58 protein-coding genes, 1 pseudogene and 1 other annotated feature (1 of these 60 cut by a window edge) are annotated in these 57,671 nt (G+C 39.9%); of the genes and pseudogenes, 16 read left to right on the top strand and 43 right to left on the bottom strand.

All coding sequences use genetic code 11. The features are described 5' to 3' along the window. Positions 1 to 320: 320 nt before the first annotated feature. A complete protein-coding gene (locus tag Xish_RS15530) occupies positions 321 to 1,418 on the bottom strand; it encodes an ISAs1 family transposase (RefSeq protein WP_099116261.1) in 1,098 nt (365 codons plus the stop codon). A gap of 92 nt (positions 1,419 to 1,510) precedes the next feature. Beyond that, complete coding sequence (locus tag Xish_RS15525) at positions 1,511 to 2,251, bottom strand: hypothetical protein (protein ID WP_099118588.1); 741 nt, start codon at positions 2,249 to 2,251, stop codon at positions 1,511 to 1,513. A 300-nt stretch (positions 2,252 to 2,551) separates the two neighbouring features. On the opposite strand from Xish_RS15525, the gene Xish_RS15520 reads away from it, so the two are divergent. Continuing rightward, positions 2,552 to 3,313 (top strand): IS5 family transposase, encoded by a 762-nt coding sequence (locus Xish_RS15520; RefSeq protein ID WP_099118587.1) that lies wholly within the window; start codon positions 2,552 to 2,554, stop codon positions 3,311 to 3,313. Between the two features lie 17 nt (positions 3,314 to 3,330). On the opposite strand, the gene tnpA (Xish_RS15515) is transcribed toward Xish_RS15520, so the two are convergent. Further along, on the bottom strand, positions 3,331 to 3,765 hold the full coding sequence (tnpA, locus tag Xish_RS15515) for an IS200/IS605 family transposase (protein ID WP_099118586.1): 435 nt from the start codon (positions 3,763 to 3,765) through the stop codon (positions 3,331 to 3,333). Positions 3,766 to 4,083: 318 nt separating this feature from the next. Here tnpA (Xish_RS15515) and Xish_RS15510 point away from each other — a divergent pair, with 318 nt between their 5' ends. Continuing rightward, positions 4,084 to 4,968 (top strand): IS982 family transposase, encoded by an 885-nt coding sequence (locus Xish_RS15510; RefSeq protein WP_099116568.1) that lies wholly within the window; start codon positions 4,084 to 4,086, stop codon positions 4,966 to 4,968. 70 nt (positions 4,969 to 5,038) lie between these two features. Beyond that, the gene (locus Xish_RS15505) at positions 5,039 to 5,404 is read left to right on the top strand and encodes a helix-turn-helix domain-containing protein (RefSeq protein WP_099118605.1); all 366 of its coding nucleotides are present in this window, start codon (positions 5,039 to 5,041) and stop codon (positions 5,402 to 5,404) included. A gap of 121 nt (positions 5,405 to 5,525) precedes the next feature. On the opposite strand, the gene Xish_RS15500 is transcribed toward Xish_RS15505, so the two are convergent. The 19 genes from Xish_RS15500 to Xish_RS15415 all read right to left on the bottom strand — a co-directional run bounded on the left by Xish_RS15500 (position 5,526) and on the right by Xish_RS15415 (position 23,642). Then, positions 5,526 to 6,005: a C40 family peptidase gene (locus Xish_RS15500; protein ID WP_099118604.1), complete on the bottom strand. Its 480-nt coding sequence runs from the start codon at positions 6,003 to 6,005 to the stop codon at positions 5,526 to 5,528. A gap of 375 nt (positions 6,006 to 6,380) precedes the next feature. Further along, on the bottom strand, positions 6,381 to 6,776 hold the full coding sequence (arnF, locus tag Xish_RS15495; protein ID WP_099118603.1) for a 4-amino-4-deoxy-L-arabinose-phosphoundecaprenol flippase subunit ArnF: 396 nt from the start codon (positions 6,774 to 6,776) through the stop codon (positions 6,381 to 6,383). Then, positions 6,773 to 7,123 (bottom strand): 4-amino-4-deoxy-L-arabinose-phosphoundecaprenol flippase subunit ArnE, encoded by a 351-nt coding sequence (gene arnE / locus Xish_RS15490; RefSeq protein ID WP_099118602.1) that lies wholly within the window; start codon positions 7,121 to 7,123, stop codon positions 6,773 to 6,775. Before arnE ends, arnF begins: the two co-directional genes overlap by 4 nt. Continuing rightward, positions 7,120 to 8,781, bottom strand: coding sequence for a lipid IV(A) 4-amino-4-deoxy-L-arabinosyltransferase (gene arnT, locus Xish_RS15485; protein ID WP_099118601.1), 1,662 nt, complete (start codon positions 8,779 to 8,781; stop codon positions 7,120 to 7,122). The genes arnE and arnT overlap by 4 nt, the downstream gene beginning before the upstream one ends. A 5-nt stretch (positions 8,782 to 8,786) precedes the next feature. Further along, positions 8,787 to 9,680 carry a 4-deoxy-4-formamido-L-arabinose-phosphoundecaprenol deformylase gene (gene arnD / locus Xish_RS15480; protein WP_099118600.1) on the bottom strand — a complete coding sequence of 298 codons (894 nt, stop codon included), beginning with the start codon at positions 9,678 to 9,680 and terminating at the stop codon, positions 8,787 to 8,789. Between the two features lie 29 nt (positions 9,681 to 9,709). Beyond that, positions 9,710 to 11,695, bottom strand: a complete 1,986-nt coding sequence (gene arnA / locus Xish_RS15475; protein ID WP_099118599.1) for a bifunctional UDP-4-amino-4-deoxy-L-arabinose formyltransferase/UDP-glucuronic acid oxidase ArnA — start codon at positions 11,693 to 11,695, stop codon at positions 9,710 to 9,712. Further along, positions 11,695 to 12,672 carry an undecaprenyl-phosphate 4-deoxy-4-formamido-L-arabinose transferase gene (gene arnC, locus Xish_RS15470; RefSeq protein ID WP_099118598.1) on the bottom strand — a complete coding sequence of 326 codons (978 nt, stop codon included), beginning with the start codon at positions 12,670 to 12,672 and terminating at the stop codon, positions 11,695 to 11,697. Before arnC ends, arnA begins: the two co-directional genes overlap by 1 nt. Continuing rightward, complete coding sequence (gene arnB / locus Xish_RS15465; RefSeq protein WP_099118597.1) at positions 12,669 to 13,817, bottom strand: UDP-4-amino-4-deoxy-L-arabinose aminotransferase; 1,149 nt, start codon at positions 13,815 to 13,817, stop codon at positions 12,669 to 12,671. The genes arnC and arnB overlap by 4 nt, the downstream gene beginning before the upstream one ends. Before the next feature lie 154 nt (positions 13,818 to 13,971). Then, positions 13,972 to 14,739, bottom strand: a complete 768-nt coding sequence (btuD, locus tag Xish_RS15460) for a vitamin B12 ABC transporter ATP-binding protein BtuD (protein WP_099118596.1) — start codon at positions 14,737 to 14,739, stop codon at positions 13,972 to 13,974. A gap of 51 nt (positions 14,740 to 14,790) precedes the next feature. Beyond that, positions 14,791 to 15,786, bottom strand: a complete 996-nt coding sequence (gene btuC, locus Xish_RS15455) for a vitamin B12 ABC transporter permease BtuC (protein WP_099118791.1) — start codon at positions 15,784 to 15,786, stop codon at positions 14,791 to 14,793. 96 nt (positions 15,787 to 15,882) lie between these two features. Then, positions 15,883 to 16,179 (bottom strand): integration host factor subunit alpha, encoded by a 297-nt coding sequence (ihfA, locus tag Xish_RS15450; protein WP_038233943.1) that lies wholly within the window; start codon positions 16,177 to 16,179, stop codon positions 15,883 to 15,885. A gap of 4 nt (positions 16,180 to 16,183) precedes the next feature. Beyond that, positions 16,184 to 18,571, bottom strand: coding sequence for a phenylalanine--tRNA ligase subunit beta (gene pheT / locus Xish_RS15445; protein WP_099118595.1), 2,388 nt, complete (start codon positions 18,569 to 18,571; stop codon positions 16,184 to 16,186). 14 nt (positions 18,572 to 18,585) lie between these two features. Further along, a complete protein-coding gene (gene pheS / locus Xish_RS15440) occupies positions 18,586 to 19,569 on the bottom strand; it encodes a phenylalanine--tRNA ligase subunit alpha (RefSeq protein ID WP_099118594.1) in 984 nt (327 codons plus the stop codon). An 81-nt stretch (positions 19,570 to 19,650) separates the two neighbouring features. Beyond that, positions 19,651 to 19,775 (bottom strand) — a sequence feature (Phe leader region). Continuing rightward, a complete protein-coding gene (pheM, locus tag Xish_RS19425) occupies positions 19,725 to 19,769 on the bottom strand; it encodes a pheST operon leader peptide PheM (protein WP_198688755.1) in 45 nt (14 codons plus the stop codon). It overlaps the preceding feature by 45 nt. Positions 19,776 to 19,879: 104 nt before the next feature. Beyond that, complete coding sequence (rplT, locus tag Xish_RS15435) at positions 19,880 to 20,236, bottom strand: 50S ribosomal protein L20 (protein ID WP_010847342.1); 357 nt, start codon at positions 20,234 to 20,236, stop codon at positions 19,880 to 19,882. Between the two features lie 42 nt (positions 20,237 to 20,278). After that, positions 20,279 to 20,476, bottom strand: a complete 198-nt coding sequence (gene rpmI / locus Xish_RS15430; protein WP_006118955.1) for a 50S ribosomal protein L35 — start codon at positions 20,474 to 20,476, stop codon at positions 20,279 to 20,281. Between the two features lie 94 nt (positions 20,477 to 20,570). Further along, positions 20,571 to 21,110, bottom strand: a complete 540-nt coding sequence (gene infC / locus Xish_RS15425) for a translation initiation factor IF-3 (RefSeq protein ID WP_099118593.1) — start codon at positions 21,108 to 21,110, stop codon at positions 20,571 to 20,573. Between the two features lie 3 nt (positions 21,111 to 21,113). Further along, on the bottom strand, positions 21,114 to 23,042 hold the full coding sequence (gene thrS / locus Xish_RS15420) for a threonine--tRNA ligase (RefSeq protein ID WP_099118592.1): 1,929 nt from the start codon (positions 23,040 to 23,042) through the stop codon (positions 21,114 to 21,116). 348 nt (positions 23,043 to 23,390) lie between these two features. Further along, a complete protein-coding gene (locus tag Xish_RS15415; protein ID WP_099118591.1) occupies positions 23,391 to 23,642 on the bottom strand; it encodes a hypothetical protein in 252 nt (83 codons plus the stop codon). 285 nt (positions 23,643 to 23,927) lie between these two features. Between Xish_RS15415 and Xish_RS15410 the strand changes: the two genes are divergently transcribed. Further along, positions 23,928 to 25,025 carry an ISAs1 family transposase gene (locus Xish_RS15410; protein WP_099116261.1) on the top strand — a complete coding sequence of 366 codons (1,098 nt, stop codon included), beginning with the start codon at positions 23,928 to 23,930 and terminating at the stop codon, positions 25,023 to 25,025. Here Xish_RS15410 and Xish_RS15405 read toward each other — a convergent pair. The 4 genes from Xish_RS15405 to Xish_RS15390 all read right to left on the bottom strand — a co-directional run bounded on the left by Xish_RS15405 (position 24,990) and on the right by Xish_RS15390 (position 29,868). Further along, positions 24,990 to 26,282, bottom strand: a complete 1,293-nt coding sequence (locus Xish_RS15405; protein ID WP_099118590.1) for a hypothetical protein — start codon at positions 26,280 to 26,282, stop codon at positions 24,990 to 24,992. The two genes, Xish_RS15410 and Xish_RS15405, sit on opposite strands and share 36 nt — an antisense overlap. A gap of 34 nt (positions 26,283 to 26,316) precedes the next feature. Beyond that, the gene (locus Xish_RS15400; protein WP_099118589.1) at positions 26,317 to 27,582 is read right to left on the bottom strand and encodes a hypothetical protein; all 1,266 of its coding nucleotides are present in this window, start codon (positions 27,580 to 27,582) and stop codon (positions 26,317 to 26,319) included. 355 nt (positions 27,583 to 27,937) lie between these two features. Then, positions 27,938 to 29,035: an ISAs1 family transposase gene (locus Xish_RS15395; RefSeq protein ID WP_099116261.1), complete on the bottom strand. Its 1,098-nt coding sequence runs from the start codon at positions 29,033 to 29,035 to the stop codon at positions 27,938 to 27,940. A 92-nt stretch (positions 29,036 to 29,127) separates the two neighbouring features. Continuing rightward, complete coding sequence (locus Xish_RS15390; RefSeq protein ID WP_099118588.1) at positions 29,128 to 29,868, bottom strand: hypothetical protein; 741 nt, start codon at positions 29,866 to 29,868, stop codon at positions 29,128 to 29,130. Between the two features lie 300 nt (positions 29,869 to 30,168). Here Xish_RS15390 and Xish_RS15385 point away from each other — a divergent pair, with 300 nt between their 5' ends. Beyond that, positions 30,169 to 30,930, top strand: a complete 762-nt coding sequence (locus tag Xish_RS15385) for an IS5 family transposase (protein ID WP_099118587.1) — start codon at positions 30,169 to 30,171, stop codon at positions 30,928 to 30,930. 17 nt (positions 30,931 to 30,947) lie between these two features. On the opposite strand, the gene tnpA (Xish_RS15380) is transcribed toward Xish_RS15385, so the two are convergent. Beyond that, entirely contained in the window at positions 30,948 to 31,382 is a 435-nt protein-coding gene (gene tnpA / locus Xish_RS15380; protein WP_099118586.1) for an IS200/IS605 family transposase, read from the bottom strand. 318 nt (positions 31,383 to 31,700) lie between these two features. Here tnpA (Xish_RS15380) and Xish_RS15375 point away from each other — a divergent pair, with 318 nt between their 5' ends. Continuing rightward, positions 31,701 to 32,585 carry an IS982 family transposase gene (locus Xish_RS15375; protein ID WP_099116568.1) on the top strand — a complete coding sequence of 295 codons (885 nt, stop codon included), beginning with the start codon at positions 31,701 to 31,703 and terminating at the stop codon, positions 32,583 to 32,585. Here Xish_RS15375 and Xish_RS15370 read toward each other — a convergent pair. The 4 genes and pseudogenes from Xish_RS15370 to Xish_RS15355 all read right to left on the bottom strand — a co-directional run bounded on the left by Xish_RS15370 (position 32,582) and on the right by Xish_RS15355 (position 35,243). After that, positions 32,582 to 32,830, bottom strand: a complete 249-nt coding sequence (locus tag Xish_RS15370) for a hypothetical protein (RefSeq protein WP_141553989.1) — start codon at positions 32,828 to 32,830, stop codon at positions 32,582 to 32,584. The genes Xish_RS15375 and Xish_RS15370 overlap by 4 nt on opposite strands. A 52-nt stretch (positions 32,831 to 32,882) precedes the next feature. Further along, positions 32,883 to 33,920 (bottom strand): annotated as a pseudogene (locus tag Xish_RS15365) (IS630 family transposase). Between the two features lie 80 nt (positions 33,921 to 34,000). Continuing rightward, a complete protein-coding gene (locus tag Xish_RS15360; RefSeq protein ID WP_099116351.1) occupies positions 34,001 to 34,900 on the bottom strand; it encodes an IS982 family transposase in 900 nt (299 codons plus the stop codon). A 94-nt stretch (positions 34,901 to 34,994) separates the two neighbouring features. Next, positions 34,995 to 35,243, bottom strand: coding sequence for a hypothetical protein (locus Xish_RS15355; RefSeq protein WP_099118584.1), 249 nt, complete (start codon positions 35,241 to 35,243; stop codon positions 34,995 to 34,997). Between the two features lie 34 nt (positions 35,244 to 35,277). Here Xish_RS15355 and Xish_RS15350 point away from each other — a divergent pair. Then, positions 35,278 to 36,079, top strand: a protein-coding gene (locus tag Xish_RS15350; RefSeq protein WP_099118583.1) for an IS5 family transposase whose coding sequence is annotated in 2 segments (ribosomal slippage) — positions 35,278 to 35,541 and positions 35,543 to 36,079 — 801 coding nt in all. Because the reading frame shifts where the segments join, the coding sequence is not laid out codon by codon here. A 420-nt stretch (positions 36,080 to 36,499) separates the two neighbouring features. On the opposite strand, the gene Xish_RS15345 is transcribed toward Xish_RS15350, so the two are convergent. Together Xish_RS15345 and Xish_RS15340 are read right to left on the bottom strand one after the other, a co-directional pair. Next, positions 36,500 to 38,929 (bottom strand): hypothetical protein, encoded by a 2,430-nt coding sequence (locus Xish_RS15345; RefSeq protein ID WP_099118582.1) that lies wholly within the window; start codon positions 38,927 to 38,929, stop codon positions 36,500 to 36,502. 536 nt (positions 38,930 to 39,465) lie between these two features. Beyond that, positions 39,466 to 40,146, bottom strand: a complete 681-nt coding sequence (locus Xish_RS15340; protein WP_099118581.1) for a transglycosylase SLT domain-containing protein — start codon at positions 40,144 to 40,146, stop codon at positions 39,466 to 39,468. A 302-nt stretch (positions 40,147 to 40,448) separates the two neighbouring features. Between Xish_RS15340 and Xish_RS15335 the strand changes: the two genes are divergently transcribed. The 5 genes from Xish_RS15335 (at position 40,449) to Xish_RS15315 (ending at position 45,032) form a co-directional block, all read left to right on the top strand. Further along, complete coding sequence (locus tag Xish_RS15335; RefSeq protein WP_099118580.1) at positions 40,449 to 41,363, top strand: metal ABC transporter substrate-binding protein; 915 nt, start codon at positions 40,449 to 40,451, stop codon at positions 41,361 to 41,363. Continuing rightward, positions 41,360 to 42,271: a manganese/iron ABC transporter ATP-binding protein gene (locus tag Xish_RS15330; protein ID WP_099118579.1), complete on the top strand. Its 912-nt coding sequence runs from the start codon at positions 41,360 to 41,362 to the stop codon at positions 42,269 to 42,271. The genes Xish_RS15335 and Xish_RS15330 overlap by 4 nt, the downstream gene beginning before the upstream one ends. Then, positions 42,268 to 43,143, top strand: a complete 876-nt coding sequence (locus Xish_RS15325; RefSeq protein WP_099118578.1) for a metal ABC transporter permease — start codon at positions 42,268 to 42,270, stop codon at positions 43,141 to 43,143. The genes Xish_RS15330 and Xish_RS15325 overlap by 4 nt, the downstream gene beginning before the upstream one ends. Further along, positions 43,140 to 44,036: a metal ABC transporter permease gene (locus Xish_RS15320; RefSeq protein WP_099118577.1), complete on the top strand. Its 897-nt coding sequence runs from the start codon at positions 43,140 to 43,142 to the stop codon at positions 44,034 to 44,036. The genes Xish_RS15325 and Xish_RS15320 overlap by 4 nt, the downstream gene beginning before the upstream one ends. Positions 44,037 to 44,168: 132 nt before the next feature. Then, positions 44,169 to 45,032 (top strand): fructosamine kinase family protein, encoded by an 864-nt coding sequence (locus Xish_RS15315; RefSeq protein WP_099118576.1) that lies wholly within the window; start codon positions 44,169 to 44,171, stop codon positions 45,030 to 45,032. 148 nt (positions 45,033 to 45,180) lie between these two features. Here Xish_RS15315 and Xish_RS15310 read toward each other — a convergent pair whose 3' ends face one another. Next, positions 45,181 to 45,738 carry a YniB family protein gene (locus Xish_RS15310; RefSeq protein ID WP_099118575.1) on the bottom strand — a complete coding sequence of 186 codons (558 nt, stop codon included), beginning with the start codon at positions 45,736 to 45,738 and terminating at the stop codon, positions 45,181 to 45,183. Positions 45,739 to 45,940: 202 nt separating this feature from the next. On the opposite strand from Xish_RS15310, the gene hxpB reads away from it, so the two are divergent. The 3 genes from hxpB to Xish_RS15295 all read left to right on the top strand — a co-directional run bounded on the left by hxpB (position 45,941) and on the right by Xish_RS15295 (position 49,177). Continuing rightward, a complete protein-coding gene (gene hxpB / locus Xish_RS15305; RefSeq protein WP_099118574.1) occupies positions 45,941 to 46,606 on the top strand; it encodes a hexitol phosphatase HxpB in 666 nt (221 codons plus the stop codon). A 198-nt stretch (positions 46,607 to 46,804) separates the two neighbouring features. Beyond that, a complete protein-coding gene (locus Xish_RS15300) occupies positions 46,805 to 47,398 on the top strand; it encodes a metal-dependent hydrolase (RefSeq protein ID WP_099118573.1) in 594 nt (197 codons plus the stop codon). Between the two features lie 390 nt (positions 47,399 to 47,788). Continuing rightward, positions 47,789 to 49,177 carry an L-cystine transporter gene (locus Xish_RS15295; protein WP_099118572.1) on the top strand — a complete coding sequence of 463 codons (1,389 nt, stop codon included), beginning with the start codon at positions 47,789 to 47,791 and terminating at the stop codon, positions 49,175 to 49,177. A 132-nt stretch (positions 49,178 to 49,309) separates the two neighbouring features. Here the strand turns inward: Xish_RS15295 and htpX are convergent, their stop codons facing one another. The 8 genes from htpX to ftnA form a co-directional block, all read right to left on the bottom strand. Continuing rightward, complete coding sequence (htpX, locus tag Xish_RS15290; RefSeq protein ID WP_099118571.1) at positions 49,310 to 50,194, bottom strand: protease HtpX; 885 nt, start codon at positions 50,192 to 50,194, stop codon at positions 49,310 to 49,312. 178 nt (positions 50,195 to 50,372) lie between these two features. After that, positions 50,373 to 52,451, bottom strand: a complete 2,079-nt coding sequence (gene prc, locus Xish_RS15285; RefSeq protein WP_099118570.1) for a carboxy terminal-processing peptidase — start codon at positions 52,449 to 52,451, stop codon at positions 50,373 to 50,375. Between the two features lie 19 nt (positions 52,452 to 52,470). Continuing rightward, positions 52,471 to 53,181 carry an RNA chaperone ProQ gene (gene proQ, locus Xish_RS15280; RefSeq protein WP_099118569.1) on the bottom strand — a complete coding sequence of 237 codons (711 nt, stop codon included), beginning with the start codon at positions 53,179 to 53,181 and terminating at the stop codon, positions 52,471 to 52,473. 95 nt (positions 53,182 to 53,276) lie between these two features. After that, positions 53,277 to 53,774, bottom strand: coding sequence for a GAF domain-containing protein (locus Xish_RS15275; protein WP_099118568.1), 498 nt, complete (start codon positions 53,772 to 53,774; stop codon positions 53,277 to 53,279). Positions 53,775 to 54,303: 529 nt separating this feature from the next. Continuing rightward, positions 54,304 to 54,654 (bottom strand): YebY family protein, encoded by a 351-nt coding sequence (locus Xish_RS15270; protein WP_099118567.1) that lies wholly within the window; start codon positions 54,652 to 54,654, stop codon positions 54,304 to 54,306. 92 nt (positions 54,655 to 54,746) lie between these two features. Beyond that, positions 54,747 to 55,670 (bottom strand): copper homeostasis membrane protein CopD, encoded by a 924-nt coding sequence (copD, locus tag Xish_RS15265; protein ID WP_099118566.1) that lies wholly within the window; start codon positions 55,668 to 55,670, stop codon positions 54,747 to 54,749. Beyond that, complete coding sequence (yobA, locus tag Xish_RS15260) at positions 55,670 to 56,056, bottom strand: CopC domain-containing protein YobA (RefSeq protein ID WP_099118565.1); 387 nt, start codon at positions 56,054 to 56,056, stop codon at positions 55,670 to 55,672. The genes copD and yobA overlap by 1 nt, the downstream gene beginning before the upstream one ends. Positions 56,057 to 56,354: 298 nt before the next feature. Continuing rightward, positions 56,355 to 56,861: a non-heme ferritin gene (ftnA, locus tag Xish_RS15255; protein WP_074022228.1), complete on the bottom strand. Its 507-nt coding sequence runs from the start codon at positions 56,859 to 56,861 to the stop codon at positions 56,355 to 56,357. A gap of 335 nt (positions 56,862 to 57,196) precedes the next feature. Between ftnA and Xish_RS15250 the strand changes: the two genes are divergently transcribed. Further along, positions 57,197 to 57,427 (top strand): DNA polymerase III subunit theta, encoded by a 231-nt coding sequence (locus Xish_RS15250; protein ID WP_099118564.1) that lies wholly within the window; start codon positions 57,197 to 57,199, stop codon positions 57,425 to 57,427. A gap of 63 nt (positions 57,428 to 57,490) precedes the next feature. On the opposite strand, the gene pip is transcribed toward Xish_RS15250, so the two are convergent. Then, a protein-coding gene (gene pip / locus Xish_RS15245; RefSeq protein ID WP_099118563.1) for a prolyl aminopeptidase crosses the window boundary here: on the bottom strand, positions 57,491 to 57,671 show its end. It continues 773 nt past the right edge of the window; only the last 181 of its 954 coding nucleotides appear in the window; the start codon falls outside the window, past its right edge; the stop codon is at positions 57,491 to 57,493.

The following is a 57,671-nucleotide window of genomic DNA, read 5'->3' as shown; positions in this document are numbered from 1 at the left end:
AAATACAATAATTGATAATTTATTTATAAAGAATCACATCCATCATTATCATCATGAGCCTGGCTTGGTAATACAGTATTAATTTTGGTAGTCCATTTTTTGCTATACGTTTTAGAACCATCACTATTTTCGATATAATAATCAAAAGAAAGTGTCCCTAACCCTTTGGAGAATGAAGGCCCAGCTCGATTAATGTCACAGTATGGGATATTAACTATAACATGGCCTGTTTGTTTTCCCGAATCAGCAGTAGATAACGAAAACTGGTAACTCTTATGAGTATTTCTGGATGCAGGGCGGGATTCCACTTTGTATTAAGTTTAATCAAATATAAGCTGACTACGGAATTCCGCTGACCACATTGCTCTTCGGCGTTTAGCGGCCTGACTGTCCTTTATACTGGTATTTTGTTTAATCACATTTAATGCAATTCGATTAAAAAGGGCCATTTGTGCCGCCCCATCAGGATCTTTCAGCGAGATTGCATCTTCCCGAAAAGTGACGTCCAAAACCCAGTGCAGCTCATTTTCCACCGACCAATGCTTTCTTATTGCCGTGGCCGCTAGCTCCGCATCTAAAGGGAGTGAACTGACATACCAGCGTGAATCACGGTGAGGGGGGTGGCCTTTCACACTTCGTTCACTGACCACTTCGATAACCGATTGTATTGAAGGCCATTTTGCCTGAAATTCTTCTGACAACGTCGCACTAATTTGCATAACATGACGGAACTCCTCTCGTCCATGACCACTGCTTTTTTCTGTAAATTCAACAAGTTCATGACTTTCATAATGTGCAGCAAAATGGGATTTAACAAACTCAGCCAGACTTTTTTGATTACCTTTGACACCCACAATAAAATCGCCGCCTCGTTGGGTAATTAACTCAAGGGTTTCTTTCTGACAATGCAGGGCATCCATCGTGACTACAGCCCCATCAAGCGCCAATAATTCAATGAGTTGCCTTGCGACTGGGCCTTCTTTCCCTTTACTTTCTGCGACCCGATGATATAGGGCAACACCGGACTCGACATCATAAGCACTGACCACATGGAGGGCTTCAAACAGGGTGCCTTTGCAAGTGCCTCTCATCGTTTTTCCGTCAATAGCGATAAGGCTTCTCCCTGCCTTGACCCGGCGCTGGTTGATCCAGTCATAAAAGGCTTCAACCAGTGCATCCTGCTCTATCATTTTGATAATATTAGCAATACAGTGACGACGAGGAATGCCATGAGTAAAGCGCGTATATTTTTTAAGCCACTCAATTTGTATCTCACCAAACTCTTGAATCGCTTTCCAGCCAGAAGCCCCGCATAACACGGCTGCAAAAGCCAAAAAAATCACATCCATTAACTCATGCTTTTTATTGATATCAGAACGCGGGTCATCGATCTTACTGATAAAGTTAAAAATACTCATTATTACGATCGCTATTTTTATGGAATAGCGTGATCTTATCGTTTTAATGAGAGAAAGAGCTATAAGAAGTTATATTCTGGTCTTTATTTAACCTAAATAGCCTTACTAAATATATGAGATCTCACCCTGTTTCTGGATGTTGGTGTTTTAACATAAACATTCAAACATCCCTTGCTACCAAGTTGTGGTAGATTTTTATTATTTTGATCATTAGTTCCCATAATCACCACATACAGCCCTGTTACCCCCTTAGCGCTTTGACCAGGTTTTTTGTTACTATTTATCATGCTTAGAATGATGCCATGCCACTCAAAAGTTTCATTTTCCTCACTATATACATCAATGGGTAGTGTTGCATGACTGGTATATACTTTAACTTTATCGTAGACATCTTCGTTAGATGAGTCGTTACCAATATACTCTAATGTAATTGGGTAAGATTTCCTCACCTCACCTTCTACAGAAGAAATAAGATAATAAAACTCAACCCGCTTGTTAATGGGCAATTCACTGTATAACAAGCTAAAAGCTTCATTTGATAACTCATTAACATTATTAACCTTATATATAGGTTCAAGTAATTTTGGTTTATCATGTAAGTCACGGCTTATAAAAAACAGAATTCCATCTGTGGTATAAGCAGGCTGATAAGCCGGTATTTGGACATGAAAATTTTTTGAAGAAGAAGACGAATCTTGTTTAATTATATTACCTTCTCCCATTTCTTGTATCGTTGGGCTACCGAGTTCAAATGGGATATTATGAGGAGAATTAATGATATATAGAGTATAAGTTTGAGTAAAGCCAGTAACATTAAGTATTGCCGTTGTCAAATCAAGCCTGACTTGTGTATATTTTATTGGATAGATACGGAATCTAACTTTTCCTTCTGAATCATAACCACCCGTATAACGGGTGGTTTGCTCTTGCCCTATAAGGGCTTGTTACCGACTGCGCCTAAATGACGCTGCTTTCTCTTCGTTCAAGCTAAGTGTCTTTGCTGCTTTGGCCTACCCCTTGAAGGGGTCTACATGCTCTTTACTAGGGCGTGTTGATGTTTTGTGAGGGATTATTAAACAGCATGATGATTTGGTATAATTACTTTCGCCAAAAAACAACCAGACCTCACCATCATGCCGCGAACTATGTTAACAGATCTCCAATGGAATAAGCTATCTGCGTTAATGCAACATGCGGGTTGGATTTATCACAAACCTGAACACCGTTTGACCGTTGAAGGCATTCTTTACCGAATGAGAACGAGCGTTCCCTGGCGCGATTTACCGCCAGAATTCGGCAAATGGAATAGTGTCTTTCAACGTTTCAATGCGTGGTCAAAGAAAGGGGTTTTACAGCTCATTTTCAAGTGGTTATCTGGGGTTGCTGATAGGGAATGGTTGTTTATTGATGGGAGTATCGTCCGTGCTCATCAGCACAGTGCCGGAGCGGCTTCAGATGATGATGAGGCGATTGGCAAAAGTTGTGGTGGACGTTCAACCAAAATTCATTTGGCCGTCGATAGTTATGGCTTGCCTGTTCATTTTGAATTGTCCGGGGGACAAGTGCATGACATTGTTCATGCTGAAAGTTTAGTCGAGCAATCGCCCCCTTCGGACTTTGTGATAGCTGACAAAGGGTACGACAGTCAGGCTTTCAGAAATCATATTGAACAGCAAGGAGCAACGCCGATTATTCCCTACCGGAAAAATAGCCGAAAATCGGATAAACAGATTGATAAATGTTTATATCGTTATCGTCATTTGGTGGAGAATGCGTTCGCTAGGGTTAAACATTTTCGTGCAATAGCAACAAGATACGATAAGCTTGAACGGAATTACGCCAGTATGTTGGCTCTGGCGTTTATCATTGTCTGGTTGCCCATGTGGGCTGAATGAATTATGACCTTAAAACATCAACAGACCCTACTCAATTTATCCGAGATTAAATCCGACTTTTCTTGCTCTCTGATATACTTTTGAATTGTCGCTTCATTTAGCCCTACCGTACTGACATAGAACCCTTCCGCCCAAAACTTTCTGTTGCCAAATTTATATTTTAAATTGGCGTGTCTATCAAAGATCATCAACGAACTTTTACCCTTCAAATATCCCATAAAGCTTGAAACGCTTAGCTTTGGTGGAATACTCACCAACATATGAACATGATCTGGCATGAGATGACCTTCGATTATTTCCACACCTTTATACTTACAAAGGTCTCTGAGGATCTCTCCCACACTTGAACGAATATTATTAAAAATCACTTTCCGTCTATATTTCGGCGAAAAGACGATATGGTATTTACACAGCCACTTTGTATGCGCTGAGCTTTGTGCTTTAATGCCCATAAACACCTTTCCTTATTTGAGTTACGAGTATTAGCTTGAACATCTATATCGTAACGGAAAGGTGTTTTTCTTGGTATAACCTTTGAACTCCACCCGCAAAGCGGGTGGTTTTATGTTTAAGACGCTAACGCGACTTAAACTGGCTAAAGCCATAATAAAATCAATCTTATTATAGGATTGAAGTTCAATAGGTTGAGATGATTTATCATCTGTAGCAAAAATAACTAACCCGAATTCTGGATAAGAAATTGACGAGAAGCCTGTTCCAGGAGCAAAGTTTTGGTGCACACCGAAAACAACTCCGAGGGGGAACAGGCTATGGACAAGTTAGTTGAAATTTTCTGTGATGTCGATGATTTTTGCCGTTTTTTCATTCCTCAATGGGAACAATTTTGCCTTGAGAGTGGGCATCGTTTACGCCGCCGACAAGGTCATATGTATCCCAGTGAAATCATGACCATTTTGATCCTTTTTCATATGTCGCATTACCGTGATTTTAAAAATTTTTATTTGAAACATATTTGGCAATACCACCACCGCGACTTCGCCACTTTACTCAGTTATACCCGTTTTATCAGCGTTGCCCCTTCCGTTTTGGTGCCATTATGCAGCTATCTGACTCAATTAAAAGGGAAACCCACAGGCATTGCTTTTATTGATTCCACCAGTTTGAGTGTCTGCCATAACATTCGCATCCCTCGACATAAGGTCTTTGCGGGGATCGCACAGCGTGGAAAAAATTCAATGGGATGGTTTTATGGTTTCAAATTACACTTGGTTGTCAATCATCAGGGGGAAATTCTCGCGCTTAAAGTCACGGCCGGTAATGTGGATGATCGGGAACCGGTTCGCGAATTAACCACAGAATTAATGGGTTCTCTTTACGGCGATAAAGGTTATCTGAGTCAGGAATTGGCGGACGATTTAGCCAACAGCGGTGTCACTTTCATCACGAAAAAACGGCGTAACATGAAAGCCCGTATGCAAGCTGAGTGGGATAAGATAATGTTAAAAAAGCGTTTTATCATTGAAACGATTAATGGCCAATTAAAATTAATTTCTCAGATAGAGCACTCTCGCCACCGAAGTATAAGAGGATTTATGTTGACCGTTTTAGGTGGACTGATCGCTTACTGCCTTAAATTGAAAAAACCATCACTGAAAGTTTTCTACTCAGAAGACGCTGTTCCAATGATGGCTTAAGCAGAATTCGGGTTAGCTAATTATTTATCAATGTATTTTTAGCAAAATCCCACCTATGTGGAAGGTAAACATGTTAGAAAATATTATCAACGATATTGTAAGATGGTTAGAAAGCCAACTTCAACGGAATGAAGGTATTAAAATAGATGCTATAGCCCACAAAAGTGGTTACTCAAAATGGCATTTACAACGAATTTTTAAGGAATTAAAAGGCTGTACTTTAGGTCAATATGTGCGCCGTCGTCGTCTCCATGAAGCAGCCAGATCTTTACGTGAAGGCAATTTACCCATCCTTGACATTGCGCTTCAATATGGTTTTAGCTCTCAAGCTACATTTACCCGAATATTTAAAAAACATTTTAATACTACACCCGCTAAATTCCGGGAAAACGGACATCTGCCTGAGTTGAAGACGTTCCTACATTGTGAGGAATAAACCTCATAAAGAATAAGTATTCTAAAATAGAGATGCCGCAAAAAATAAGTACACAACCCAAAATAGCGCCAATATTGCGGAACTCTATTTATAATGGAACAATGATGAAATGGAAGTGACGTTAAATCCTACGGGCTTGCCAAAAAACACGACGCCAATATACATTATCAAGAGAAGAGCGTATTACGCCTTTACTTGTAGATGCATGAATAAACTGGTTGTTAGTATCATAAATGCCCACATGTAACTCACTTTTTCCACTACCGATTTTGAAAAAAACCAGATCGCCTGGCATCAGATCATCTTTACTTATCCGCGTGCCTATGTTCATTTGTTCACTTGTTGTGCGAGGAAGCTGGATATTAAAGCGATCAGAAAAAGTTCGGTACACAAAACCGGAACAATCAATACCATGCCTATCCATTCCACCATAACGATATGGCGTATTCTGCCATCGTTTGAGTTGATCTTTTAACTGAGCAATAACCATTATCGGATCAGAGAGAGCAACCTTTAGTGGAGAGGAATTAGGCCTGGAAACAGGATTGGTACAACCAATAAGAAACAAGCTGGATAGAAAAAATAAACACCTCAATTTCATTGTCAACCCCCGCCATTACTCACTATTTATTATACTGAATTTTCTGAATTACTATTTTTGCTCATTTTAGTGCATTTAAGGTTGTTTTGGCTATTTTGGGATTACCAGCACCCTAAATGGCTCCCCTTTGTATTGTGAAAATTTAAACTGGAGAGCATCATAGGTGGCCTACTATAGCATAAAAAAACGCCCACGCGCAGACGACACTGTCCGCTATCGTTGCCCTATTGGTGTTATGTAGTGCTCAATAACTTTCGGACACATTTTTAAAAAAGGTCATGTATTCAAAATGTTGCTCACCCTCGAATTAACGTCCTTCGTTGGGTGACAAAATCAACGTTTGATTTCCACCGAAATATTATGCGGTAACCATAATCAATGAGATTGTTTTTTTTCTGGTTTGCTGATTAACCAAATACCCAATAAGATAAAAAAAACGCCCGACGTTTTTAACAGTGAAATAGTTTCACTGAACCAAGGTAATAAAGCCGCCATTAAATAAACAAAGGCGTAACTCAAACTAATAATAGGGTATGCTTTATTCAATGGCAGATATTTCAATGTAAAAAACCAACATAACATGGATAATATATAACCCGCCAATCCTGCCATAATCATCAGCAAAGGATTGTGATTTGCCCAAAACCAGTTGATATCCAGCCAATGCATTGATAACGAAAGTTCCGGCAGATGGGCAACTCCCCACTTCAATAACAATTGCGCTACAGTGATCAGCAAGACACTCGCCATCCCCCAAAGATAACCTTTCATTGACTCAAACTCATCAATAAGATGCCAAACATAATGGCAAAAATCCCCATCCAGTGCTTTAACCCCACCTTTTCCTGATACAGGAATTGTCCAATCAAAGTCACTATGACAAAATTTATACTCAGCAGAGGGTAAGCGATACTCAGTGGCAGAAATTGCAATAATCGCAACCAAAATATCATCCCTATACCCAACAGAAGAATAGCACTGGACAACCATATGACCATAGATACCACCTTATGTGGGGTATCTTTTTTCTGCCAACAACTAACCGCCTGTTTCTGGCATAATTGCCCCGCACAAGTCAGTAAGCTAACCAAAATCAATAATGTTATATTGCTGATCATGACTGTTTCTTGTAAATCACAAGCACTAATCTATGATTACGCCGCACAAAATCTGGTTTCGGCAATTCAGACAACTCACCTCCTGAGGGCAATAGAAAAACAACAGCGACTTGACCTTTTTTGCGTGTTTCCGCCAACCATGCAGGGAATTCTTTCTCTGTGATGTATCGGTATCGGCTGTCAGGGTAATCAAGCCCGTATTCTAATTCCCCTGAACGATCAAGCAGGTAAATATCACTGCGCTTTAATTCCCACGCAATCGCCGAACCCACGCCAACCGATTGGGTCAAAATATATTGACTGTCAGCTAACTCTTTTTCGTTTTGTTGAATAAAGTGCTGAGGAAGTTTGGAGTTGATTGTCTTGTCAGGCAATGCACTACCTATGGATAAGCTGAGCATAATTGAACAAGCAGCGGCCCATAACCAATATTTACCATCGTGAATAAAGCAAAGAAAACCAATTCCCCCCCAAACGCCAAAGGCAATAATTCCCATAATCCATTTCAACCATTCATCGGGTTGATAAAGTGGGGGAGCCTTTAAAGTTTCCATAGCAAAAAGGGTTAAAATGGCGAGTAATCCGATAAAAACATTTATCAATCCATTTATTTTCAATGCCTTCATTTTGCCATTTTTGGCACAATCGACACCATATTTTGCCATCATCAATGCTAAAGGGCCGATAAAAGGTAAAACGTAAGTCGGCAGTTTTCCTTTTGCGATGCTAAAAAATATAAATGGAACAACAAACCAACAAAACAAGAAAAACATTTCCGGGTGATTTTTTTTCTCTTGCCAACTTTTGATTAAAGCACCTGGCAGTAATCCTAACCACGGAATAACCCCTAAAATTAATACGGGCAAGTAATACCAAACAGGCGCAATATGCTGAGCTTTTTCAGAAGCAAAACGCTGTATATGCTCTATCCAAAAGAAATAATGCCAGTAATCCGGCTCACGCACAGCAATCGCGATCACCCACGGCATGCTGATCAAAATAGCAAAAATCACGGCAAGAGGCCCAAAACGAACCATTGTCCAAAAGCGTTTCTGGTATATCGTGATGGGTATCATGGTCATCACGGGTAGTGCCAATGCCAGAAATCCTTTTGTCATAAAAGCCATACCACAGGCCAAACCCAAAACAGACCATGCCAAAATTTGTTCTCGGATCGTCACAGCCTTAAGCGCCCAATAACAGCTCACAATCCCTGCTGTAACCCATAAAGAAAACATGGGATCAAGGACACTGTAAGTGCCAATGGAAAAAACAATAAACATGGAAATATAAATCAGGCTGGAAACGAAAGCCGTCTGGCGACATTGCCACATCATCATTGCCAAACGATGGAGGAGAAATGTGCTGATTAGGATACTAAGCACAGAGCCAAAACGAACAGCAAAATTACTGTCTCCAAAAAGCCACTGGCTAATGTTGTTGATCCAATATCCTGCTACTGGTTTTTCAAAATAGCGAATATCCAAGAAGTAAGGTACGATCCAATCTCCACGTTGCAGCATTTCCCGACTAATTTCAGCATACCGAGTTTCATCCGGTTGCCATAATAGACGACTATTTAGAGGCAATAAGTAAGTAAGAACAAAAAAAAGAGCCATCAGAACGGCTCCTGCTTTACTCGTCCGCGTGTTCAACATCTGTGTTATACCTCTTGTTGGCAGCCTAACCAGCCTTCACGACCAGGAAAACACGAACGAACAATTTTCCCAACAGGGAGCGTATCCCTATTTTCCGGTAACAAATGGCTTAATTTACAAAACTGAATATTTTGTTGATGGAGCATATCCAGCAATGTCGCAAACTGTTCAGATTTCGACATACCTTCGACTTCGGTATGGATCGTATAAACAGGAACTCCACGATCACTTTTAATCGCGTCAAGGATAAAGTGATTAAAATCTGCATCGCTGACTTGTGTTCCAACAACTTCATCATAGGTAGGTAATGTGACAGGAATTTGTACAGTTCCCATTTTTCCATCGGGCAAAAGTGGCCTGAATGGATGTGTTCCGCGGCAATCACTGTTGTAATCAAAACCAAAACGCTGTTTAACAGCCAGAACATGCTCATCGGCTCGCCAACCCGCAACGGCTGAGCATGTAACGGCTTTCCCAGTTGCCTTTTCCAAAGCATCAACACCTAACTTCACTTGTTCTGCTAATTCATTCTCCGACCAACGCCCTACTTTTGCCTGCCAACCTTGATGATCCCATGCATGTAAACCAACTTCATGGCCTGCATCCATTGTTTGTTTCATCAAATACCCTAAATCTTTTGCAATCTTTTTCCCCGGCCAGGCTGTACCAGCCAACAAAATATCCAGACCATAGAGAGACACTGCATTTGATCTCAACATCTTCCAGAGAAACTTCGGTCGTAACAGGCGCCATAAATGGCGCCCCATATTGTCCGGCCCAACACTGAAGAAAAAGCTGGCTTGAATATGGTGCTTTTGTAAAACTTCAAGCAACCGTGGTACACCTTCCTTAGTGCCTTGATAAGTGTCCACATCAATTCTTAAACCAACTTTTTTCATTACGCTATTCCCGTTTTACAATTGATTTTTCAATCATTCCCTTTGGATTCTTCAACTGCTCCACGCAGAAAGAAATCCAATGTTTCATCAATGGTTTGCTTCATATCAATAGTGGGTTTCCAACCTAACAGACGCTCGGCGTTTTTAATGCTGGGTTTGCGGTGTGCAACATCCTGATAGCCTTGCCCATAATAACTACTGCTCTCAATCTTCTTGAATCCAGCAAATGGGGGGAAGTGCCCTCGCAACGCATGTTTCTCAAAGCTATCTAATAACATTTCGGCCAACTGGCGGATGCTTGCTTCATTTGTTGGATTACCGATATTGATTATCTGGCTATCGCATAACCCATCCCGATTTTCGATGATCCTAAACAGTGCTTCAATGCCATCATGGATATCAGTGAAACAGCGTTTTTGCTCTCCCCCATCCACCAATTTAATCGGTGAACCTTCCACCAAGTTCAAAATTAGTTGGGTAATGGCTCTTGAACTCCCAATACGCGCTGAATTTAGGTTATCCAGCCTTGGCCCCATCCAGTTAAACGGGCGGAATAAGGTGAATTTCAGGCCATCTTGTGTGCCATATGCCCAAATAACTCGATCAAGTAATTGTTTTGAAACTGAATAGATCCAACGCTGTTTATTAATAGGTCCAATAATCAGACGTGAAGTATCTTCATCAAATTCTTTATCATCACACATACCGTAAACCTCGGATGTGGATGGGAAAACAATCCGTTTATTGTACTTAACACAATAACGAACAATTTTAAGGTTCTCTTCAAAATCCAGTTCAAAGACTCGCAAAGGATTACGGGTATATTCAATCGGAGTTGCAATTGCCACTAATGGCAGGATGACATCACATTTTTTGATGTGATATTCAATCCACTCGGTATGAATGCTGATATCACCTTCGATGAAGTGAAAGCGAGGATTGCCAATAAATCGTTCAATGGCAGAAGAGCCAATGTCCATCCCGTAAATATCATAATTGCCATCACTCAACAATCGTTCAGTCAGGTGATTACCAATGAATCCATTGACGCCCAAAATGAGTACACGCTTACGACGACTGACTTGGGTTGTCGCTCTGGGACCAACATAAGCCCCAGCTACAATGCCTATCTCAAGAGCTAATCGATTACCTTGAACATAAAGCCCCGCCTCCCCCTGGCCGCTAATAATTTCCAGTGCACCATCACCACAAGCAATCACAAATGGATCAGCCGAGATTACAGTGCCTGGGCGTTTTCCGTGGGATTGATTAAGTGGGCGTGAACGCCAAATCGTAATCTTACGCTCACCGAGAAAAGTAAATGCTCCTGGATATGGCTCTGTCACTGCCCTGACTAAGTTATTAATTTCTTTGGCAGATCTATTCCACGCTATTTCACCATCTTCGGCGGTGCGGCGGCCAAAATAAGTTGCCTGGCTTTCATCCTGTGGAATTGACGGATAATGACCTGATTTTATTTGCGGCAGAATGTGATCCAATAATTCAACTGCTGCTTCGCGTATTTTTCCATGAGCTATCAAGGAAGTATCATTGTCAGCAATTGGTACAGCCTGCTGCGCGATGATATCTCCCGCATCTGGCTTTTCCAGCATTCTATGTAATGTTACACCGGTTTCGGTCTCTCCATTGAGTACCGCCCAGTTAACCGGAGCACGACCACGATATTTCGGTAACAAGGAGCCATGAAGGTTAAATGAGCCTTTTTCAGCCAGTGACAGAATTTCCTGACTCAGCATATTGCGATAGTAAAAAGAGAAAATGACATCGGGTTTCATCTCACGAATGCGTTCAACCCAAAGCGGGTGATTCACATTTTCTGGTGCAAACACGGGTAAACCCAAATCAGCACCGATACGTGCAACAGAGGAGAAAAAATGATTTTCATTTGGATCATCAGTATGAGTAAATACCGCCTGAACATCAAAACCCGCTTTTACTAATGCATTAAGTCCGACACAACCAATATCGTGATAGGCAAAAATAACTGCTTTCATTAGCTTTCTTCCTGATTATCGTTAGTCTTCTTAACTCCGACCACTTTTTGAATAAAATAGCGCGGACGAGCACGAACATCGTTATATATGCGACCAATGTATTCACCCAACAGTCCCATGGCGACGAACTGTGCTCCGATGAACATAAAGAGAATAGCAAACAGGGTAAACACCCCTTCAGCAGCCCACATTGAACCAAATATAAGGCGTAAAACAATCAATAACACCGCCAATAAAAAACCTGCTATGGCAATGATGCTTCCCGCTACACTTAATAACCGCAATGGTGCAGTTGTTAAGCACGTCAGAAGGTCATACATCAGGTTTATCAGTTTCATAAAACTGTATTTGGAGTCCCCAAACTCACGCTCTGCATGGGCTACATCAATCTCTACTGTTCTGCGTGCAAATGTGTTGGCAAGGATGGGAATAAACGTGCTGCGTTCATGGCATTGAAGCATCGCACTTACAATGTGACGTCGATAGGCGCGCAACATACAACCATAATCGCCCATTGAACGCCCTGTCGCTTTGGTTATCATCGCATTGATTATTTTAGAAGCAGTTTTACGGAACCAAGAATCTTGACGATGAATACGACGTGTACCCACAACGTCATATCCTTCTTCTGCCGTTTTAACTAAACGAGGGATTTCTTCTGGCGGGTTTTGTAAATCAGCATCAAGTGTAATAACCAGATCACCATCAGCTTGATGGAAACCAGCCATAATTGCTGAATGTTGTCCATAATTACGGTTAAGCAAAATCGCAATCACATGATTTTCTGGAGATTCAGCCGCCTGGGTTAAGATCTCGGCGGAACTATCATGGCTGCCATCATCAACCAAAATTAATTCGTATTTCTGTTCTAATTTTTGGCACGCTGCGAGAGTTCTTTCCAGCAACTGGGGTAAACTGTCTTCTTCATTGTAAACAGGAATAACGACTGAAACTTTTTTGATCTTCTCAAATGTCACTTACTACGCTCCGAAAGAATTTCAGTTATCACATTCACGACACGATCTACATCGTCATTGTTCATATCTGGGAAAAGAGGTAATGAACAAAGTGTTGACGAATTCCACTCAGATACAGGCAGGGAAAGTTGTGGATAACGCTCACGATAATATTTTTGTGTGTGCGCGGCCCTGAAATGCAAACCTGTGCCAATATTTCTGTCCTTTAAGCGTGCCATAAAAGTATCGCGGTCAATACCACAGATACTTTTGTCAACACGTACCATAAAAAGATGGTGGGAATGCAAATGCGCATATTCGGGAACTTTCAGCATTTGCAAGGGTGAATCAATAAGAGCATCAGAATAGCGAGCCACCAATTCCCGACGACGTTCATTCATTGATGCCAGTTTGCCTAGTTGCACAACTGCCATCGCCGCATGAATATCTGACAGGTTGTATTTAAACCCTGGCTCAATCACTTCCGCTTGAGGTTTCCTACCCTGAATTTGCCTATCAAAAGCATCCACCGCTAAGCCATGAAATTTTAGACAACGGATCCGTTGGGCAAGCTCATCATCATCTGTAACGAACATGCCACCTTCTGCACAGGTCATGTTTTTAATAGCATGAAAAGAAAAGATTGCGGTTCCCTGCTCTCCGACCCATTCATTTTTATAACGGGTGCCGACCGCATGGGCTGCATCTTCAATCAGGGGAATATTAACTTCTTGAGCGACAGCGCGAAGAGCGTCAAGGTCACAAGGCGCTCCCGCATAATGGACGGGAATTATTGCTCTGGTTTTGGGGGTAATCGATTTTTTAATTGTTTCTGCACTGACCATCAATGTATCACGATCAACATCAACCATGATAGGCTCAGCACCCAACAAACAAATCATATTGATAGTGGAAACCCAAGTTTGGGAAGGAGTAATGACTTCATCACCTGGGCCTATACCTAATGCCAACAAAGCCAAATGCATTCCCGCTGTAGCAGAACATAGAGCAATAGCATGTTTGCATCCAAACATAAGAGAAAAATCTTGCTCTAACTGATGGTTTTGTGGGCCTGTGGTAATCCAACCTGAATATAAAACTTTCTCTACCGCTTCTATCTCTTCTCTGCCAATTGCAGGACGAGAAAATGGCAAAAAACTATCCATAACCGCCTTGTGCCTTGTATATCCTAATTGTTTTATAATTGAATAATCTTAAATGATGATTTTTTAACAAAACATCAACGGAAAACAAATTATGGTCAACCAAACACCAAAAGCAGATAGCAAGCAATAATTATGGTGGATTTATTTACGGAAACTACACGTGGCTGACCCTCCATAATTTATAGCTGGCATTTTTAATATGTCCAATATTGGCCTCAAAAACTTCTGACAAATTGCGTTCTGTCATTACATTCTGTGGCATACCCGATACTAGCAATCTTCCATGCAAGAGCAGCCATACTTCTGTCGCTTGTTCATATGTGTGGTTAAGATCATGACTACTCAACAATACCGTTCCCCCCACTGCACAAAATCTTTTTGTTAACTTATCTAAAATGGCTTGTTGAGTAATATCAAGATTATTTGTCGGCTCATCAAGTAAGAGTAAACTCCCATCAGGATTCAAATCCGGCCATATCTGAAAAAAAGTGCCTGCCAGCCTGACACGCTGCCACTCTCCGCCGGAAAGTTGACCAATTGACGAAGAAAGCAATGGCAGGAGTTTCATTTGCTGGCAAAGTTCATACAACACATGTTCACTTTGAGCTAATGGAGCGCATTCAGGGCGGAACATATCTAAATATTGAAAAACCGGCATGGCAGGAACAGAAGAAGTTTGGGATAGCCAGGCTCGGCGCTTTGCTAACTCGTGCTGGCGATAATCCTGCAAATTCCGACCATGCAAGCGAATAGTGCCGCTATAGGGTAAAACACCCGCAATTGCTGCGAGCAGTGTACTTTTCCCTGAACCATTGAGTCCCACCAGATGAATTTGTTTTCCTGCCGTAACGGATTCAGATAATGAACTCAATCTATTGTTTATATTTACATTATCCAGTTCCAAAATCGGTTGCCCGATCATGTTATTCCCCTCATCTCCTTATCTGCATTAACAATGCAAAAACGGGATTTCTTAATAATGACGCGTTCTTAATAAAAGCCATATAAAAATTGGAGATCCTAAGGTTACCGTGACAACCCCTATCGGCACTTCGGCATGAGATAATGACAGGCGAGAAACTAAATCTGCCAGCAGCAAACCACTGCTTCCCGCCAACGCACAAGCCGGAAGTAATGCCTTATGATCAGTTAAGCCAATCAATCTTAAAATATGGGGGATAACCAAACCGATAAAACTGATCGCTCCCGCAAGGGCAACGCTCAAACCAACTAATAACCCGATTACCGATACAAACACATTACGCCATTTATGGTGGGACACCCCCAGTTGCCGAGCCTGTAACTCTCCAAGAGAGAGATAATTCAAGATATTGCCTTTGCTGCTTAACCATAAGATAGCGGGAAGCAATACAACAAACAGCCATTTTTGGCGCCAATCAATTCCACTGAAACTTCCCATCATCCAATACATTAATTGGCGGAGATCTAAGCTGGTACTGAAATAAACCATCCATGTCATTAAAGCGCCAAAGATCACCCCGAAAGCAACACCAATCAATAACAGACGGGTATTAGTCACTTGCTGTTTTCTGGAAAAAACCAGCAAAATAGCCGTCATGAAAAATGCCCCAAGTACCGCTCCCACACTTAACAACCATAATGGCGCAATACCATGAAAGATAAGGATTAAAAACACCACTACAACACCGGCACCATTACTGATCCCAAGCAATCCTGGTTCTGCCAATGGATTCTCAAACAACGCCTGCATAATTGCTCCTGACAGAGCTAAGCTCGCGCCAACCACGATTACTGCAATCGCTCTGGGCAACCTCAACTGCCAAATAAACAACCGCGCAGGCTCCGATAACCACTGATCAGGCCAAAACCAGATTTCACCAGCGCATAGTGACAAAATGAACAGAATAACGAATAGAACAGATAAAACCGCCATCACCCGATGGTTACGTTTTCTCTGGTAGGTGATCAACTCATAAACAGAGCGCATGTGTGAGGCCATGTTAAAAAATAAGTGCTCTTTCCGCTGAGCACAATAAAGATAGAAGATAAGAAAAAGACCGCAAAATGCGGCCTTTTTATATATTTATTCTTTGGGTAATGCTTTTTCCACTCGGTTTTTCAGTTTTTGGCCAGGGCGAAAAGTGACAACACGGCGAGCCGTAATCGGAATATCTTCACCTGTTTTTGGATTACGGCCTGGACGTTGATTTTTGTCTCGTAAATCAAAGTTGCCGAATCCAGATAATTTCACTTGCTCCCCATTCTCCAAAGAACGACGAACTTCTTCAAAGAACATTTCTACCAGATCTTTAGCGTCACGCTTGCTAATACCCAGTTTTTCAAACAGATTTTCTGACATTTCAGCTTTAGTAAGCGCCATAAGTTCAGTCCCTCAAGGATGCTTGGAATCGCTGTTCTAATGCAGCAACGCATTTGTTGACAGTCGCAGCAATTTCTTCTTCTTCCAGTGTACGCATGGTATCCTGCAAGATTAAGCTAATAGCAAGACTTTTGTAGCCTTCCGCGACACCTTTACCACAATACACGTCAAACAAGTTTATGCCAACTATATGATTTACGCCAACTTTCTTACATTCAGCCAGAACATCTTCTGCGGCTACATTTTCAGGCACAACGATGGCGATATCGCGGCGGTTAGATGGGAAGCGAGAAACTTCCTTCATTTCAGGGATCACGCGGTCTACCAGACCAGTCCATAATAACTCGAATACCACGGTACGGCCGTTTAAGTCAAGTTTACGCTCCAGTTCTGGATGAACAACACCGATATAACCAATGTAATTATTTCCCAGATAAATCCCTGCACTTTGCCCAGGATGTAAAGCAGGATGTTCTTCTGCTTTAAAGGAAATCTTAGATAGTTTACCTGTCAGTTCTAAAACAGATTCTAAATCACCCTTCAAATCAAAGAAATCAACTGCTTGTTTTTCAATCGACCAGTGCTCTTCGAACCGGTTTCCTGCAATAACACCACCAAGCATTAATTCCTGACGAATTCCATGTTCCGCATTTGCATCCGGCACAAAACGCAACCCAGTTTCGAATAAACGAACACGGTTTTGTTGACGGTTTTGGTTATAGGCGACAGTGACCAATAATCCTGTCAACAAGGACAAACGCATTGCAGACATATCCGCCGAAATCGGATTAGGCAAGAGCAACGCTTCTTCCTGTGGGTGAAGATATTTCTGAACCTTAGGATCAACGAAGCTGTAAGTAATCGCTTCCTGATAACCCCTGTCCACCAGCATTGTTTTAACCCGTTTCAATGGCAAATCAGCTTCACGATGTGAAGTCATCATCAGATCTGCACGCACAGGTACGTCAGGAATGTTGTTATAACCGTAAATACGGGCGACCTCTTCAACAAGATCTTCCTCGATTTGCATATCAAAGCGCCAGCTAGGTGCAACAGCTTGCCAACTACCATTCTGGATGGTTACCTGACAGCCTAAACGCACCAGAATATCTGTGACTTGTTCATCAGTAATATGATGACCAATCAAGCGATCTAATTTATTGCGATTAAGCGTAATCGTTGCTGGTTTTGGTAAATGAGATTCACTAGCAACATCAACGATTTCTCCGGCTTCCCCACCACAAATGTCGACCAACAACTGAGTGGCATATTCCATCGCTTTATACTGAAGCTGTGGATCAACACCGCGTTCAAAACGGTGGGAAGCATCGGTATGCAAACCATAACGGCGCGCACGACCGGCAATTGCCAATGGTGCAAAAAATGCGCATTCCAGCATGATATGCTGAGTTTCAGCATTAACACCAGAATATTCTCCGCCAAAAATGCCAGCCATAGCAAGCGCTTGTTTTTCATCAGAAATAACAAGTGTTTCAGCAGAAAGTTCTATTTCATTACCATCCAGCAGAGTGAGTTTCTCACCTTGCTCAGCGAAGCGAACAATAATTGAACCATTTAAACGTTCTAAATCGAACGCATGCAATGGTTGGCCTAATTCGAGTAAAACATAGTTGGTGATATCAACAACCGGATCAATAGAACGAACGCCGCCACGACGCAGTTTTTCACGCATCCACAATGGAGTAGTCGCCTTGACGTTGACGTTCTTAATTACACGTCCCATATAACGTGGACACGCTTCAGGAGCATCAACGCGAATAGGGAATGTTGCATCTGTCGTCGGCTTAACGGCTTCGATTCTCGGCTCAGTCATGGACAATTTATTAATAACCGCAACGTCACGGGCAACTCCCATGATGCTCAGGCAGTCAGCACGGTTTGGTGTAATGCTGATTTCGATCGCGTTATCATCTAATTTCATGTAATCACGCAGATCAATACCAATTGGCGCATCTGCTGGCAGTTCAATAATGCCATCCTGATCGTCAGCAATACCTAGTTCGGAAAACGAACACAACATGCCTTCTGACGGCTCTCCACGCAATTTTGCCGGTTTAATTTTAAAATCACCCGGTAGCACAGCACCGATTGTAGCAACAGCAACACGAAGTCCTTGACGACAATTAGGTGCACCACAAACAATATCCAGCAGACGTTCGCCGCCGACATTAACTTTTGTGACACGTAATTTATCTGCATTTGGATGTTGTCCACATTCAACAACTTCACCAACAATTACACCGTGGAATTGACCTGCCACTTTTTCAACACCATCAACTTCCAAGCCAGCCATGGTGATTTGATCAGACAATGCTTCACTATTAATGGCTGGGTTTGCCCACTCGCGTAACCAGAGTTCACTGAATTTCATGAGATATACCCGCCTTATTTAAATTGTTTGAGGAAACGCAAATCATTTTCGAAGAATGCTCGCAAATCTGTCACACCATAACGAAGCATGGTCAGTCGCTCCATTCCCATACCAAAGGCAAAACCAGAATAGACCTCAGGATCAATACCAACATTACGCAATACGTTAGGGTGCACCATACCGCAGCCTAATACTTCTAACCATTTGCCATTTTTACCCATAACATCAACTTCTGCGGAAGGTTCTGTAAATGGAAAATAAGAAGGACGGAAACGTATCTGCATATCGTCTTCAAAGAAGTTATTCAAAAAATCATGCAATGTCCCTTTCAGATTGGTAAAACTGATATTTTTATCAACAATCAACCCTTCCACCTGATGGAACATTGGAGTATGTGTCTGATCATAATCATTGCGGTATACACGTCCTGGCGCAATGATACGAATTGGTGGCTGACTATCTTTCATCGTGCGGATCTGCACCCCAGAAGTCTGGGTACGCAGTAAACGTGTCGCATCAAACCAAAAAGTATCGTGATCAGCACGCGCTGGATGGTGTGCAGGAATATTCAAAGCATCAAAGTTATGATAGTCATCTTCGATTTCTGGGCCAGATTCAACAGAAAAGCCCAGCTCGCCAAAGAAAGTTTCAATACGTTCGATAGTTCGGGTAACAGGGTGCAAGCCACCATTTTCCATCCGACGGCCAGGCAATGAAACATCAATTTTTTCTGCTGCCAGACGTGCATTCAGAACATCTGATTCCAGTTTCGCCTTACGCACGTTCAATGCTTCCTGGACTTCTTGTTTCGCCTGATTAATAACAGCCCCTGCCGCTGGACGTTCCTCGGCTGGTAAGTCACGCAGCGATGACATCTGGAGGGTTAAATGGCCTTTTTTTCCCAGGTATTCAACTCGCACCAAATCCAACGCGGCAACATCCTGGGCTTCTTCCACGGCTGCTTTTGCCTTTGCAACCAGCTCAGTAAGATGTGACATCGTTTTCCTCTTCCTTTGGCCAGATGGCCCTTTAGTTGTTATTGACTATGTCCTCATGTTATCTATTCATGAGTCCATAAAAATAAAAAAGCCTCCGTACTGGAGGCTCAAGCGCTATTTTTCGTTTCTTTTCTTACGCGCGAAGCCCCCTGATTTCAGGCGCTAAAGTAAAAAAAGAAACGAAAAAAGGCTAATTTCATCATTTTTGTGCTTTCTCCTATATCCTTTTCGGCACTCATCATTTAATCAATAGTAAGCCATATTTTGGGAAAAAGTAAAAGAGGGAGCAAGCTCCCTCTTCTAACCTGACTTATGCCAGAGCGCCCTTCGCTTTTTCAACCAGAGCAGCAAATGCTACTTTGTCGAATACAGCGATGTCAGCCAAAATCTTACGGTCGATTTCAATCGAAGCCTTTTTCAGGCCATTGATGAAACGGCTGTAAGACATGCCATTCTGACGTGCAGCAGCGTTGATACGTGCAATCCACAGTTGACGGAATTGACGTTTGCGCTGACGGCGGTCACGGTAAGCGTACTGACCAGCTTTAATAACAGCCTGGAAAGCAACACGATAAACGCGCGAACGAGCACCGTAGTAACCTTTCGCTTGTTTCAGAATTTTTTTGTGACGTGCACGGGCAATAACACCACGTTTTACGCGAGCCATATACTTCTCCTATCGTCTCTGAGTTCTAATCTAAAAAATTGCTTATGCGTACGGCAGACAAGCAACAACCAGGCCCAGATCCCCTTTGGAGACCATGCCTTTTGGACGTAAATGACGTTTACGCTTAGTTGATTTTTTAGTCAGAATGTGACGAAGGTTAGCGTGCTTACGCTTGAAACCACCGCTTGCGGTTTTTTTAAAGCGTTTAGCTGCGCCGCGTACTGTTTTAATCTTTGGCATTTTAATTTCCACTTCGCATTGTTGATTACAACGAACTAGCAAGGCGAATAGACTCCAACCAGAATTGACTGGAGTCTATTACTTGTTTGCCTGACTATTTCTTCTTAGGAGCGAGCACCATGATCATCTGGCGGCCTTCAACCTTCGAAGGGAAGGATTCGACCACAGCCAGTTCACTCAGATCGTCACGGATACGAGTAAGCATCTCAATACCAATCTGTTGGTGTGCCATTTCACGCCCACGGAAACGCAGGGTGATTTTAGCTTTATCGCCATCTTCCAGAAAACGAATCAGGTTGCGTAGTTTGACCTGATAGTCGCCTTCATCTGTACCAGGACGGAATTTAATTTCCTTAACCTGAATAACCTTTTGTTTCTTTTTCTGTTCTTTGACTGATTTACTCTTCTCATAGAGGAACTTGCCGTAATCCATAATACGACAAACCGGCGGTTCGGCATTTGGGCTGATTTCAACTAAATCAACACCAGCTTCCTCAGCTTTCTCAAGAGCTTCTCTCAGACTGACAATACCAATCTGTTCGCCATCTAATCCAGTTAAACGAACTTCAGAGGCGCGAATCTCTTCATTAATGCGATTTGGGCGCGCCGGTTGAATTCTTTTTCCGCCTTTAATACCTTATTCCTCCAATTGACGAAGATTACGACTGCGTATTTCTGTCAGCAGTTTTTCTGTAAACTCGCTGACAACAATGCTACCTAAATCTTTGCCGCGGCGAGTACGAACGGATACTTTTCCTGATTCGACTTCTTTATCACCACAAACAAGCATGTAAGGCACACGACGCAGAGTGTGTTCACGGATTTTAAAACCAATCTTCTCGTTTCTCAAGTCTGCTTTTGCACGAATGCCTGCATCTTGCAATTTTTTAACCAATTCCTGTACATAATCTGACTGGCCATCAGTAATATTCATAACAACGACCTGCTGAGGTGCCAACCATGTTGGGAAAAACCCAGCATACTCTTCTGTCAGGATACCGATAAACCGCTCCAGCGATCCCAGAACCGCGCGGTGAATCATGACAGGAATCTTACGTTCGTTATTTTCACCTACATATGACGCGTTCAAGCGTGCTGGTAGTGAAAAATCGAGTTGCACAGTACCACATTGCCACGCACGATCCAAACAATCATATAGGGTAAATTCAATTTTAGGGCCATAAAATGCCCCTTCGCCCGGCTGGTATTCAAATTCAATACCGTTTCGGGTTAATGCTTCAGCAAGATCAGCTTCTGCTTCATCCCACTGTTTTTCCGTACCAATACGCTTTTCTGGGCGAGTTGATAATTTAACAACAATCTTCTCAAAGCCAAATGTGCCGTACACATCGTAAATCATTTTTATACAACTGCTGACTTCTTGAAGGATTTGATCTTCGGTACAAAAGATATGTGCATCATCTTGAGTAAAGCCACGTACACGCATCAAGCCATGTAAAGCACCAGATGGTTCGTTACGATGACAGCTACCAAACTCAGCCATACGTAACGGTAAATCACGATAGGATTTCAATCCTTGGTTAAAAATCTGAACATGACCTGGACAGTTCATCGGTTTTACACAATATTCACGGTTTTCCGATGAAGTTGTGAACATATTCTCTTTATAGTTTTCCCAATGCCCTGTTTTTTCCCACAGAATACGGTCCATCATAAATGGGCCTTTTACTTCCTGATATTGGTACTCTTTGAGCTTCATGCGGACGAAAGTTTCTAATTCACGGAAAATTGTCCAACCATCATTATGCCAAAACGCCATGCCTGGCGCTTCTTCCTGCATATGATATAAATCAAGCTGCTTACCAATTTTACGGTGATCACGTTTTGCTGCTTCTTCCAAACGCTGCAAATAGGCATTAAGTTGTTTCTTATCAGCCCACGCTGTACCATAAATACGCTGCAACATTTTGTTGTCACTATTGCCACGCCAATATGCACCTGCAACTTTTTGCAGTTTGAAGTGATGGCAGAAACGCATGTTAGGAACATGTGGTCCACGGCACATATCAACGTATTCTTCATGGTGATACAGACCTGGACGGTCATCACGACTAATATTTTCGTCCAAAATTTGGATCTTATACTCTTCACCACGAGCCGCAAATATGTCACGCGCTTCTTGCCAGTCAACCCTTTTCTTGATGACATCGTAATCTTTTTTAGCAAGTTCCAGCATACGTTTTTCAAGCAGCTCGATATCTTCCTGCGTCAAAGAGCGCTCTAAATCGACGTCATAGTAGAAACCATTGTCAATAACAGGACCGATAGCCATTTTCGTATCAGGCCACAATTGTTTAATTGCATGACCCAACAAATGTGCACATGAGTGACGGATAATTTCCAGACCTTCTTCATTTTTGCTAGTGATAATAGCAAGATTGGCATCGGTCTCGATTAATTCACAAGCATCAACTAATTCACCATTAACACGGCCAGCGATACATGCTTTTGCCAAACCAGCACCGATATCACGAGCCACATCCATTACGGAAACAGCATGCTCAAATTGACGTTGACTACCATCAGGAAGAGTAATTACAGGCATTTAAAATCCTTATATACAGTGGTGACCCGCACGAAAGATCACTTGCATCAAATCAAACTTATTATTAATCAGCACGTTAGAAACAAATTCTTGCTTCACTCCGCAAGATGTGTACAAATTTAAGGATTCAATTTCAAAAGCATCCGGTACATTTGCCCTAACTCGCCCGACATACTATCACACAGAATGTGCGTTAAAATAGCTCTGTAAGAAGCTATTTTAACTACCTCCGTACAAATATATTATTTAACGTAAATTGGAAACTGCAATAATTAATAAAAAGGCTGTATCTATATATTATGCTAGATATTTTTAATATAGACACAGCCTAATTACAATTAGTTAATGTTAATCAGATGTCATGATTTCATTTTCCCAATAATTACTATGTATCTTTTCATGAGTAACTGAATCAATAATATAATATTCAAAGTAGATCTTTCCTGCCCCTCCGGTCACATATCCTTTCACATCATTAAGTTCTGGTGAATCAATTTTAACAATGACCGTCGACAACTTTCCTCCTGGCTTATCTGGAATATGAGGAGCAACAACTGGAAATACCTTATTAAAATTCTGATTCGCTGATTCAACATACATTCTTAAATATATTTCTTTACCCCAGAGAGGATAAGAGAGATCATCTTCATCATTAGTACATAAAATTTTTACATATAACTGACATCCACTTACAGCATAATTAGATACATCTCTTTGAGTAATATCCTCATGGTTTGGTTTTTCTTCATCATCAGACAGGGTGAGATCTCATATATTTAGTAAGGCTATTTAGGTTAAATAAAGACCAGAATATAACTTCTTATAGCTCTTTCTCTCATTAAAACGATAAGATCACGCTATTCCATAAAAATAGCGATCGTAATAATGAGTATTTTTAACTTTATCAGTAAGATCGATGACCCGCGTTCTGATATCAATAAAAAGCATGAGTTAATGGATGTGATTTTTTTGGCTTTTGCAGCCGTGTTATGCGGGGCTTCTGGCTGGAAAGCGATTCAAGAGTTTGGTGAGATACAAATTGAGTGGCTTAAAAAATATACGCGCTTTACTCATGGCATTCCTCGTCGTCACTGTATTGCTAATATTATCAAAATGATAGAGCAGGATGCACTGGTTGAAGCCTTTTATGACTGGATCAACCAGCGCCGGGTCAAGGCAGGGAGAAGCCTTATCGCTATTGACGGAAAAACGATGAGAGGCACTTGCAAAGGCACCCTGTTTGAAGCCCTCCATGTGGTCAGTGCTTATGATGTCGAGTCCGGTGTTGCCCTATATCATCGGGTCGCAGAAAGTAAAGGGAAAGAAGGCCCAGTCGCAAGGCAACTCATTGAATTATTGGCGCTTGATGGGGCTGTAGTCACGATGGATGCCCTGCATTGTCAGAAAGAAACCCTTGAGTTAATTACCCAACGAGGCGGCGATTTTATTGTGGGTGTCAAAGGTAATCAAAAAAGTCTGGCTGAGTTTGTTAAATCCCATTTTGCTGCACATTATGAAAGTCATGAACTTGTTGAATTTACAGAAAAAAGCAGTGGTCATGGACGAGAGGAGTTCCGTCATGTTATGCAAATTAGTGCGACGTTGTCAGAAGAATTTCAGGCAAAATGGCCTTCAATACAATCGGTTATCGAAGTGGTCAGTGAACGAAGTGTGAAAGGCCACCCCCCTCACCGTGATTCACGCTGGTATGTCAGTTCACTCCCTTTAGATGCGGAGCTAGCGGCCACGGCAATAAGAAAGCATTGGTCGGTGGAAAATGAGCTGCACTGGGTTTTGGACGTCACTTTTCGGGAAGATGCAATCTCGCTGAAAGATCCTGATGGGGCGGCACAAATGGCCCTTTTTAATCGAATTGCATTAAATGTGATTAAACAAAATACCAGTATAAAGGACAGTCAGGCCGCTAAACGCCGAAGAGCAATGTGGTCAGCGGAATTCCGTAGTCAGCTTATATTTGATTAAACTTAATACAAAGTGGAATCCCGCCCTGGCATCATCAGAGTGTTCAAGTTTAGTATCTTGCTTTATATCAGCAAAACTTGAGAAAATCACAGGCATATTATATGTTCTTTTGACACTATCATTAGGCGTGGTGAGTTCACTTCCTATATATGTAACATCTCGAACATCTGAATACATGCTATTACCAAAATCCGGTGCTATTATATAATAAAGCATTGAGTCTTTCCCAGATGGGAAAATGTCTCTTCGGATCAAAAATGTATAATTATAATCTTCTGAATCCATACCCCCCAAAACATCGGAAATCTTTTGGACTGGAAATATTAACCCTTCTGGATCAAAAGAACCATCTTTCTTTTTTTTGTTGAAAAATAGAATATTATCTGTCCTGGATGCATTAGGATAGGAATCAATCTCTGCTTCAAAAAATTGGCGTCCATCGCCTTCTAATGAATCTCCTTCTAGCTCAGGGATATCTGGCGGATTAAGTGAGTCTTCATTGCTGGGTGGGATAACAGAAATCATATATATGCGCCCAGAATGATATTCAGCAACTCCTTCAACTTGACTGATTAAATCCATAATAGCAGGTGTATCCATAACTGGATAAACACGGAAATTTACTTTTCCATCCTTATCACTATTAATAATTATTTGAGTTTTACCCTCATATTTCGTTGGTTTGATAATTTGGTGTTTTTGACCTACTCCATCAGGTTTGGAAGTAATTATGATGTTTCTTTCTATATCCTCATTAATCTCAGAATAAATATTGATGGGAGTATTTTTAAGTAATTGACCATTAGCATCAAATAATATCGTATCATAACTTATATAATGTTCCTCATTATCATCTATATCGTTGTTATTTGGTGTCGCACAAATACTTTTATTTTTCTTCAATTGGATTGAACTTTTAACCAAATCCCTTGCATAATATTTTATTACCTTATCAATACCTGTGAGTGTAAAATGTATTTCTTCTCCCGCCGTTATTGAACCGCTTCCTTTAACAGTACATGAAATAACCATATTATATGATTTACTATTTTGTTGGGTATTAATTTTTTTAATTATCTTTATACTTTCAAAACCCTTAGAATCCTTTATTTCTATATTAAGGGATTGAGATATTTTTCCTTTTGGTATTCCTATATCAAGGTAAAATTTTTGACCAATAATAATGTCAGCACCATTTTTAACAGATAAATTTAAATCATTATCTGACAAAATCAGATCTTTATCACCTTCCAACATATTTCACCTCTTTTATAATTCTTTATTGATGAAGTTAGCATATACCAGACCAAGTTTTACCGTCAGAGCAAGCATCCCCGGTAACTTCTCCTCCTGGCCGTACTGTATAAACATTGGCTTGCCAAATTTTGCCATAAGAAATATCCCCATAATAATTAACTTGAAAGTCAAGATAAATATCTCCATTTCCTATATGACCAACATAGCTAAAAGGAATACCAAACAGTAATGTTGCTGTATTACTATTATCACCATCTGGTTGAGTTGGCATTATCTTTACTTTAGATTGGTAAATGGTATTGGGATAATTATTAACATATAAGTTTAATGTCACCTCAGCACCAAGTGGAACTTTTGTTTTATTTTTATAATCACTTGTTCCAATTATCTTAACGAATAACGCTTCATGATGTGAATTATTACATTTATTATCTATATCTTTTTCATGAATTGTATCATGAATAATGTTTTTATCATCATGACAACCATAGCTATTGTAAACTATACAACTATCATATATTCTTGTTAAATTATCAATTGGCTGATTATACCCTCCTCCAGGATATATTATGCCTTGTGGATATGAAGATCGTACTGTTCTCAACTTGTCCACAACAGCATAAGAAAAATTGGCAAGCTCATTCGCCTTAAACATATTATAAGGGAATATCACATAGCTATCATTTCCTAATTCATTAACCTCTTGAACAAAAAATAACTTTTGCACATATTGCTTGTTAATAAAAAATAGTATTGTGTCATTTCTCTTAGCACCAGGATAATTTTGGATTAAAACGTTAAAGGTATTCGAATTAGGATCTACCAACAAGCTACTATTATCCTCGCTTATGACAAGTGGAGGAAGATTCAAGTCTTCTTTATTGTTATCTACAATATACACTTTGTTTTTTGAAGATATACGGTCTGTTATATCCAATACCATAGAATCAACTTGAAATATCACTGATGTTGATTTTTTAGGATAAATATAAAAAATCAATTCTCCATTTTTATCTGAAGTAATAGAAAAGTATTTTTGTTCAGAAGAAAGGCTTTTAATTTCGACAAATTTTTCTTTATCGGAATGATAAATACTAACCAATCCAAAATAAGCACCCTCTTTCTCAAGGATATCAACGGAAACATTTGGTAATGGTTTTCCTTCTTTATTTTTGATTAATGCAACTGCCTTAATACAATCACCATTAGGTGGAGTGCTATCATAATCTAATATTTGCAAGAATTCTTTTTCAAAATATATTGATATGGATCTTTCATCGATTGATAGATTATTTTTCATATCATTTCCTTATCTTAAGGATTTTTATTATATCAAAATACAATAATTGATAATTTATTTATAAAGAATCACATCCATCATTATCATCATGAGCCTGGCTTGGTAATACAGTATTAATTTTGGTAGTCCATTTTTTGCTATACGTTTTAGAACCATCACTATTTTCGATATAATAATCAAAAGAAAGTGTCCCTAACCCTTTGGAGAATGAAGGCCCAGCTCGATTAATGTCACAGTATGGGATATTAACTATAACATGGCCTGTTTGTTTTCCCGAATCAGCAGTAGATAACGAAAACTGGTAACTCTTATGAGTATTTCTGGATGCAGGGCGGGATTCCACTTTGTATTAAGTTTAATCAAATATAAGCTGACTACGGAATTCCGCTGACCACATTGCTCTTCGGCGTTTAGCGGCCTGACTGTCCTTTATACTGGTATTTTGTTTAATCACATTTAATGCAATTCGATTAAAAAGGGCCATTTGTGCCGCCCCATCAGGATCTTTCAGCGAGATTGCATCTTCCCGAAAAGTGACGTCCAAAACCCAGTGCAGCTCATTTTCCACCGACCAATGCTTTCTTATTGCCGTGGCCGCTAGCTCCGCATCTAAAGGGAGTGAACTGACATACCAGCGTGAATCACGGTGAGGGGGGTGGCCTTTCACACTTCGTTCACTGACCACTTCGATAACCGATTGTATTGAAGGCCATTTTGCCTGAAATTCTTCTGACAACGTCGCACTAATTTGCATAACATGACGGAACTCCTCTCGTCCATGACCACTGCTTTTTTCTGTAAATTCAACAAGTTCATGACTTTCATAATGTGCAGCAAAATGGGATTTAACAAACTCAGCCAGACTTTTTTGATTACCTTTGACACCCACAATAAAATCGCCGCCTCGTTGGGTAATTAACTCAAGGGTTTCTTTCTGACAATGCAGGGCATCCATCGTGACTACAGCCCCATCAAGCGCCAATAATTCAATGAGTTGCCTTGCGACTGGGCCTTCTTTCCCTTTACTTTCTGCGACCCGATGATATAGGGCAACACCGGACTCGACATCATAAGCACTGACCACATGGAGGGCTTCAAACAGGGTGCCTTTGCAAGTGCCTCTCATCGTTTTTCCGTCAATAGCGATAAGGCTTCTCCCTGCCTTGACCCGGCGCTGGTTGATCCAGTCATAAAAGGCTTCAACCAGTGCATCCTGCTCTATCATTTTGATAATATTAGCAATACAGTGACGACGAGGAATGCCATGAGTAAAGCGCGTATATTTTTTAAGCCACTCAATTTGTATCTCACCAAACTCTTGAATCGCTTTCCAGCCAGAAGCCCCGCATAACACGGCTGCAAAAGCCAAAAAAATCACATCCATTAACTCATGCTTTTTATTGATATCAGAACGCGGGTCATCGATCTTACTGATAAAGTTAAAAATACTCATTATTACGATCGCTATTTTTATGGAATAGCGTGATCTTATCGTTTTAATGAGAGAAAGAGCTATAAGAAGTTATATTCTGGTCTTTATTTAACCTAAATAGCCTTACTAAATATATGAGATCTCACCCTGTTTCTGGATGTTGGTGTTTTAACATAAACATTCAAACATCCCTTGCTACCAAGTTGTGGTAGATTTTTATTATTTTGATCATTAGTTCCCATAATCACCACATACAGCCCTGTTACCCCCTTAGCGCTTTGACCAGGTTTTTTGTTACTATTTATCATGCTTAGAATGATGCCATGCCACTCAAAAGTTTCATTTTCCTCACTATATACATCAATGGGTAGTGTTGCATGACTGGTATATACTTTAACTTTATCGTAGACATCTTCGTTAGATGAGTCGTTACCAATATACTCTAATGTAATTGGGTAAGATTTCCTCACCTCACCTTCTACAGAAGAAATAAGATAATAAAACTCAACCCGCTTGTTAATGGGCAATTCACTGTATAACAAGCTAAAAGCTTCATTTGATAACTCATTAACATTATTAACCTTATATATAGGTTCAAGTAATTTTGGTTTATCATGTAAGTCACGGCTTATAAAAAACAGAATTCCATCTGTGGTATAAGCAGGCTGATAAGCCGGTATTTGGACATGAAAATTTTTTGAAGAAGAAGACGAATCTTGTTTAATTATATTACCTTCTCCCATTTCTTGTATCGTTGGGCTACCGAGTTCAAATGGGATATTATGAGGAGAATTAATGATATATAGAGTATAAGTTTGAGTAAAGCCAGTAACATTAAGTATTGCCGTTGTCAAATCAAGCCTGACTTGTGTATATTTTATTGGATAGATACGGAATCTAACTTTTCCTTCTGAATCATAACCACCCGTATAACGGGTGGTTTGCTCTTGCCCTATAAGGGCTTGTTACCGACTGCGCCTAAATGACGCTGCTTTCTCTTCGTTCAAGCTAAGTGTCTTTGCTGCTTTGGCCTACCCCTTGAAGGGGTCTACATGCTCTTTACTAGGGCGTGTTGATGTTTTGTGAGGGATTATTAAACAGCATGATGATTTGGTATAATTACTTTCGCCAAAAAACAACCAGACCTCACCATCATGCCGCGAACTATGTTAACAGATCTCCAATGGAATAAGCTATCTGCGTTAATGCAACATGCGGGTTGGATTTATCACAAACCTGAACACCGTTTGACCGTTGAAGGCATTCTTTACCGAATGAGAACGAGCGTTCCCTGGCGCGATTTACCGCCAGAATTCGGCAAATGGAATAGTGTCTTTCAACGTTTCAATGCGTGGTCAAAGAAAGGGGTTTTACAGCTCATTTTCAAGTGGTTATCTGGGGTTGCTGATAGGGAATGGTTGTTTATTGATGGGAGTATCGTCCGTGCTCATCAGCACAGTGCCGGAGCGGCTTCAGATGATGATGAGGCGATTGGCAAAAGTTGTGGTGGACGTTCAACCAAAATTCATTTGGCCGTCGATAGTTATGGCTTGCCTGTTCATTTTGAATTGTCCGGGGGACAAGTGCATGACATTGTTCATGCTGAAAGTTTAGTCGAGCAATCGCCCCCTTCGGACTTTGTGATAGCTGACAAAGGGTACGACAGTCAGGCTTTCAGAAATCATATTGAACAGCAAGGAGCAACGCCGATTATTCCCTACCGGAAAAATAGCCGAAAATCGGATAAACAGATTGATAAATGTTTATATCGTTATCGTCATTTGGTGGAGAATGCGTTCGCTAGGGTTAAACATTTTCGTGCAATAGCAACAAGATACGATAAGCTTGAACGGAATTACGCCAGTATGTTGGCTCTGGCGTTTATCATTGTCTGGTTGCCCATGTGGGCTGAATGAATTATGACCTTAAAACATCAACAGACCCTACTCAATTTATCCGAGATTAAATCCGACTTTTCTTGCTCTCTGATATACTTTTGAATTGTCGCTTCATTTAGCCCTACCGTACTGACATAGAACCCTTCCGCCCAAAACTTTCTGTTGCCAAATTTATATTTTAAATTGGCGTGTCTATCAAAGATCATCAACGAACTTTTACCCTTCAAATATCCCATAAAGCTTGAAACGCTTAGCTTTGGTGGAATACTCACCAACATATGAACATGATCTGGCATGAGATGACCTTCGATTATTTCCACACCTTTATACTTACAAAGGTCTCTGAGGATCTCTCCCACACTTGAACGAATATTATTAAAAATCACTTTCCGTCTATATTTCGGCGAAAAGACGATATGGTATTTACACAGCCACTTTGTATGCGCTGAGCTTTGTGCTTTAATGCCCATAAACACCTTTCCTTATTTGAGTTACGAGTATTAGCTTGAACATCTATATCGTAACGGAAAGGTGTTTTTCTTGGTATAACCTTTGAACTCCACCCGCAAAGCGGGTGGTTTTATGTTTAAGACGCTAACGCGACTTAAACTGGCTAAAGCCATAATAAAATCAATCTTATTATAGGATTGAAGTTCAATAGGTTGAGATGATTTATCATCTGTAGCAAAAATAACTAACCCGAATTCTGGATAAGAAATTGACGAGAAGCCTGTTCCAGGAGCAAAGTTTTGGTGCACACCGAAAACAACTCCGAGGGGGAACAGGCTATGGACAAGTTAGTTGAAATTTTCTGTGATGTCGATGATTTTTGCCGTTTTTTCATTCCTCAATGGGAACAATTTTGCCTTGAGAGTGGGCATCGTTTACGCCGCCGACAAGGTCATATGTATCCCAGTGAAATCATGACCATTTTGATCCTTTTTCATATGTCGCATTACCGTGATTTTAAAAATTTTTATTTGAAACATATTTGGCAATACCACCACCGCGACTTCGCCACTTTACTCAGTTATACCCGTTTTATCAGCGTTGCCCCTTCCGTTTTGGTGCCATTATGCAGCTATCTGACTCAATTAAAAGGGAAACCCACAGGCATTGCTTTTATTGATTCCACCAGTTTGAGTGTCTGCCATAACATTCGCATCCCTCGACATAAGGTCTTTGCGGGGATCGCACAGCGTGGAAAAAATTCAATGGGATGGTTTTATGGTTTCAAATTACACTTGGTTGTCAATCATCAGGGGGAAATTCTCGCGCTTAAAGTCACGGCCGGTAATGTGGATGATCGGGAACCGGTTCGCGAATTAACCACAGAATTAATGGGTTCTCTTTACGGCGATAAAGGTTATCTGAGTCAGGAATTGGCGGACGATTTAGCCAACAGCGGTGTCACTTTCATCACGAAAAAACGGCGTAACATGAAAGCCCGTATGCAAGCTGAGTGGGATAAGATAATGTTAAAAAAGCGTTTTATCATTGAAACGATTAATGGACAATTAAAATTAATTTCTCAGATAGAGCACTCTCGCCACCGAAGTATAAGAGGATTTATGTTGACCGTTTTAGGTGGACTGATCGCTTACTGCCTTAAATTGAAAAAACCATCACTGAAAGTTTTCTACTCAGAAGACGCTGTTCCAATGATGGCTTAAGCAGAATTCGGGTTAACTAGACTTAATTTTTTGGGTTGTGGAGAAGAAATAGTTACGGCAACATTTTTCAATGGTTCACCATCATCTCCAGTAATTGTCGAACTAATCAAAATATATTCACTATTGGGATCATCAATATTGTTATCAATGGTTGGTGTTACCAAATAATTTTTATTATGTTCAAGTAAGATAGTTTTATAAGGACTGAATTTCTTTGCCGTATAGGTGATATTTAATAGTTTCACTTCTGGTACATCTAAACCTGAATTTGAAATCGCATGAACACTATATACCAATCTAACTTGAAGATGCAGGTTTTAAAATCTGAAAATTATCCGTCAGTCGAGTCGTGAGCTCTTTCGCTTTTTCTGGCAAAGTGACATGAAAAAAGTGACGAAGAGTTTCACGGAAGGTCTTCGCATCCGGAAAATAGATATTGTTACGCACTTGCTCATTCATATACTTCCACAATCGCTCTATCGGATTGAGGTTTGGGCTGTAAGGTGGGAGGTAATGCAATTCAATATTCAGGACATACGCAATATCTTTCACCAACTCGGCTCGATGGTAACCCGCTCCATCCAAAATGAGGTGGATTTTTTGCGAAAGCGGGTAAGTTTCTCGGAGCGCACCGAAGAAATAGGCGATATTTTCGGCATTGATGCGCGGATATTCACGGATCACGGTGTCTTCAATCCGTTGTAAATTCAGGGCGCCCAGAATATTGAGACGGGTACGACTGCCGGTGGTTTCGATCCCTTTTACCTGATTTTTTCCTGCTTTCATCCAGCCATAGCTGAGCTTTGTGGACTGTGAAGGATGCACCGCATCAATAAATAGGATCGGTTCATTCTGCCCCGCTTCCTCTTTCAGCGCCTTGTAGTCATCAATAAATTGTTACTGTTTGTGCGCATCGAATTTATGAGGAACACCCTTGGGTTTTTTATAGCTGAAACCTTGGCGGTGAAGCCATTTTGTCATTCCGCCCACGCTGAAAGAAACCTGCCAACGGGCTTGGACATAGGCCACAATTTGGGTTGTGGCATGCATCAAATTGGCGGTCAAATAATCAATCAGGTCGGCGGTTTGTTCGGCAGAGAGATGGCTTTCAGAGCCGCCATTTTCTGGGGTGAGCTTTTCCTGCGCGATAAAATCTTTCAGGTGACGGCTGACCGTACTTTCATGAATACGCAAGGCCTGTGCAATCATCTGAGCAGTCCAACCTTCTGAGGTCAAAAGCACCGCCTTAATGCGATCACAGACTCGACTGTCGCGAGTAGTATCATGCATCAATTCAAGGGCGTGTTTTTGTTCTGGTGTCAGATGAATTTTCATGGTTGCAAGCATGATCTGGTTTGGATAAGAAATCAAGCATCTTCAATAGCGATTGGTATAATTTAACGCGATGCTCGACTTTAACACCCTATAACCTTGGCTTGTTGGAGCCAGTCGCGTTGATTTTTTCCTTGTTTAAAATTGGCAAAAATACCCAACGTGTGAGAAAGCAGTTTTCTGGCTATTCGATTACTCAAGTGCCACAAGTCCCGTGCCCAGCACTTTTCGATAGCAAATTGCCCGGCGAGTTGGCCAATGACGGTTTCAATTAAACGTCGCCTGGCATTAATGCGCTTTCTCGTCTCTCTGGGGACAGGGTCATCCATATTGGCACGCACCGGGGTTATCATTTCAATGCCTTCTTTTTTCATTTCTTGTTTAAATTCAGTACCTAAATACCCTTTATCACCCAGCAAATAGCCTTTTATCGGGCCGATTACATCCCAGGTTGCTTCACGCTCACTGACATTGGCGGGTGTCAGCGTAAACCCCGTTACCACGCCGGTTTCATCTATCATAAGATGCCCTTTAAAGCCGTAGTAAGTTTCGTTTTTGGCGGCGCAGTACCCATAATCGGCTTGTCCTTTAAAGTTGGCACTGCCTTTTGCTCTTTTGAATCCACAGACGGACAGCGGAAATCCGTCGATAATATGTACCGGCTTGTCGAACGCGCCCAATAATCTCGCCAGCTTTTCTTGCAGTTTTTGTTTGACAACCCAAAGATTAGAGGCTTGTTTGGCAAAGTTAGCGCGTGAACCTAACCCCGGAAACCATGCGCGCCAGTGGGTACAAAAATACGTCCAAATGCCTTTATCTGTTGAAAATCCTAAGAATTCACCAATCACTTCCATCGCGATGACTTCCGCATCACTCAACTTAGGTGGGATCCCCCGGCTCCTCAATCGTGTGCCTTGCTGTAACGCTGTTAAATTATCGTCTACCCAACAAAACACCCAAATGATAAAATCTTGCTGTGACATAGCCCTTGTTCCTTTATTTCTCTCAGTTTGGCGACTTAAAGTTATAAAGGAGTGGCTATGTCATTTCAACTCACCTCGAAAGTCGAGCATCGCGTTAATTTATTAATTTTTCTGGCAAAACATTACTATTAGCACTCAACAGAAATATCGCACTTCCTCCAGTTTTATCTTTTGTGGGTGTCCAATTAACATAGCGTATTACTTCAACTACCGTTGGATCATTTGTTATTGAAATATCCTGAATATCTTCAATCACTTTTGGATCGGCCATAAGCGTAACTGTTAGAGCACATTCGGAATCTTTTTTGAACGTAATTGTTTTTCCTGTATTCTGTCCGCCCAAATAAGATAAGTGCCTATATAAGTGACCTGCTGGAATGAGAAAAACCTACCCGAGTGATATCAGCCGAGAAGCCTTTCAAAAAATTGAACCCTTGTTGCTCAGCAGCCGAAAACGTACGCGTCCTCGGAAAGTCGATGTGTATGAGGTGTTTTGTGCCCTGCTGTATATCCTCAAGAGCGGTTGTCAGTGGGATATGCTCCCCAGTGATTTCCCCAGCAAAAGTACCGTGTATTACTATTTCAAACTCTGGAAAGAGAAACCGTCAGAAACAGAACCTAGCCTGCTGGAGCAGGCATTAAAAAAATCGGGTTGGCGAGGCCCGTATCAACTCTGGTCGGAACGCTAACACGACGTTTGTGATCGTCGACGCACAAAGCGTTAAGAACACAGATACAGCGCGTGAGAAAGGCTATGATGCCGGTAAAAAAGTGTCTGGCATCAAACGCCATATCGCGGTAGATACTCAAGGTTTACCTCACGCAATAACCATCACCACGGCAAATGTCACGGACAGAAAAGGGGCACAGGAGGCTTTTACGCGGCACAAAAAGTCACTCAGTTGGGTGAAAAATGTTTTAGCCGATGGCGGTTATACGGGAGAAACCTTCGCTGAGAACGTGCATCATATACTCGGCGCGACTGTCGAAATTGCCAAACGTAGTGAATTGCATACTTTCCAGGTGATACCCAAGCGATGGGTTGTCGAACGTTCATTTGGTTGGCTGGAAAAATGTCGACGATTGTGGAAGAACTGTGAGAGATATTTGAATACCAGCCTTCAGTTCGTCAATCTGGCATTTCTCGTCGTGTTGTTGCGCAGAAAAAATACTGAATAGGCTGTTAGATAAACAGATTGACCAATAATAATATCTGAACCATCAGGAATAGATACACAAAGCTTGCCTGGTAAGCAAGATTCTGATAATTTTATTATATTGTTTTCAATATTCATTTTTCACCTTGGAATCCATAATAGTTTAGTTAATATATGCCTGTCATCATTTAAGATACCTGATATGTAACTCAAATTAGGCATACTAACAAACATGCAAATACATTTAATGTCAGTAAAAAATAGCCTATTTAACTAATGCATGATACTGCATGAAGTGAGTACTGTATTAAGAATACATCTAACGCATTAAAGTTTTCGCCTTAGAATTAGTTGAATATTTATTCTTGATGATATTCCAAGCCATAATATAGACTTGGAATATATAATACTGGAAACATCAATGTATAATTTTATCTATAAATTAAGATGAACACCCATAATAGTCATCATCATCATATTCATTTGGATCCATAGTGTTAATATCAACCTTCCAGGTTTTGCTGTGTGTTTTTTCTCCAGTTACTGGATCTGTTATTATATAATAATCAATATACAATCTTGAAGGATTATAACCGTCTATAGGCAGTATTCCTTTAAGGAAACAGAATGGAATAGTAACTATTTTATATTTAATCGTACCATCTTGCTTTAGATTATTTAAATCAAAATTATACTCTTTAGATACCAGACCCTTGGAAGATTTTATACTCACCTTCACTTTACCATTCTGATTAGGCTGCGGTAAATTTTTTATAGTAGAAGTACCTGCCGCTTCTATCAATACATATAATCCTGCACTATTGCTATTATCCTTACCTTCACCGAAAACAAGACCTTGACTTATTAGGTCAAAAATTACGGCAGATGATTCAGAAACTGTGCCACTTCTATTACTCGGTTTGATGGGAAAATCTGCATAAGTAGAATATACAGTAACTTTATCATATACTGCGTTTTTATTTCCACTAGGAGAATCTTCATCCTGAACATATTTCACATTAAAAGATTGGGAATATCTGGCTTCCCCTTCTTGGGATATCACCATATAGTATAACCCACCGAGTTTATTCGGCTCTAATTGATCATATGTGAAGGGAAAAGGTGTGTCTTCTAATTTATCTATATCTCCAGTTCTATACGTAGGGGACAGTAATGTTTTTCTATCTGTTCCATCATATTCAGTAAAAAATGCAAGAACATCTGTTCCGTAAGCACCATCATATGGGTTAATTTCTACATTAAAATGAGTTCTCCCAAGTAGTTTTTTAAGTATCCCACCCTCCTCTATTTCATTAATAAATGGACTATCTAATTGACGATTTTGTGAGTTATCAGGAAAAATACACATTGATGCTGTATATGTATCTCTTGTTAAATTTTGTATTGATGCTAAAAAATCAATTCTTGCTGGTTTACCTTTTTGAGGATATGCACGAAATTTTATCTTACCATTTTCATCACTATTTAAAGTGATGAAATATCTATGATCACCTTTTCCTATAGGAGTGATAGGAGTAATGGGATTAACATCACCTACTTTTGGCTCATGAGTTATATTTATTATCTCAGATCCAGGAGAAAGTTGATCTCGGCGCGTTGAAATAATAACCTGAGTGTTCTTTATCGGATTATTATTAATATCATTAACTATTCCTTCATATATATTATAGTATTTACCAGTTATCGGATTATCCGTTTTTGGCAATCTTATAAACTCATTATCAGTTTTCAATGTAATTATTTCTTGCGGAAGGTTTTTACTAACTTTATATGAAACAGGTAAAGGGTCAACATTATTTACCGTGCTTTTTCCATCTATTTTATAAGCCACAACTTTAAAAGGAATATCTGTAATAGAATTATTTCTATCTACCGTTAGTAATAGTATAGAACTACCATAGTTTTCTTGACCAACACTCACAATATAAAATGGCTTATATATAATTTGATGAATAGAATTCGATGCATCTTCTATTTTAATTGTAGATATTTCACGCAGTGTTGATGGATCCGCTTTAATAGTTACTTCTAAATAAATAGACTGACCATTGAAAACGGTAGAACCGTCACCAAGTGATACCTTAATAGGATACTTAGTTGGAGGCGCAGGTAAATTAAGCTTTTGCCCTTCAATCTCAAGATGTAACTCTCCTGAATACTCAACAACATTACCAGGGGTTCTTTCTACTGCAAAGTACAACGTTGCTGTATCACCAATAGTGTCAATAAATTCCAGACGAGGAATATAGAATGTCATCGGCATGACTTTATTTACTGTCTGAACTGGTGGTTCATATGTAATATCATTACGACGCCCTTTCCATAAAACCCTGACAGTATGTCCAGGAGCCATTCCTTCATAAACCGGCACAATGACTTTCAACTGATCTAACCGATAATAGTCATCTTTTGTCAGCAAAGTACCTTGTTTGCCTGTGGCCTCTGGAACACTAGGACTATATTCAGATAATCTAGATGAATCAAAAAATATAAGATTTATATTCGTTGGTGGTGACTCACGTTCATTACCATGACTTATTATCTTATACTTAGCTTGATAAGCACCATATTTAGAAATTTCATCCACAGGAAATAGTAATATATATGGGGATGTATGTAACGTACTTGGGCTAACAAAATATGGTCTGTTTTTTATAACCACACTATGATCATCACCTAAAAAAAGATATCCTTCTATTTCATCACCAGTCATAGCATCATTATATCTTGGTACCTCTATTAATATGTATTCAGTATTTGTTATACGCAGATCGTGTATATTAATGGTATCGGTTCCATGTGCCTGTGGAAATGTAGGGAGGGAGAGCGTTATATCTTCTAAAATTTTCATGCATCACTCCTTAATTTAGTGTTTTTAATATATAATTTCAGAGCATAATTAATTTTTAATTTACTAAAAAACTCTTATAGAGATGATTACTTTTAATTTCCCATCTAAATATTACAGTAACACATTAATATCGTTAAAAAATTTTTTCGTAATTCTATATTGCTATCATTTATAGTCATGCCATGCATTAATTTCTTGCTAGTAGCTTTAATATAATAAAACACCCTTAATGGGTTATAGGTAAGAATAAAAAAACAAATGCTATTTGACATATAAAATGCCCTTTCCACCCAATTAATTCAAATTACTTTTTTTTATCGACTGATAACCATCAATTATCATGAACGGTTTTAATCAAAATTCACTAATCAATAGTTCCTGTAAAAAGTTTATTGCAAAATTATAATATCTATGATTTATAAAAACAGTTTTGCACAGTAGCATTATTAAAAATGACAATGAATTATTCAATTTTACTCAACAAGCAAAAAATGTAGATTGCAAAGTTCATTTTAATGCAAACCTACAGATTGCAATTAATAAGTTACACCTAAAGTACGATAAGCATTTTTTACTTTCCATAAATAACGCGGAGCCTGTGGCGCAGGATGGTTATTCTGGATATATTGATAAAATTCATTCGGTGTCATTCTATTAATTTTATTAATTGCCAAAGTCCGGTTTGCATCAAACGTTCGCAACAATGCCCCTGCACCATTTACATAGGCAACTATCGTTGCATAGTACAGTGTTTCTGGATTGGAGATACCGTCCAGATGCTGTTTTTTCAAGATGCTGATATAGGCAGTACCAAGATCGATGTTAGTTGCAGGATCTTTCAATTCACGCATGGTTGGTTGCCCTGATTTTCCTTTCACTCGGTAAGCATCTCGCCCAGCCGTAGACGCCTTAATCTGCATTAATCCAACGGCATTCGATTTACTAACGACCTCTGGGCGAAAATCCGATTCCACTTGAATAATCGCCTTGATAAGATTTTCATCAACACTATAACGTTTTGCGGCTTGCGCAATAAAATCATCAAATGGGGTGGATTTAAACCTATTTGTCAATTTACGGGTACCAAAAGCAGCCTTATTGCCATCAAGCATGCGTTTTGCTGTTGTTTGTTTATTACTGTCTGATTGATATACTTGCTGGTTTGCACATCCTGACAATAACAGTGCCACCGCAATGTAGCGGAATTTTAATTTCACGCTGCTTCCCCTAAATAAAATTAACCCTATAAAGCATATATAATTTTACTGGTAAACCAAAAATATTTTTCTATCGTTTATCAAAATAAATTTCTTTAGTGCCAATGGTTAACGGTAGACAAGTAGATAATATGTTGTTTTTTATTCGTATGAAACATGTCATTGCCATATCAATCAGTAGAGATTTAAGGAGTGCCTATCGCATTTATCATCAATTTCGTTCTCTATCACCTTGACTTTACATAAATGATACTGATAATCATTATCAATAATTATATGTACAACAAGTAAGGTTTACCATAATGAATAAAAAACGTTCTTTCCCTGCTTTTGCAATAGTCAATCTGATCCTTGTTCTATTCACAACAGTGTTATTCAGCCAACAAGCTCATGCAGATAAAAAATTCAGGGTGGTTACAACATTTACTATTATTCAAGATATGGCTCAAAATGTCGCAGGAGACGCTGCAATTGTCGAGTCAATCACTAAACCTGGTGCGGAAATCCATGATTATCAACCCACTCCCAAAGATATCATCAAAGCACAGCGTGCAGACCTTATCCTTTGGAATGGCTTAAATTTAGAACGCTGGTTCGAACGCTTCTTTGAAAACATGCAAGAGATACCTGTTGCTGTTATCACCGAAGGTATTACGCCTTTACCGATCCGTGAAGGTCCTTACAATAAAAATCCTAACCCTCATGCTTGGATGTCACCAAAGAATGCGCTGATCTATATCGAAAATATCCGTAAAGCTTTTGTCAAATACGATCCTGAGAATACCGAAATTTATAATCGTAATGCCAAAGCTTATGCAGATAAAATAGCTCAATTGGATGCGCCTCTTAGAGAGCGTCTTTCTCGTATTCCTGAAGAACAGCGCTGGCTGGTAACCAGTGAAGGCGCTTTCAGCTATCTCACACAAGACTATGGTTTCAAAGAAGTCTACTTATGGCCAATTAATGCTGAGGAACAAGGTTCCCCACAACAGGTTCGCCGTGTCATTGACACAGTAAGGGCCAACAAGATCCCAGTTGTTTTCAGTGAAAGCACTGTTTCAGATAAACCAGCAAGACAAGTCAGTAAAGAAACAGGCGCACGTTACGGCGGAGTACTCTATGTAGATTCCCTTTCCACGCAAAAAGGACCCGTTCCAACTTATATTGATCTACTTAACACGACTGTAGACACTATTGCAAAAGGATTTAATCAATGAAGCGCTTATCGTTAAACCACCAACCGTTATTTGAGCATCCTCATTTAATTGTGGATAACGCTACTGTCACTTACAACAATGGGCATACTGCTATCTATGATGCCAGTTTTGACATTACCGGCGGCACAATTTGTGCTTTGGTAGGTATGAATGGCAGCGGTAAGTCCACATTATTCAAAACAATTATGGGATTAATAACCCCTTCACAAGGAAAAGTATCCCTCAACAATCAACCTATCAAGACTGCATTAAAACAAAATATCATCGCATATGTTCCTCAATCTGAGGATGTAGATTGGAATTTTCCGGTTCTGGTCTCCGATGTCGTAATGATGGGACGCTATGGAAAAATGGGTTTTTTGCGCCGCCCTAGCAAGCGTGATCATGAAATTGTCAATAAAGCCCTTGAACGTGTAGGACTGGCAGAATTACGTGATAGGCAAATTGGTGAACTTTCCGGTGGTCAGAAAAAACGGGCATTTTTAGCCCGCGCATTAGCTCAAGAAGGGAAAGTTTTACTCTTGGATGAACCTTTTACCGGAGTGGACGTTAAAACAGAAAATGCCATTATTGACTTACTTCGTGACTTACGTGACGAAGGGCATTTGGTCTTAGTGTCAACGCATAACCTTGGCAGTGTGCCTGAATTCTGTGATCACGTTATTTTGATCAACCGCACAGTGCTTGCAAGTGGCCGAACTGAAAACACGTTTACTCAAAAGAATCTCGAAATTACCTTCGGTGGCGTCTTGCGTCATATTAATCTTTCCGCACCTGAACTGCATAAAGATGATGATCCACGTTCGCTGACAGTCATCACCGATGATGAACGTGCCGCCGTCTTTTACGGGCATAATCATCATATTCCACCGCGGCAAAACCCCAAACAAAAGGAAAATCAACCATGATGGAACTGATTTTACAACCATTCAGTTACAACTACATGGTGAAAGCCATGTGGGTAAGTGCCATTGTTGGGGCTGTTTGTGCTTTCTTATCTGCTTATCTGATGCTAAAAGGTTGGTCGCTGATGGGTGATGCCCTCTCCCACTCTGTTGTACCCGGTGTGGCAGGTGCATATGCTCTCGGTTTACCTTATGCTGGTGGTGCTTTTTTTACAGGGATGCTCGCTGCATTATCAATGACATTGGTGCGTCATATCACTCGGTTACGTGAAGATGCAGTGATAGGTTTTATATTCTCCACTTTTTTTGCCGTCGGATTATTGATCGTTTCTTTAAACCCTACATCCGTGAATGTACAAACCATTATTTTAGGCAATATTCTGGGAATTGCTGATGAAGATGTTTTACAAGTTGAAATCATTATTGCAGTTTCCTTCATTACCTTAATGGTACTTTGGAAAGATCTATTAGTTGTTTTTTTTGATGAAACTCATGCTCGCTCTATTGGCTTATCACCGCTACGGTTGAAAATCATTTTCTTCACTTTATTAAGTGCCTGCACTGTTGCTGCATTACAGACAGTAGGCGCTATCTTGGTTATCGCAATGGTTGTAACACCTGGTGCAACCGCTTATTTGTTAACAGATAGATTTAAACATTTATTGATTATTGCCGTCGCCATCGGTTCACTCACAAGTGGTATTGGTGCGTATGTGAGTTATTTCCTCAATGGTGCAACTGGGGGAGTCATTGTCACCATGCAAACAGTGATTTTCTTATTTGCATTCTTTTTTGCTCCTAAGCATGGCATGTTGGCCTCTCGCAGACGAGCCAGAAAAGAATCTCTGGCATTGATTCAGGAACAACGCCCATGAACACATTTATTGAATTAATTACTGAACCTTTCATGCATGAGTTTATGCGACGAGCCATCTATGCTGCCATTATGGTAGGCGCTGTTTGTGCTGTACTTTCCTGTTATCTGGTCTTAAAAGGTTGGTCATTGATGGGTGATGCTATTTCCCATGCTGTTTTGCCAGGTATCGTGCTCGCTTTTGTAGCGGGCATACCACTTGCAATAGGTGCTTTTCTTTCCGGTATATCTTGTGCATTCGCTACAGGGTATCTAAAAGAGCATAGCCGAATCAAAGAAGATACCGTCATGGGGATTGTTTTCTCAGGTATGTTTGCATTTGGGTTAGTACTGTTTACTCGTATAGATACGGATCAACACCTGACACACATTTTATTCGGCAGCATACTCGGTATTACCCAGCATGAATTGCTCCAAACACTGTGCATTGCAGGGATCACTCTGGCTATTGTGTTACTAAAGAGAAAAGATTTCATGCTCTACTGCTTCGACCCCAATCAGGCACGAGTGGTTGGTCTTCCCGTAAAACTTCTCCATTACGGGTTATTATCGCTGTTGGCTCTAACAATTGTCGCATCTTTACAGGCCGTCGGTATCATTCTGGTCATTGCGATGTTAATTTCCCCTGGTATTATTGCTTTTATACTTTGCCGGAGCTTTGATCATATGCTGATTGTAGCAATGGTTGCTTCTATATCATCCAGCATACTTGGAACAATCATCAGCTTTCATATTGATGGTGAAACAGGCCCATGTATCGTAATCATTCAGGCAGTTTTCTTCACTATTGCACTTATTTATGATCAAATAAAATTAGCTTGCAAAAAAGCAAACAAAGGAATGCTTGAAAAAATTTCTTCCCAAGAGGCACCAATTCCAGAAAAGTCAAATTAAAAAATAATAGAGTGCCATATCAAATTTGAGATATGGCCTTATTAATTCCTATTAAAATTCTTTTTATCCTGTTCAAATGTTACATCTGTCTGTAATATAAACATAGCAATTGTCAACTTAATGAGGTGAAGCATGTGGCAAACAGTGAGCCATCTATTAAGTGAGCATTTTGGTGACGCTGAAATTCACGATAAAGAGGAGTTGGCAGGAGGAGATATTCACCGTGCCTGGCACATTAAATATGGTGAACAACATATCTTTATCAAATCCAATGTGAAAGAAATGCTGTCAATTTTTAAAACAGAGGCAGAACAACTGGAACTACTGGCGCGTAGCAAAACAACCCGTGTTCCCGATGTTTATGGTGTAGGTCACGACCGCGACTATAGCTTCCTGTTGCTGGAGCATTTGCCTATAAAACCATTTAACGCGCATAGCGCGTATCTTTTTGGTCAACATCTCGCAAGGCTACATCAATGGAGTGAGCAACCTAAATTTGGTTTTGATTTTGATAACATGCTGGCAACCACCATACAACCTAACGGATGGCAAAAACGCTGGGATCATTTCTATGCCGAAAAACGCATCGGATGGCAGTTGCAACTTGCTGCTGATAAGGGAATGATATTTGGAAATATTAGCCAAATTGTTCAAGTAATCAGTGACAAACTACACAATCATCATCCCCAACCTTCTCTCCTGCATGGCGACCTATGGCCCATGAATTGTGCATCGTTGGACGATAATTGTGCTGTCACTTTTGATCCTGCCTGCTATTGGGGAGATCGCGAATGTGATCTGGCGATGCTGCCACTTTACCCAGATCTTCCTTTACAAATATTTGATGGTTACCAGAGTGTCTGGCCATTGCCTAAAGATTTCCTTGAGCGTCAACCTATTTATCAACTTTATTATTTGTTAAATAGATGTAATCTTTTCGGTGGAGAGAATTTTACTTTAGTACAAAAGATAATTGATAAACTTTTATCTGAATAGGTATGGGAGAGACTGATTAGTATCATATTTAGTTACTGATAGTTACCCAATTAATCAAAAAATTTATTATATTAAAAATATGAATTTATTTTAGACCAAGCGCTATATAGAGCATCCTTGCGCTGTTATTAACTATCATTTAGTGACATTACCACTCTAAAAATCTAAATAAGAAATAAGCAATTGTACCGATAACAATGGGTGATATATAAAGGATAAAAACCTGACTGAATAAAGAATGACGGGGAAATTCAATTTTAGCCACCAACTGCTCCTTGGTTATTCCACTTTTCTGAGCGTGTTCAAAGAGCATTTGATCTTCAATACGTTCTTTGATGAATTTAAACTGACGATATATTCTCAAACCAGACGCACTCATTGCCAAACCCACAAACATCAGAATATAAATGACAAGAAAACTGACATTTTCCCCAGTGATTCCGGCTATACGATCAGGAGTTGGGGAATTTTTCCAGAAAAAATCCAAAAATGGTGTATTAAATTTAATCATTTCTGTCAGCATCTGAAGAAAATCATTCAATACCGCGTTAACACCACCTCCCCCAATACCATCACCTTTAACACCATGCCGCCATGCGGCTAGATTAATCACTGAGACAAAAGTTGACAACAAGGAGGGTACAAAAATAATCCAGCCCAGGATTCGCTTAGCGATAGCTACATACCTAGCTTGTTGATACGTCATTACATTCTCCATTAGCATAAATAATTTTATTTTTTACTCAATAATAGCTCATAAAGAGCCAACTTTAATCCTATTTACGGGGTTATTATCTTACCGATGAAACTATCGTTTTCTTTGCTATCACTCATAACGAGATTTAATTTATTGGAATTGTTACAATCAGATCTCTTTAATCACGGTTATCATCGCGGAGAGATTTGAGATGTCATTTTGTTTATCTATAGAAGCCGCCGTTTTTGATATGGATGGTTTACTGATTGACTCTGAACCTTATTGGAAGCAAGGAGAAAAAAACGTATTCAGTGAATTAGGGCTGGATTTAAATTTAGCAAAAAATTTACCTGACACATTGGGATTACGAGTCGATCAAGTTGTTGAGCTATGGTATCAAGCATCACCTTGGCAAAGTACTTCCAAACGTGAAGTTGAGCAACGCATCATCAATTATGTAGTTCAATCAGTTGAAAAACACCGTCCATTGCTACCTGGAGTAGAACATGCTTTAAATCTCTGTCGCGAACGTGGGTTAAAAATCGGTCTGGCTTCCGCCTCACCCTATGAAATGATCGAAAAAGTACTCGAATTGTTTAACCTACGACATTACTTCGATGTTGTTGTTTCTGCTGCACACTTACCTTACAGCAAACCACATCCCGAAGTTTATTTGCTGGCAGCCAGTCAACTTGAAGTCAATCCAATTAACTGTTTTACATTAGAAGACTCATTTAACGGTATGATAGCAACCAAAGCAGCAAGAATGCGTTCAATTGTCGTACCCGCTACCCATCATTTCGATGATCCCCGCTGGTCACTAGCTGATATCAAACTGAATTCACTGGAAAAATTAACACCAGAAAATATTACTTAATAGCCATCGCGCTGCCATTCTTTAATTCTTATTTTTCTGTATATGGTAGCGCAAATATCAACCTTCTCCTTCAACCAACCAAACCACAGCTTAAAAAATTTTCCTTGTTACCCTCTATCTTCCTCAGGCAAAACCCTCTATACTGCCTCACTGTATGTATAAACAGCAATCAGCATAAATAAATTAGTATAAATCGTTATGACAGCAGAAGGACATCTTCTTTTTTCCGTTGCCAGCCTTGTATTGGCTCACCAGCTAGAAATCACACCAGAAATAGCACAGGGAGACTGGTTACACATGCTTCCCGGCGTACTTCTGGCTTCATTGTTGCCAGATATCGACCATCCAAGTTCAACCCTAGGCAGATTGTTCCGCTTTATATCCATTCCAATCGCCCGATTATGCGGACATCGTGGATTTACACATAGTTTATTAGCACTACTCGTGGGGGTTACTCTATTCCAGACTGAAATACCTTCTAATTGGCCCATTCCAACTGACTTTATCCATGCAATGGTTATCGGTTATATCAGCCATCTTATTGCTGATATGCTTACCCCCGCTGGTATTCCACTATTATGGCCGCTAAGAATGCGTTTTTGTTTGCCTATTCTTAGAGGTAAGGAACGTAAAAAAGCCGAACGTTTTATTGCCGTACTGGTAGTGGTAATCGCTATTATCCTTCCACAACACATCAATTTTTCATTCGCTCATTATTTAAACAACTTGCAATTTAACAAAATACAGTTTGATAAATTATCGATTGATAAGCTACAAAATTTCTACAAGTAACTGATCAGTATACACATAAAATAAATATCTTAGCCCCATTTTAAAATGGGGTTACCTGAAAAATATAAACAATCTTTTACTCCCCCTCTCATCACCTTAAAAAAATCATTTTAAATTAACGATATATTGCCTTCGCAGCCTTTATCAAACAAAAAACAAACAGAATTTCATTAGAATATATAACCAATTGAACTAGCTAGTAAAAAATGATTATATTAAATTACATTTAATTATAAGAAAGAGAATTTTTATACTGATAAAATTTCATCTTAAGTACTTCATGGTATGTAGGAAATAGATTTCAAATTGGAATACAACTTACAAATCTATATTCCAGACTGCATACCGCCACTCGAAATATAAAAAGTATATAATTTTTGGAGACTAGAGATGAACTTACCACTCATCATCAACGTGTTGGTTTTTGTAGCACTGCTTATTCTATTAGCAAAAACAAGCTCAAATAAATGGAGCTTGTCCAAAAAAGTTCTTGTAGCTCTAGTCGTAGGTGTCGTTTTTGGGTTGGCATTAAACATCGTTTATGGAACAGATAACCTTACCGTAAAAGAATCGATTAAATGGTTCAATATTGTTGGTAATGGTTATGTACAACTGCTACAAATGGTTATCATGCCGTTAGTTTTTGCTTCTATCCTAAGTGCCGTTGCCCGTTTACACAAAGCATCTTCCTTAGGAAAGATCAGCTTTTTTACCATTGGTACATTACTTTTCACAACAGCGATTTCCGCTTTAATCGGTATTGTAATTGCCAATTTGTTTGGACTAAGTGCAGCAGGGCTTATTCAAGGCTCTCAAGAAACTACTCGTTTATTAGCAATTGAAAGCAATTATATTGACAAAGTTGCAGATATGAGTGTGCCTCAAATCATTCTCTCTTTTATTCCTAAAAATCCCTTTGCTGACCTAACGGGAGCGCGTCCTACTTCCATTATTAGTGTGGTAATTTTTGCGACATTTTTAGGCATCGCTGCGCTACAAATGATTCAAGATGATCAGGAGCGCGGTAAACGGGCTCTTGTTGCTATTGATACAATGCAAGCATGGGCAATGAAGCTGGTTAGGTTAGTTATGCGTCTCACTCCATACGGCGTGATGGCTTTAATGACCAAAGTTGTTGCCAGTTCTAATATCCAAGACATTACTCAATTAGGTAGTTTTGTTGTTGCTTCCTACATCGCCCTTGGCCTGATGTTTATAGTACATGGCGGTCTTCTGGCATTTACCGGTATCAATCCCCTGAAATTCTTTAAAAAAGCAGGCCCCGTATTGACATTCGCATTTACCAGCCGTTCAAGCGCTGCAAGTATTCCCCTGAACGTTGAAACACAAACTCGTCGCCTCGGTATACCAGAGTCTATTGCCAGTTTTTCCGCCTCTTTTGGCGCGACTATTGGGCAAAATGGCTGTGCAGGCATTTATCCAGCTATGTTGGCAGTGATGGTGGCTCCAACCGTGGGTATTAACCCCTTTGATCCAGTGTGGATTGCAACTCTTGTGGGAGTTGTGACTATCAGCTCTGCAGGGGTGGCTGGTGTTGGTGGTGGCGCAACATTTGCGGCATTGATTGTTTTACCTGCTATGGGTCTACCTGTTACCTTAGTGGCACTGCTCATTTCTGTTGAGCCTTTGATCGACATGGGACGCACAGCATTAAATGTTAATGGTGCTATGACAGCAGGTACAATCACCAGTCAGTTGATGAGAAAAACCAATAAAGAGGTGTTTGAGCAAGACGAAAAAGTGGTAAAAAAATCTTAATTCAAGCCTGATGAAATAAACCAGAGAAAACATACTGCCACTAACATGCATTTCCCCTGAAGATTAAATAAAGCCGAGAATCATGATGAATCTCGGCTTTATATCTATATTAGTTATTAGAAATTAATAGCATTACTTTATATATTCACCACTACGAAGAGCTTCAATACGCTTATCCAACGGCGGATGAGATAAAAACAACTCACTAAAACTCTTAGCTTTGCCATTAATACAGAACGCCATCATTCTCCCCTCTTCCTGAGGTTCATAGCTGGTCTTAAGACGTTGTAACGCTGCAATCATCTTTTCGCGGCCAACTAATTTCGCTGATCCTGCATCTGCATGGAATTCACGATAACGGGAGAACCACATGGTAATAATACTTGCCAGGATACCAAATACGATCTCCAACACCATGGAAATCACCATGTAGACGATTGGATTACCATTGCTGCTGCTTTCACTTTCATCATCGTTGCTGGAAAGGAAACTTGCAGCGGCCTGTGCAATGATACGTGAAATAAAGATAACAAATGTGTTCACAATCCCCTGCAACAATGTCATCGTCACCATATCACCATTGGCAATATGGCTAATTTCATGGGCAATGACGGCTTCAGCTTCATCACGGCTCATATTATTCAGTAACCCTGTACTAACAGCAACCAGAGAAGCATTACGGCGTGCCCCTGTAGCAAATGCGTTAATATCCAAGGCATCATAGATAGCCACTTGCGGCATAGTAATTCCAACTTGATCCGCTTGACGACGTACAGTTTCCATCAACCAGGCTTCAATTTCATTGGAAGGTTTTTCAATAACCTGACCACCAACAGAGCGCAGAGCCATCCATTTCGACATTAATAACGAAATGAATGCACCACCAAAACCGAACAAACCCGCCATAATCATGAGACCAGCTACACTGCTCCGCTGAACTCCTGTAAGTGAAAGTATTATTCCAAACACCACCATGACAGCAAGGTTTGTGAGAAGGAATAAGGCGATTCTCATCATATAAATTTGCTTCCTTTAATTATCAAACAGTTCAACTAAGCGTTAAGCCATAAGATGGGGCTATTCCCATATTATTCAAGTTTTTGAAGACGTTAAGCGACAAAAACAACATAACTTTACAATATAATAAAAAAGGCCGACTACCAAGCCGGCCTTTTATCTATAACGAATTTTAAGACTATCTCGTTACAGCCATTTCAGCAGGCTGATGCGCCAAATCCAGAGCAATTTTTACAGATTCATTTAAGTAAGGATCTGGCCCTTTATAATCTTTTGGCAAATCATCAAGCGATTTGAGCGTTTTTTTACCTTCTCGTTTAAAGCGTTCATTAAGACGATTCAATTTAATTGTTTCGTATTCCTTGTTTTCTTTCTCTCTTTGAGCATAGTTCAAGGAATAAACGCCCTTACGTTCTTTAATAACTTTATAATAAGCAATATCCTGTTTGATATATTTAAATTCAGGATCATTGGCAATTCGTTGATTATACTGCTTAGTCAATAGCGGCGTTAACTCTGAAATTACTTTCGAAGAAGTATAATGTGCAGGTTGAATGCTGTCCCAAGGTAGCGCATTATCTTCCTGACTTTCCCCTATTTCAGAAGGTTCTTCTCCTGTCGGCATAACTATATCAGGCGTTACTCCCTTAAGCTGGGTGCTACCTCCATTTATCCGATAGAATTTCTGGATCGTGTATTGCACAGAGCCAATTTCAGGCCATTCAGGTTGTAACATTTGATCATAAATGCGATTTAGAGGGCGGTATTGCTGAACTGTACCTTTACCGAAAGAAGGTTCTCCCACAATTAATCCACGACCATAATCTTGCATTGCGGCCGCAAAGATTTCAGATGCAGAAGCACTTCTATTATCAGTCAGAACGACCAGAGGACCTTTATAGTATATTGCTTCATCTGTATCTGCCTCCACTTTCACTCTGCCGGTATTGTCCCGAATCTGAACAATGGGGCCAGTAGGAATAAACAAGCCAGATAGCGATACAGCTTCTGTCAACGCTCCACCACCATTACCACGCAAATCAATAACAACCGATGAAACCCCCTGTTTAGTGAGTTTCTGCAACTGCACTTTCACATCGTTAGTTAAGCCGACATAGAAACTGGGTATATCCAGGACACCAACCTTCTCCTTCCCTACCGTTTTCACCGACATCTTGACAGCATTATCTTCAAGGCGGATATTTTCACGAGTTAAGGTAACAATGTGGTTTTTTGCCCCTTTCGTACTTGGAATGATTTCAAGGCGGACTTTACTCCCCTTAGGCCCTTTGATAAGAGCAACGACATCTTCCAAACGCCATCCAACAACATCAACAATTGGTTTGCCTACCTGCCCAACACCAATAATTTTATCTCCAACTTTCAATAAATTGCTTTTAGCTGCTGGACCGCCCGCAAGCAATGAACGAATGGAAACATACTCATCATCATATTGTAAAACAGCACCGATGCCTTCAAGAGATAAGCTCATCTCTGAATTAAACTGTTCTGTATCACGAGGTGAGAGATAACTGGTATGCGGATCTATTTCACGGGCAAAAGCCATCATAATGCTTTGAAAAACATCCTCACTCTTGGTTTGTGTGAGACGTTTTAATAACATTCGATAGCGTTTAGTCAGAGTTTCTTTGATTTCTTTATCGTCTTTGCCGGATAATTTGAGGTTTATCCAATCAAATTTGATTTTAGCATCCCAAAGTCTATTCAACTCTTCAACACTCTTTGGCCATGGTGCTTTGATACGGTCGGTTTCAATGGTGTCATGACCGTTTAAATCAACGGGCTGCTCTAAACGAGCGAGCACATATTGATAGCGTTCAAAGCGGCGCTTTTGCATCAAATTGAATAGATCATACGGAAGTTTTAGATCACCATTTTCAAGCTCTTTTCCTAATTTTCCCTTTCGAGCTGCAAATTGTGCGATATCAGATGCAAAAAAAACATTATGTCCATAATCCAGTTGATTCAGGTAACGATCAAAAATTTTTCCTGAAAAATCTGCATCCAGATAAAACTGGCGATAATGAGAACGAAGAAAGCGGGAAACAATCCGCTTACTTACGGTGGGATGTTGTGGTTCCGGTTTTAAATCTGGTAACTGGCTCAGACTGAGAACAGCCGTATTATTAGCGTTAGCGTGGCTGCCATTCGCGATATTGCCATTAATAGTATCTGCATAACCTATACTAGAAAATGATAGACCTAAAACGAAAGCCAATATAATGAGTTTGTTCATGCCCAAGTTGGCCTCCGTATCAGAACTTTAAGTGTTCTGCGCGTACAATCATTGCTAAACCAGTAGGTAGCTGCACCCTGACACCATCTTTTGCAATTTCAAGCACAGATGCATCCATTAGGCTTTTTCCTACATTGACTTTGATTGTCTGACCGACTTTCAAAGAGGATACGTCAGTGACTGAGTTTAACTCAGGTTGTGCAATTTTTTTTATGGTTTTATCTTCTGGTTTACGCGATTGTTGCGGGCGGTTTTGTGAACGCACTGGACGTTTTTCACCATCACCTGATCTCTTTTGACGACGAGGAGCTGGTTTTTTATTCACAGGGCGTTCATTTTTCTTGTCAGATACGTTTTCAGTTTCACGCTTCTTGGCATTTTGTTCAGATCGTTGAGCCTGTATCCGCGCTTTCGCTTCCGCTAGTTGCTGACGCGCATGTTCAATATGTTCGATTTCCAGCTCGCCACACATGTTCCCGTCAAGGTCGACACGCTGAGCTCCTTCTTTTACACCATAGAGATAGCGCCAACTGGAGGTATACAAGCGCAAAGCAGAACGGAGCTGTGTTTTACTCAAACACTCTTCGCCCTGAATACGTTCAACGATGTCCTGAAAGATCCCAATCTTCAAAGGACGTGCTTCACCTTCTGCTACAAAGCAAAGCGGGAAGCGCTCAGCCAAGAAAGCAATGACTTCTTTACTACTGTTCAACTTAGGTTGATTTTCCATGAAATTTCCTGATTACAACGGTTTTGCCAACCAGCGCAGGCATGAACAGGCGACATTATAATAGCGTTGCTGATAAATGCCACGTTATACGTATGTTAAGTTACGTTCTGTTGTAGATATTTTGACATAACACATTGTTTCAAATGGTTACAAAGCCTGATAACTAGCGCTTTCAAACCATTTTCATCATTCTCGTCAAACCGATCAAAAACCGTGCTATCAATATCCAAAACGCCAATAACTTGCCCATTGATTTCTAAGGGAAGTACAATTTCAGCATTACTGGTGACATCGCAGGCTATATGATCAGGAAAAGCATGTACATCAGAAATACGTTGTATACTCTTATTTGCAACAGCCGTTCCGCATACCCCTTTTCCTACCGGAATACGAACGCAAGCAATCTTACCCTGAAATGGCCCTAATACCAGAGTATCATCATCAACTAAATAAAAGCCGACCCAATTAACATGTTCCAAACGTTCATATAACAATGCACTTGTGTTAGCCAGAGAAGCGATAAGATCGTATTCCCCTGATAGCAGTGCCATCAGACTATCTGCTAACTCTTGATAAAATTTATTCTTATCCATAAGCTCCTACGCAACAGATAAACATTTAACAAAATGAAAACAATGATTTTACATTAAATTTTCATCGTGTTTAACAGACTATTTCTAAGCATAATCTATCACTATGATTTAAATTTTCTTCCAGAATATCGTTTTTCTTCCTGAATTTAAATTTTCTTTAATTATTTTTACCAGTATGCACTTATAAAACTTAGGGATATATCACAGCTTATTTAAAAGATAGCCTGACTTGCACCCAGGATCGTGCCTTTGCTCATATTTTTATTATAAAACACCTTATCGTTACTTTAATTGGTTGTTTTATTTTCACTTACTTATTATACACCTAAGAAATAAAGTAATTTATTGAAAAGGAAATAAAAATATTCGCCCTTTATAACGGGCAAAAAAAGGCCGAGTTTACTCCTCTACTCGGCCCAGGGAAAATGGCTCTGTCAAAGAGCCTTGCGTTAAAAATTGCCATTGAGACGTAGAACAACTGACTATCTAAAGCGTAGTTGACATACAATGATTTACCAAACTTTAACCATTATCGGTTGGATGAATAGTCACATAAAGCCAATGCTGCTTTTTGAAATGGCTCAATGCTCATTTTTTGATTGGGATGATCGGGATCATTTAAGAGGATTGTATCTAATGATGATGCAATTACCTGGTTGGCTTGCATCAGTTGTGTTGCTTGATCATTCAACGGATACTGCATCAATGTGCTAGGATTTATCACAAACAACGCTCCATCTGTTCGACAATCAAGCATAACTTCTTCGCGAGTAAATGCCCACTGTTTGCCAAACTGTAACTTACTAATCGTTTTTATTGGCGCAGCTACTCCCTGAAAAGAGAGAAGCAAAAGAGGCACAGCCCAAAATAGTCGTTTCATTATCATCTTTCCCCTGATAGATACATACATGCCGTGATTTTATCGCTAATCTTCCTGTTTATGTACCCAGATTTACACCAATCATTCAAGAATCACGCAGGAGGTTGCGTTGCAAAAATCGCTACGCATAATAATACGGTTGTACCCAGAATAATTTCCAGCCAACTATTGATTATCAATTGCTGATAGCACTTTTTCTGTTTTAATTTGGGAACTAAAATATAGCGGTTAATCAAAGCCAAAAGAACCATTCCAGTAACCAGAACTATTTTTAACCATAGCATGGATTGGTATTCAGACAGAGTTCGACTGAAAATGGGCCAACCTGGAATGAGAATCACACTGCTCACAATTCCAGTCACAATCACCAGAGACACGGCAAAATGCCCATAAAGAGAAAATTTTCTCATGGCTGTTATGCTATCTGCATATAAGTTAGTCGCATTAGGCGATAAGTTTGCTTCTACTGATTGACGTAATCGCAAGAATTGCAGACACAGTAAGAATGGCCACAATCCACCAAACCAGTAACCTGCACTGAGTAAATGAATAACCTGATTGGCTTGAAGTAATAACCCTATGTTTCCTTCATACATAGCGGCATGTCCAATGAAAGCATGGCTTGAAAGTAAAATGAAAGAACAACCTAATAACAGGAAATTTCTGACCTTAATATTAGAAAGGAACAGCCCACCAACAGCAAGTACAGCAGTCAATAACTGCCATTTCCATACTTGTCCAAAAGAGGTTTCCAAGACAGACAGCCAGATATCCAGAGCATAAACATCGTGCCAGCCATCTCCCATTAATCCAGCCTGTACAATAAACCAGATGATTGAGGTGATAAAAGCCAGCACGGTGCTGATTAAAACACCAACTTTTAACCGTTCTCTCATCAGGAGCGAGAAATGACCAGAAACAAGCATTACAGTGAATAAGCTAAGGCCAAACATCAACATAACGACCACAAAATGAGAGAAACGGCAGAATACGTATAGCGCCTCTAGAGAAATCATTATTTTACGGTAAAACTATAAACGCCTTTTGTTTTATGACCATCGACAGAAAGTACACTCCAGTCAACACTGTATTTTCCTGTAGCAAGTTTGCCTTCAACTGGCAGAATTAACTTGGTTTTGGTCTCAGGATCGAGTTCTAATTTACCTGTTTTAATTACGCTCTTTTCTGGGCCAATCAATTTTACCTTACTGAACCCAAGCTCAATACGTTCTGAAAAGTTCAAAGTGATAGTTTGTGGGGCTGCTTCAACCGTTGTATTTTCTGCGGGAGTCTGATCTTTCAAATGAGCATGGGCCAAAGCCTGCTGACAAGACATGCCGACAAACAGAACCACAAGAGCAGATAGTTTGGTCCAGGATGAACGGATGTTAAGAATAAACATATAGATAACCCTTTAATATGTAGATGAATTTTTTATGTTTAAAAGGAGATTCTATACCAAAAAATCTGTTTAATCTGCGATAATCAGCGAGTAATGTCCCGACCTGTGAGGCACTACGCAAAAATGGGAATATAAAGAGGGAGAACCGTAACCCCAGTTTCACAAGGCATGAAAAAAACACAAAGAAACGGAGTTACGATGGAAAACAGATCAAATTGATTTATCCGGTTATTTTCTCTACTTAGTAGATTTTAAATGGCAGAATAACCAGCAAAACTCAAGTTGAAACATGCAAGAATCAGGCATGTGCTGGTGCCGCAGATAATCCCTTGAGATCTTTATCCAACAAGAACAGGGCTTTTCCACTTTCCCCTACCATCTCTAGTTTGTCCAGAATAGATTTGAACAGTTTTTCTTCTTCATGCTGCTCCGCAACATACCACTGCAAGAAATTAAAAGTGGAATAGTCTTGTGTCGTCATCGCGACATGGGCAAGTTTATTGATTTCTTCTGTGATCAATTTTTCATGCTCATAAGTCTGGTTAAACACATCGGAGATAGATTTGAATTCTACAGGAGGAGCCTGAATAGCGCCCAATACAGGCATTGAACCTGTGTCACCCAAATAATCAAACAAGCGTTGCATATGTTGCATCTCTTCCTGTGAATGCGTCTTTAAAAACGCGGCTGCGCCTTCATATCCCTTATCACTGCACCATGCACTCATTTGCAGGTATAAATTTGCAGAATAAAATTCCAGATTTAATTGCTCATTTAATTTTTTGATCATTTCTTGTTTTAACATCGGCCAACTCTCCTAATAATTTATTAAATTTTGCGTATTATGCCAATTAAAAACACATAATACAAAAACAAAATAAAAATATGCAATTAATTGATAAATAGGATTTTATTTATAAAAACCAATAAGAATAAATCTCATTAAATATAAGAAAATAAGAATCAATTTTATTTAATTAAATTTTTATTCAGAAAATAATTTTTAATAAAAATGAGAATTGATATTATTTATGTTTATTAGATACGTTTTTGCTCTTTTTAAAACAGCTTGCTAAACAAAAGAGAGTCTATTAATTTTCTTTTAGATAAATTAAAAATGAGTTTTCAGAGAGGCCAAAAATGGAACATAACTTAGCCAAATTATCTAAAGATGAAATGGATAAGGTCAATGTTGATTTAGCAGCATCCGGTGTTGCTTTTAAAGAACGTTATAACATGCCTGTCATTCCTGACACTGTTGAACAATCACAACCTGCACATCTGCAAGACTATTTCCAACAACGCTTGCAGCATTACCGCCAGCAGTCAAGATTACTGTCACGCCTGCCTTATGAACCTAAAAGTCGTTGAGGGAATGATAAAAAGGATAACCACCCTTTGCGGGTGGTTACATCTTAACTATTTCCAATAAATCTATTTGCCAACAAATTTATCAGTGGCTTTGATAAGTTGGTGTAAAATGCCGGCTTCATCAAAAGAGTGACCAGCCCCTTCCACAATATGCAATTCAGCCTCCGGCCATACTTTTGCCAAATCCCACGCATTCTGTATCTGACATGCCATATCATAGCGTCCATGTATAATCACAGCGGGG

This window comes from Xenorhabdus ishibashii, assembly GCF_002632755.1.
GTDB lineage: Bacteria > Pseudomonadota > Gammaproteobacteria > Enterobacterales > Enterobacteriaceae > Xenorhabdus > Xenorhabdus ishibashii.
Note: the sequence above shows the minus strand (reverse complement) of the source record. Positions and strands in the feature narration are given on the sequence as shown.

Bases quoted from the DNA above. Each gene is read 5' to 3' on its own strand.
- Xish_RS15510 (WP_099116568.1), top strand. From the start codon at position 4,084: ATGGACAAGTTAGTTGAAATTTTCTGTGATGTCGATGATTTTTGCCGT.
- Xish_RS15295 (WP_099118572.1), top strand. From the start codon at position 47,789: ATGAACTTACCACTCATCATCAACGTGTTGGTTTTTGTAGCACTGCTT.
- arnF (WP_099118603.1), bottom strand. From the start codon at position 6,776: ATGAAAGGTTATCTTTGGGGGATGGCGAGTGTCTTGCTGATCACTGTA.
- Xish_RS15410 (WP_099116261.1), top strand. From the start codon at position 23,928: ATGAGTATTTTTAACTTTATCAGTAAGATCGATGACCCGCGTTCTGAT.
- tnpA (WP_099118586.1), bottom strand. From the start codon at position 31,382: ATGGGCATTAAAGCACAAAGCTCAGCGCATACAAAGTGGCTGTGTAAA.
- Xish_RS15310 (WP_099118575.1), bottom strand. From the start codon at position 45,738: ATGACGTATCAACAAGCTAGGTATGTAGCTATCGCTAAGCGAATCCTG.
- arnT (WP_099118601.1), bottom strand. From the start codon at position 8,781: ATGTTGAACACGCGGACGAGTAAAGCAGGAGCCGTTCTGATGGCTCTT.
- Xish_RS15395 (WP_099116261.1), bottom strand. From the start codon at position 29,035: ATGAGTATTTTTAACTTTATCAGTAAGATCGATGACCCGCGTTCTGAT.
- proQ (WP_099118569.1), bottom strand. From the start codon at position 53,181: ATGGAAAATCAACCTAAGTTGAACAGTAGTAAAGAAGTCATTGCTTTC.
- Xish_RS15250 (WP_099118564.1), top strand. From the start codon at position 57,197: ATGGAACATAACTTAGCCAAATTATCTAAAGATGAAATGGATAAGGTC.
- hxpB (WP_099118574.1), top strand. From the start codon at position 45,941: ATGTCATTTTGTTTATCTATAGAAGCCGCCGTTTTTGATATGGATGGT.
- copD (WP_099118566.1), bottom strand. From the start codon at position 55,670: ATGATTTCTCTAGAGGCGCTATACGTATTCTGCCGTTTCTCTCATTTT.
- ftnA (WP_074022228.1), bottom strand. From the start codon at position 56,861: ATGTTAAAACAAGAAATGATCAAAAAATTAAATGAGCAATTAAATCTG.
- Xish_RS15360 (WP_099116351.1), bottom strand. From the start codon at position 34,900: ATGTCACAGCAAGATTTTATCATTTGGGTGTTTTGTTGGGTAGACGAT.
- tnpA (WP_099118586.1), bottom strand. From the start codon at position 3,765: ATGGGCATTAAAGCACAAAGCTCAGCGCATACAAAGTGGCTGTGTAAA.
- arnB (WP_099118597.1), bottom strand. From the start codon at position 13,817: ATGGATAGTTTTTTGCCATTTTCTCGTCCTGCAATTGGCAGAGAAGAG.
- Xish_RS15325 (WP_099118578.1), top strand. From the start codon at position 42,268: ATGATGGAACTGATTTTACAACCATTCAGTTACAACTACATGGTGAAA.
- btuC (WP_099118791.1), bottom strand. From the start codon at position 15,786: ATGCGCTCTGTTTATGAGTTGATCACCTACCAGAGAAAACGTAACCAT.
- Xish_RS15505 (WP_099118605.1), top strand. From the start codon at position 5,039: ATGTTAGAAAATATTATCAACGATATTGTAAGATGGTTAGAAAGCCAA.
- pheT (WP_099118595.1), bottom strand. From the start codon at position 18,571: ATGAAATTCAGTGAACTCTGGTTACGCGAGTGGGCAAACCCAGCCATT.
- Xish_RS15345 (WP_099118582.1), bottom strand. From the start codon at position 38,929: ATGAAAATTTTAGAAGATATAACGCTCTCCCTCCCTACATTTCCACAG.
- pheS (WP_099118594.1), bottom strand. From the start codon at position 19,569: ATGTCACATCTTACTGAGCTGGTTGCAAAGGCAAAAGCAGCCGTGGAA.
- btuD (WP_099118596.1), bottom strand. From the start codon at position 14,739: ATGATCGGGCAACCGATTTTGGAACTGGATAATGTAAATATAAACAAT.
- Xish_RS15520 (WP_099118587.1), top strand. From the start codon at position 2,552: ATGCCGCGAACTATGTTAACAGATCTCCAATGGAATAAGCTATCTGCG.
- Xish_RS15300 (WP_099118573.1), top strand. From the start codon at position 46,805: ATGACAGCAGAAGGACATCTTCTTTTTTCCGTTGCCAGCCTTGTATTG.
- Xish_RS15275 (WP_099118568.1), bottom strand. From the start codon at position 53,774: ATGGATAAGAATAAATTTTATCAAGAGTTAGCAGATAGTCTGATGGCA.
- Xish_RS15320 (WP_099118577.1), top strand. From the start codon at position 43,140: ATGAACACATTTATTGAATTAATTACTGAACCTTTCATGCATGAGTTT.
- arnD (WP_099118600.1), bottom strand. From the start codon at position 9,680: ATGAAAAAAGTTGGTTTAAGAATTGATGTGGACACTTATCAAGGCACT.
- rpmI (WP_006118955.1), bottom strand. From the start codon at position 20,476: ATGCCAAAGATTAAAACAGTACGCGGCGCAGCTAAACGCTTTAAAAAA.
- Xish_RS15330 (WP_099118579.1), top strand. From the start codon at position 41,360: ATGAAGCGCTTATCGTTAAACCACCAACCGTTATTTGAGCATCCTCAT.
- ihfA (WP_038233943.1), bottom strand. From the start codon at position 16,179: ATGGCGCTTACTAAAGCTGAAATGTCAGAAAATCTGTTTGAAAAACTG.
- Xish_RS15405 (WP_099118590.1), bottom strand. From the start codon at position 26,282: ATGTTGGAAGGTGATAAAGATCTGATTTTGTCAGATAATGATTTAAAT.
- Xish_RS15530 (WP_099116261.1), bottom strand. From the start codon at position 1,418: ATGAGTATTTTTAACTTTATCAGTAAGATCGATGACCCGCGTTCTGAT.
- arnA (WP_099118599.1), bottom strand. From the start codon at position 11,695: ATGAAAGCAGTTATTTTTGCCTATCACGATATTGGTTGTGTCGGACTT.
- arnE (WP_099118602.1), bottom strand. From the start codon at position 7,123: ATGATCAGCAATATAACATTATTGATTTTGGTTAGCTTACTGACTTGT.
- yobA (WP_099118565.1), bottom strand. From the start codon at position 56,056: ATGTTTATTCTTAACATCCGTTCATCCTGGACCAAACTATCTGCTCTT.
- Xish_RS15270 (WP_099118567.1), bottom strand. From the start codon at position 54,654: ATGAAACGACTATTTTGGGCTGTGCCTCTTTTGCTTCTCTCTTTTCAG.
- htpX (WP_099118571.1), bottom strand. From the start codon at position 50,194: ATGATGAGAATCGCCTTATTCCTTCTCACAAACCTTGCTGTCATGGTG.
- Xish_RS15335 (WP_099118580.1), top strand. From the start codon at position 40,449: ATGAATAAAAAACGTTCTTTCCCTGCTTTTGCAATAGTCAATCTGATC.
- prc (WP_099118570.1), bottom strand. From the start codon at position 52,451: ATGAACAAACTCATTATATTGGCTTTCGTTTTAGGTCTATCATTTTCT.
- rplT (WP_010847342.1), bottom strand. From the start codon at position 20,236: ATGGCTCGCGTAAAACGTGGTGTTATTGCCCGTGCACGTCACAAAAAA.
- Xish_RS15500 (WP_099118604.1), bottom strand. From the start codon at position 6,005: ATGAAATTGAGGTGTTTATTTTTTCTATCCAGCTTGTTTCTTATTGGT.
- thrS (WP_099118592.1), bottom strand. From the start codon at position 23,042: ATGCCTGTAATTACTCTTCCTGATGGTAGTCAACGTCAATTTGAGCAT.
- Xish_RS15415 (WP_099118591.1), bottom strand. From the start codon at position 23,642: ATGTATGTTGAATCAGCGAATCAGAATTTTAATAAGGTATTTCCAGTT.
- Xish_RS15385 (WP_099118587.1), top strand. From the start codon at position 30,169: ATGCCGCGAACTATGTTAACAGATCTCCAATGGAATAAGCTATCTGCG.
- Xish_RS15375 (WP_099116568.1), top strand. From the start codon at position 31,701: ATGGACAAGTTAGTTGAAATTTTCTGTGATGTCGATGATTTTTGCCGT.
- Xish_RS15400 (WP_099118589.1), bottom strand. From the start codon at position 27,582: ATGAAAAATAATCTATCAATCGATGAAAGATCCATATCAATATATTTT.
- Xish_RS15315 (WP_099118576.1), top strand. From the start codon at position 44,169: ATGTGGCAAACAGTGAGCCATCTATTAAGTGAGCATTTTGGTGACGCT.